Raw genomic sequence first — 57671 nt, 5'->3', positions numbered from 1 at the left:
AGCTGGAATGGAAAATGACGCCATGTGCGGATAGCGGCGTCATGTTCTATGTAAACGAATCACCGAAATACCAGGAAACCTACGAAACCGGTCCGGAAATGCAGATTGCCGATCTGGCATGCACGAAGCCCGATAGTCGCGTTTTGAATGAGCGCTCCGGCGATCTATTCGATCTCATCTCATCGAATGTGGAATGGGTAAACGAAGCGCCGCTATGGAACCAGTTCGAAATCGTCGCCGATAAAGGCCATATCCAGTTTTTCCAGAACGGACATAAGGTCATTGATACGTATTTGTGGAACGACGACTGGAAGAAGCTGGTCGCCAGTACCAAGTTCAAAGCATGGCCCGATTTCGGCACCTTCCACCAAGGTCATATTTCCTTGCAGGGTACCGAGGACAAAGGCGATACACCGATACGCCTTTGGTTCCGGAATATCAAAATTAGGGAGCTGTAGCCGGTGGCCCGGCATAGCTCAATACCATTTGGTTTGCCGCTCTTGCTGTGCCAGACACACTCAAGATCACGAATTGGGCACATACCGATGGTTTCGCACCGATGACGGGTCAACCTCGAGGGGGCGAGAAAAGTCGGCTATGAGAGAACCCGCGGAGCTGAAGTGCTCCCGCTCGATAGCTTCCCAGGTTACCCATATGCGAAAGGGCGTTTTAGAGTCCGATACGGAGGAATCTGAACGAAGACGGCATGGATAAACAGTCGTCGTGGGCTTGATACGAGAGTGCATACATCCTCGCCTACTTTGGCAGCCTTGCTGCGACCACTGCAAACATTATCGTGTTTTGATCTCATTACGCCAAGGGACGGCAGAACACGCCCAAATAGACGTCGATTCTTCAATTGGGCGCACGACCCAGGGCCTAAAAAGGGGCGACTACAGCCCCTTTCGCCGCCGCGCAACATCGTCTGCAGTTACTGTTCCTTGTTTGTTGCCAAAGTGGCTGATGACGTAGTTGCTGAGCGCCGCAATCTCGGTATTGGAGTACGCATCGCCAAACGTTGGCATGAAAATATTGGGCCCGGCGAAGCGCATGTCGGAACCATGCAGAAGAACCTGCGTGACGTTGGTGCCTCGCACATCATTCACGCCTCGCGTGCCCAGCAATGATGCATAAGGTGTCTGTTGACCCTGCCCGTTCCATTGATGGCAGCTGGCACAAGCACCTTCAAACAACTTGATACCGCTATTGTCGGTGTTTGCCGTACCGCCGCCGGGCCCCGCGTTGTTGGAGGCTATGGCGGGTGCGGTCGCGGCGTCGATGGTGATGGGATCTTTGCCTTCGCGCGCCGGCACGGTACGCAGATAGGTAACGAGCGCCGCGGTATCGGCAGGATTGAGGAAACGCAGGCTGTTTTCGACCACTTCAGCCATGGGGCCTGCCGCCGAGCCCTTTCCGTCAGCATGTCCCGCGGTGAGGTAGCTGGCGATGTCGCTGTTACTCCATGCGCCGATGCCATGCTGCGGGTCGGACGTGATGTTGTAGGCACGCCAGCCTTGCAGTTTTTCACCGGCCAGTTCGTTGCCGTGCTCCAGACCGAAACCAGCGTTACGCGGTGTGTGGCATTCCGCGCAGTGACCCAGCGCGATGGCGAGGTATTTGCCGCTGTTCCACTGCGGCGACTGCGACGGATCAGGCGCAAAGCGCTGGCTCTTGAAGAACGCGGCGTTCCAGAAACCCATCGCCCAGCGCTGGTTGTACGGGAACGACAAGTCATTCGCTTTGTCGGCCTGCGAGATCTTGGGCAGGCTGAAAAGGTAGGCCTTGATCGCCAGCACATCGCTGCGGCTCATCTGGGTATACGAGGTATAAGGAAACGCGGGATAAAGGTGTTCGCCATCTTTGCGTACGCCTTCGCGCACGGCACGCACGAAGTCGTCGTCGCTCCAACTGCCAATGCCGGAGGCTTCGTCCGCCGTGATGTTGGAGGAATAGAGAGTACCGAACGGTAGCCTGAACGCTACGCCGCCGGCAAACGCGTTGCCGCTGCCCGGCACCGTGTGGCACGCGATGCAGTCGGCGGCCTTCGCGAGGTATTCACCGCGTGCAAGCACCTCGGCCGAAGGCGGTGCGCCGGCAATCGGCGGTGCGGAGCCTTCGGCCGAATCCGTGCGGTTCAAGTAGAAATACGCGCCCACGCCGAGCAACAGCACCAATACGACGACGATGAGGAAGCGAGTCATGTCACGTTCCTCCCCGTGTGCGCGGCAGCGGATGCCACGGACTTGAGCGCATCGGCGTTCTGCACCAACAGATCGCGATCCACCGGCAGTTTGTACAAACGCACGCCGGTTGCCGCGAAGATGGCATTGGCGAGCGCCGGCGCGGCGATGGCAGTGCCTACTTCGCCCAGACCGCCCGGTGGTTCGGCATTGATCACGCGGTGCACTTCGACCATCGGAGCTTCGTTGATGCGCAGGTTGCGATAGTCATTGAAGTTGCTCTGTTCGATGGCACCATCCTTGATGGTGATGCCGTTGAACATGGCAGCGCTGAGGCCAAACAGCACGCCTCCTTGCACCTGCGCTTCGATGGAGCTGATGTTGACGGCAATGCCGCAGTCCAAGGCAACGACGACACGACGTAAACGCACTTCGCCCTGCGGCGTGACTTCAGCTTCCACAATGGCGCACACGTGACTGCCGAAGGGCTCGCCCAAGGCGATGCCACGCCCTATACGTGCCGGCAATGGCTGGCCGCCCCAGCCGATTTTTTCGGCGGCAAGATTCAATACGGCCAGCGCGCGCGGACTCTTTTGCAAGAGCGCGCGGCGGTATTCGAGCGGATCCTTGCCGGCGTGATGAGCCAGCTCGTCCATGAAACTTTCGACCACGAACAAGTTGTGCGTGGGGCCCACGCCGCGCCACCAGCCAACGACCAGACCCGGCGGCATGTCGTGGCGGATCCATTCCACTTTTGCGTTGGGAATGTCGTAGGGCACATCGGCGACGCATTCCACCGCATCGCTATCCATGCCGTCCTTGCCCATCGCCGGCGGTGCGAAGCGGGCCAGTACCGATCCGCCGCTGGTTCGATAGCCGTACCACACAGGGCGACCGTTCGCATCGAGCACGGCGGAGATGACATCGTGATACATCGGCCGCACACGGTCGTGTCGGATGTCTTCCTCGCGTGTCCACACGACCTTGAGCGGATAGGAAACCTGCTTGGCGAATGCCACCGCCTGCTCTACCCAGTCGGTCTCCAGGCGGCGTCCGAAACCACCGCCCAGATACTGGTTGTGCAAGGTGATTTTGTCTTGAGTCAACCCGGTGATCCTGGCCGCTTCGCCCGCGGCTCGCGCGGGCACCTGCGTACCCGTCCATACCTCGCATTTGTCGGCGGTAACGAGGACAGTCGCGTTCATCGGTTCCATGGTCGCGTGGGCAAGCATCGGCGACTGGTATTCCGACTGAATGGTGGTGCCTTGCGGTTGCGCGCCGTCATTGCGCGCCACGATGGATTTGCCGTGGCGTGCACTCTCGGCGAGCGCATCGCGCAACTGCTGCGTGGTGAGGTTGGCGTTTTCGCCGTGATCCCAGCTGATATGGAGCGCCTGCAAGCCTTGCTTTGCTGCCCAGAAGTGATCGCCCACGACGGCGACGGCGTTATCCAGGCGTAGCACATCCACCACACCGGGAATGGCGCGGGCGGCTATGTCGTCCACGGCCGCGAGCTTGCCGTTAAACGTGGGGCATGCCATCACCGTGGCGACCTTCATGCCCGGGATACGTACGTCGAGGCCGAATTGCGTGGCGCCTTTGATTTTGTCGGACGAGTCCACGCGCCGCATCGGCTTGCCGATCAGTTTGAAATCTTTGGGATCGGTGAGCTGCACCTTGTCGGGCATAGGCAGCTTGGCCGCCGCCGTCGCCACTTCGCCAAATCCCAGGCTGCGACCTGACGGCGTGTGATGTATGACGCCACGATCGACCGTGCAAGTAGATGGATCCACATGCCAGTTTGTCGCTGCAGCACTCACCAGCATCGTACGCGCGACGGCACCGGCCTCGCGCAACACCGGCCAGGTGGCGCGGGTGCTGGTAGAACCGCCGGTCATTTGTCCGCCTAGCGCGGGTATGCCGTAAAGCTCATCGCTGGGCGGCGAGTGCTCTACGGTAATCTGGTCCAATCCAACACCGAGTTCTTCGGCAAGCAGCATGCTGCAACCGGTATAGATGCCCTGCCCCATTTCAGCGCTAGGCATCACCAGCCGCACTGCGCCGCTGGTGTCGATGCGAATAAAAGCGTTGGGTGCGAACGGTGGATTGCCATCCGCGAGCGATGCAGCGGCGTCGCCGGGTTGTCGACGTGCATTCATCATCGCCGACGCCACGCCAGTGCCGCCCAACCACAGGAAGGCAATGGTCAGGCCTCCTGCCTGCAAGGCATGGCGACGGCTGAGATCGACATCGTCGTGTTTGTCTTGTGGACTTCCGGACACCGGCTTCATGACCTGGCTCCTTCCGGTGCACTGACGATGGTCTGTAAAATCTCCAACTTGCCCGTTGCGGCCTGCTTGATCGCGGCGCGAATGCGCACATACGTGCCGCAACGGCAGATATTGCCGGACATGGCCGCATCGATATCCGCATCGCTGGGATTAGGCGTGCGCTGTAGCAGTGCCGCGGCTGACATGATCTGACCGGATTGACAGTAGCCGCACTGCACGACGTCGACATCCAGCCACGCTTGCTGGATCTTCTGGCCGCTGGGCGTGTTGCCGACCGCCTCGATCGTGGTGATGGCTTTGTTGCCGATGGAACCCACCGGAAGCACACAGGAGCGTACCGGCTGGCCGTCCAGATGCACCGTGCATGCACCGCATTGGGCAATGCCACAGCCAAACTTGGTGCCGGTCAAGCCGATGACATCGCGCAAGACCCATAACAGCGGCATATCGTCAGGTACATCGACCGGATAGGACTGGCCATTTACGGACAGGGACAACATGGATACCTCCGTACTGCGTCGACAAGACACACGGGAACCGTGTTCAGACCCGCATCTGAGCAAATCAGCCGTAAAAAGCGGGTATATCAGAAGACACCATCAGACGATAGGATGATCCGGTGAGGATGGGCTCTCTTTCAGTCCCATGGCGCTTTGCAGACGGCGTCCAGCGTTATATACCTGCCACCATGACGCTCTCGTTTTGTCCCTTTCCAGACGGCGACAGGAAAGATGAATTCGGCACATGAGCTGAGCACCTTGATCAACGCGCTGCGCAGCCTGCATCACGATGCTGCGCCCAAAGCTGCACTGGCTACGCTCACACGCACGCGCGGCTCCACCTTCCGCCGTCCAGGCACACGCATGCTCGTATTCGACGATGGCCGCGTGGTATGCGAGCTGTCCGGCGGCTGCCCGCAACGCGATATCGTGGTGCGTGCGCTTGAAGTGATAACCCATGGACAGCCGCGACTGGTTCGTTACAACGCGGATTCGGGCCTTGATGTATTGATCGAGATGGGTTGCGGCGGCGAGCTTGAAGTTCTTATCGAACCGCTGCTGGCAAGCCATGACACGGACTTTATCGATACGCTGGCACGTTGCCTCGACGAACGTCGGCACGTGCATATGGCGACCCTCTTCGCGGTCGACGGCACGGCGGTGATACCGCGTCGGCAGATATGGAGCGAACGCAACGTGCTGCACGAATCCATCGATGATCCGGCGCTCAGCCAGGCCATTATCGACAACATGCCAGCCTCTTCGACAAGACGCGCCAGAACGGTACGCTTGCCTTCCGCACGAGGCGTTGCCGATGTGTTGGTGGAAGCCATCATGCCGCCACACGCACTAGTGATCATCGGAAGCAGTGCCGCAGCACGCGCCTTGTTGCCGCTGGCGAGCGCGCTGGGCTGGCAGACGACGCTCGTCGACCACGATCCGGCACGACTACAAGCTTACGATCTGCCTGCCGGGCTGAACACCGTTTGCGCCGCGCCGGAAAACCTGCCCCACACCTTGCCGCTGGATGCGCACAGTTCGGTCGTGGTGATGACGCATAACCTTGAACAGGACGTAGCCTATCTCAGTGCATTGAAGGATATGCCAGTAACCTATATCGGCGCGCTTGGATCACGCGAACGCGTAGCGCGTATGCGCAGCAATAGCACGCTGAATGGCCTGCACGTTCATGCACCCGCTGGTCTGGATATCGGTTCGGAGACCCCCGAAGAAATTGCCTTGGCGATCGCCGCAGAAATCATGGCCGTGATCAATCAACGCGCCGGTGGATCCCTCCGTGATAACGATGGAACGATTCACGGATGATGCCCCCCGATAGCAACGCGTCATCGCCGGTGATCCTGCTACTCGCGGCAGGTGAAGGAAGCCGATACGGTGGCATCAAACAATTGGCGGATATCGAAGGCGAGCCGATGGTGCGTCGCGTGGCGAAGATCGCCCTGCAACGCGGTGTACCGGTGATGGTCGTTGTCGGCGCACACGCGGACGAGGTAGCGTCGACACTCGATGGGTTACCGCTTCAGATTGTTCGCTGTGAGGAGTGGCAGCTTGGCATGGGGCACTCGATCAGCAAAGGTGTGAGCGAACTAATACGGTATTTCCCCAATGCTTCGTGCGTACTGTTATGCCTCGCCGATCAACCGCTGCTGCGGTCGTCGACAATCCAGGCGCTGCTGGATAGCCACGTACGAACACCGGAACGTCTTATCGCAACGACCTATCACGGCATTCAAGGACCCCCGGCGCTTTTCCCTCGCGATTGCTTCAGCGCGCTGACGTCGCTTTCCGGTTCGCAGGGCGCTCGCCTGCTGCTTGAGCGGGAGGCCGAGCGTATCGAAGTCATCGCATCCGACGATCTTCTCGATGTGGATACCGAGGAAGATCTAAAACGTGTTCGAGAACAGCTGGCGTCTCGTTAACGATCAACTTGGGTCATTGCGCTGCATCTCGTGGCCATCGCCACGCATACCAGACGATCAACAGAGAAAGCACGATCTCAATCGCACCAAGGAAGAGATAGAACCACCAAGCACCGGGCATGGAAACCAGCATGACGGCGGTGTAGAGCAAACCAAGGACGATATTTGCCGCTCGATTGATGACGGGCTTCATGACCAGCGAGAGAAAGATCATCAAGCCAGGGACAGCTAGCAGCGCTGACGTTCCAAGCAGTACACCTTGGGTTGTTGGACCAAGCGGCCCCATCCGGCCCTTCAGCATGTCCTGGAGATTGCCCGGCTGAAAAAGCCCAAAGTAGTCGCCGTAGATGTAGCAGAACATCAGGCTCGTCCATAGGGCAGCGAGCTTCAACCTGACATGAACCTTCACGTCTTGCAGTGCGGGCTTCGTGGTCTTGTTCGACTTCATAGCTTTTCCTTGCTTTCGGTCTGTTAAAGATTTCGTCGTCGAAGAATCAAGCGTGCCACCATCCCCACAATCATCACCGCAGCGAAAGCACCGTAGCCATACAACGCGGGCATGACTTGCTTCCAGATGCCTCCGCTTTCTCGTCCAAAGTTCCCGACGTTTTGTATGGGGATACCGTCATAGGCTACCAACGCGCTTCCATAGGCAACAACTAAAGCAATGATGATCACCACCATGTCATATACCTTGAGCTGCCAGCTCACGCGAAACCGCTTTCCAGTGGCCCAATAAGCCCATGCCAAGACGACAAGCCAGGGACCAAGAAGTAGAAGAGACAGGTAGCGCATGGGCTCAACTTTTAGCTGTGCAGTAGACGACTCTATTGTGTCCGATTCGGGTCTAAAACGGACCCTCCAGGCTCGTCAGACAACGTAAGCCAGCTTCAGACGCGATCTTTCACCCTTGCCGAAATCACTCGCCGGGGTGATAAACACGCTCGACATGCCCTTTCAGTTCCTCCGGCCAGAAATAAACCTGTCGCAAGTTGCCGGTCGTGTAACGTTCGGCCTCGTCATTGAAATGCGGGGAATCGACATGGCCGCTTTCGCCGCCGGCGGTGATGGCGCGTGCATGAACTTTATCGCCGAACTCCACCACGGCAACGAAGCTGTTGCCGCTGGTTCCGTAGTACTTGCGGGTACCCGGCCAGCGGTGTGCACCGAACGAGGCGAGCGAGCCCCAGCGCGATGAGGTGAAAGGCACCGGGATGCTCGGCTTGGTGTCATCGAAGGGTTGCACGATGGCGCCGTTGAGGCGCTGGTAACGGTTCACTTCGCCCCAGGGCACACCCCAGCTGCCGAAGTCTTTCTCAAGTCGATCGGAGGCTTCGGACAAGGCGTCAAGCCGCGCCTTTGCACCCGCCTTCTGCGCCATGCGATCGTAGATCGACACGCCTTCGGCGTTATCGGCTTTGTCCATTTTGTCCCACAAGATGTCGCCCCAGAACACTGCCAGTGTGGTGGGCATGGAAGTGATACCCCAGCGATAATCCCAGTGACGCAGCATGGCGATCTGGCCGGCCAGTTTCTGCTTGAGCGGATCAGTTGCGGACAACGCATCGTAGTCGGTGCTGCCTTGATTTAGGTGCAAATAGTAACGCTCGTCCTCTTATTGTATATCATTGATTTTCAATGAAATATCTGGGAGGTTCATAAAAAATAATCATAATTATCAATTGGTTGCACATAGTCTCTTATAGACCCCATCGGACCCCTGGTGGCGTTTACTCCGAAGACTTTGCTGCAAAAAATAACGCTCCAGCTCCCGGAGGGCGCTACCCCGTTTTAGCTACCTAAAGTCGCGTTCTTGTAGATCGGATCGTGCCCGGATAAAGCCAAAATCAGGACATTGTCGCCTAAGTGGCTGATTTCAATAAATTTATAATTTCGCAATCGCGGGATTGATGAAATCGTGCTCTGCCATGACGTCGTAGACATTCTGGAGCGGAAAGTGACATTGAGGTCATATCGCACTCATCGCCTATGGCGCCAGTTCCTGCAAGCGGCGGCCTCTATTCGTATCGAGGCGCCACACCAGAGTTTCCCCAGCGAGGAAGGGCACCACGGCTTGTCTGCCGATCTCGATCACATCGGGCACCTGCCACGGATTGCGCTTCAGCGTGATCCGGTCACGGTTCGGGGGCATGCCATAGAAGCGTGGCCCATACTCCGAGGCAAACGCCTCAAGACGATCGAGTGCACCTTCCTCCTCGAACACCTGTGTATACACTTCGAGTGCCACCGGCGCATTGAATATCCCCGCGCAACCGCAAGCGGATTCCTTCATCGCGCGTGGATGAGGCGCGGAGTCAGTGCCGAGAAAGAACCGGGGCAAGCCAGAGGTCGCCGCTTTGCGCAGGGCCACGCGATGCCTTTCGCGCTTGGCCACCGGCAAGCAATAAGCGTGCGGGCGCATTCCTCGCTGGAACATCGCGTTGCGATTGATCACCAGGTGATGCGGCGTGATCGTCGCAACAATCTGGGCACGGCATTCCCGGATGAAGTCAACCGCCTCCGCGGTGGTAATGTGCTCGAACACTACCTTGAGTCCTGGGAAGTCCTGCACCATGCGGGTAAGCACGCGCTCGATGAAGATGGCCTCGCGATCGAACACATCCACGTCTGCATCGGTCACCTCACCGTGGATGAGCAGCGGCATGCCGATCTTCTCCATCGTCGCCAGTACCGGTTGGATTCGCCGAACGTTGGTCACGCCGCTGTCCGCATGGGTTGTGGCATGAGCGGGGTAGAGTTTGCACGCGGTGAAGACACCGGCCGCGTAACCCGCCGCCACCTCGCCCGGATCGGTGTCATCGGTGAGATAGCAGGTCATTAGCGGTTGGAACGGGGCCCCCGACGGGCTCGCCGAACGGATCCGGTTCCGGTATTGGCGGGCAGCCTCCACGGTACAAACAGGCTGAACCAGATTCGGCATCACGATGGCCCGTGCGAAGCAGCGCGCCGTTGCCGCGACGGTCTGCGTCAGCTGAGCGCCATCGCGAAGATGTACATGCCAATCGTCGGGTGTCCGGATCGAAACCATCGTCATAAATCACGAATCTCCTGTCGGGTTTACCGTGCCGATCACGGGCTACAGTCGTCGTAGCGCAGGCACCCGCTCACATCAGTAGCCGAAGGTCGTCAACACAGATAGACACCTACCGGCGTGAGTGCAGCGTCCATGAGAAGGACATGGCTCATCGGGGTTCTCCGGTATATTGGATAACATGGTAGATGGCTTCGTTGTAGCTCGACCACAGTACTTTGCGTGCCGTGACATGCATACCCAGGTCGTGCATATGGCCATTGACGAGACTGTAACACCAGGCATGTACGGCCAATTTCTGGCCGCGCTCCCACGCATCGATCACGACCGTGGTCTGACAAACGTTGAAGGCTTGCTCGATGGCGTTGAGCTCGCACAAGCGAGTATGGAGGATTTACTCGTCCTGTCGGCGCCGGTCGAACCGCGGCACGCCTTCACGAGGATAACGATGCGCGTTTCGTGGTCTCCTACTCATCGAACATCACTTCATCGCACCGCTGAAGATGTAAGCGATTCGCTTGGTAATGTCGTGAATTGCTTTTTAGTTCGATCTAGGAGCCAAAGACTAAAAAACTCACGAAATTACTCATCGATACCCAGTGCCTCTAAATAGCTCCCCACTTTATCGATCCATTCCGAAATCGTTGGAACGATCCCGTTTTCTGACGTGATTCTTTTCTTCAGGGCGAGCTATCTCACGCGACTGCAAAGGCTCATAGCCATCAGGGATGTGACTAGGTTCGAGATCTAAATTTAGCTCGCGTGGACTAACGCGAACGTCGAGAAAGAAACTGGCTCTCTTAGCTATTCGAGCTTGCATAGCCTCAAATGCTGCCGCTTGCGCTGGATCCCAATTTAAGCCGCTGCCGGTAAGCGCGAGATAAAGTGTGTAGTCAAAGGAAACCCACGTTGAGTGAAATGCAGGTGCCCCATCTTCGAAGAGCATCAGCGCCATAGGTGTTGTCAGACAACCTGCCACACCGATCGCATTGTTTTCCGGGTGACCTATTTTGCTTAGACTATAAAATAGAACCTCATGGCCCGCGAGGTGTTTCATGCGCAATAATTGATCGCGTTCAAGTGATGAATAGCGAAACCCGTTCAAATCTAGTTTTTTAGCCTCGAAATATTTGGTACCTACAACGGACGCACCGCTCGACGTTGACAGTGTTACTTTCATTGCAATATCGCCATTGGCAGTTTCATGCGGTCCGACAGCTTTAAATGCGCGTAATTCGGACTTAAATGGACGTCCTTCCCAAGTGATCGACTGCTTAATGCCAATGGCCTCCAAGACATCGCGCGTGATCGTGTTTTCGTGCCAACCACCCTCCATGTGCGTCGCAAAACAGCGGGTGATCGCCTTTTGTATGCGAATACGCTTGTTTTTCAGCCATTCGTCTCGGGTCATTTCCGATCCCTCTTTCATCCAAGAGTTATGCTTGGCTATCGGCCACAAGGGGCAGAACTTGAGATTCAAGCGGTGTGTGAATCCCTTCTTAAATGGCCAGTCTTTGAATGATTGGAAGCCCACTTCCTGGATCGACGGCGCACCGATGTTTGGTCAGGGCGAACTTGCTCATTGGAGAATGCAGACAAGGCTGCACATAATTCGTGCTACAGCGGGCGAGCGCGACAAGGCACGAAAATGCAGCGACGTTGCCGCGTGTCTTCCCTAATAACGTGAAAAGCCCAGGGGGCGTTTCGGTAGGAGCGCCCTTCCCCTCTTTAAATTGCGCTTGCGCTAGAGTTCCAAGACCCCGATCCACGATAGTCGACGCGTCATGAAACGATCGCACGTGCACGCACTGCTCTGGCCCTTTGTGAGTTTGGCACTTGTGCTTGTGGGCGCTCGCCTTGCTCTCCCCAGCTGGATTCGTCACCACCTCGATGAGCGCATCGAACGCATGGGGCCCTATCACGGCTCCATGTCCGAGGTCGATCTACACATTTGGCGCGGCAGCTACACCATTCGTAATCTACGTATCGACAAAGTCGGCACGCCATCCAACGAGCCTTTCCTTGACGCGCCGCGTACGGAGATTGCCGTGAGTTATACGGAGGCGTTACGCGGCCGTCTTCGCGGTCACGTCGATTTCTATAATCCTACGGTCAATTTCATCGACGGCAAAAGCGAAAGCGAGCAACAACTGGGCAACGGCGTCAATTGGAGCAACGAACTCAATATCCTGATTCCGGCCGAACTCGACAGCATTCGCGTGCATAACGGCACCATTACGTTTCGCAATGTCGTGTCCAATCCGCGCGTCGATCTCACCATCGCCAACGTCAACAGTACGATCACCAACCTGTCGGCGTCGCAGAGTGAAAGTGGTGTCCGCACGGCTACCTTGCACGGAACCGCGACGGTACTGGGCGACGCACCGCTAGAAACCCACGCGACCTTCGACCCTACCAACCGCTTCGGTAACTTTCACTACCAAATCCGCATCTCACAAATTCAACTCGTGCGTGCCAACGCCCTCGCGCGCGCCTATTCGGGATTGGATTTTGCTGGCGGCACTGGCGATTTCACCATGGACCTTAAAGCTACAAACGGCCACCTCGAAGGCTATGCGAAGCCGGTTTTCAAAGACCTGAAACTCTTCAGCTGGAAGAAAGACGTGGAACAAGAAAAGAAGGGGCCGATCAAGCTGCTTTATGAAGCCGCTGCGCAAGGCGCGGTATCGCTATTGAAAGGGCCATCCAACGATCAGCTGGTAACGAATGTGCCAATCAGTGGACGTATCGGCGACAGCGAGTTCAGCAAACCCCAGGCGATTTTCAATGTAGTGCATGATGCATTTCTTCACGCGTACAAATCGCAACTCGAACACTTGCAGTCATCGCCGGACGAAACAAGTCACTGATTCCATGTCAGAACAACCGCTTCTTTGAATTTCCTAGCGATCTACATCTAGACAGATGGCTCAGGCATCGCCGTCGAACGTGCCTGCGTTGAGGTAATGACAGGGAAGATTTTGCACGCCGCGTCGCGATCGATGTATGACTGGAGTGCTAGCCCTCCTGAGTGAGAGCGGCAATCGTTCTTCATAAAACTGCACTGCTGTCGCCTCCGTGATACGCAGGTGGAGCAGTCGGCACCGCCCGGCCAATGCCGCCAAGCATAATTGTGAAATTGTCCAATGCCGTTGGCCCGTCAGATCAGCGAACGGTTGTACATTGGTATTTCTTATACCGTGCCAACATCGCGTAACAGTTATAACGGAAGCCACTTGTTCAATTCCTACACAAGGCATGCGCACGTCACCACATTGCAGGCGAAGCTTTCCATTCACCACATAACGAAGTATCGTCCGCATCCCTACGTGGCAAGTATGCCGCAGCGCTGCAACATCCCAACCTTCCCGTACTTTGGCACTCAAACCTAGCTTATGCAGCTTGCACCGGAGCGCACGTTCGGTGCGCTGCAGATAGCGACACAATATGCGGACCGGTCGTGTACCCGCCCAGGCGTGAAGATAGCCCAGATCCGCCCTGCTCCATCGGCGCCTTCCGTTCTTATGGGGGTGTACGCACGACCAATTCTTGGCCAACGGACCACATTTCTGGCTGTAAGGCATACATTCACCGAACGATATCGAAATGAAATGCCTGACCATGAAGGCATTGCTGATAAAGACACAGTTGTTGCCCCCTATTAATCAAGGCGCGCGGAAATACAAGTCAATTGAACGTCGCGTGTCCCCGACTCAGCAGTGCGAGCCTACTATGGTCGTTGAACGTTATTGTTCGTGTGACGTCAAGGCCAAGTCGAGAGTTGCTATGCGTTTGGATAGCCGTTTCCAGTGACGCATAAGGAGCCTTAGGCGATTGTCCCGAAGTCAGAAGCAGTGACTGGAAAAAAATACATTAATTTAGATGACCAACCATTTCCTGTGATCGTCAGTAATAAGTCCTTCTGCGATCTTTCAATACAGATGGGTTGATCGCATTCTCTGGACCTCTCTGAAAGGTTCCGGTGGGACATCCGGCAGTTACTGAATGTTGTCTCCATGTCGCCATAACATCGTTATCGATGCGTGAATGCCATATCGGGCATAACATGAAGAACAGTATTTGAACGACTATTACGCGGCACCCAAGCACTTTCACCATGCTTATCTAAAGAGACAAAAAGTGAGTGGCCGAAAATTTTTTATAGATTGAATAAATTGATTTTTCCGAGTGAACTCTTTCGAGTGCAGATGGCAGCATTCCCAAACTAGGCCTATTAGGTAAGTACGCGCGCTGCCTTGAATGATGCCTAAGTCCCTATCCGAGGCGGCGATCCATTTGTCTATGGCTAACCGCTTAAGGGATATGACATGGATACCTACACGAAGCATGCAAGGGCGTTTTTGCCTTTGGCAATTCTCACCGGACTCCTCAGTGTCGGGTTAACCACATCCGTTCATGCGCAATTGAGCGCTATTGCGAATCCGCCGGGTGAAAAGCAATGCGCAACAAGCGACATCAATGACAATGACACCGCCGTCGGCAACTGCTCTCCGCAGAATGTGTATGGTCCTTCGGAAGGATTTGCGGATAACGGTGATCTTGTATCCCCTCTCCAGCCGCTGGTGGTCGGGCAAGATTGCAGTGCAGGTGGTGTTGCTGACAACGGGACCATCATCGGAGAGTGTGTTGATCTGAACAATAAATCCTTCGGCGTGACCTGGAACGCCGCCAATCCTTTAGCGGCGCCCGTATTACTTCAACCGCTACCCGGTCTACTAAATCTTGATCCCGACGTCACGACCGCATCGACGGGTTACAACCAAAGCGGCTTCGTGGTCGGTGAAAGCATCAGCGGAACGGGTAACGCCACCCCGGTGGTGTGGAATCCCTCGGTGAGTGGCGGAAGTCCGATGATGCTGGCTACGCAGGGAAGCAATTGCGAGGCGGCCGACATCAGCGACACAGCATTGAATGGTGAACCGGACGCGGTGTTGAACTGCCCGCTAAACCCTACCTCCGCCAATCCCGGCCCGATGGTCGCGGAGATCAGCATTTATCAGCCTGGACTGCTGGGATTGTTGGGGAGCTATGTTGCCACCGCGTTGCCGATTCCCTCGGGGGCGACGCACTGCACGGCCGATGGCATCAACAAGTTCAATCAGATAGTCGGCACGTGCCATTTCCCTGCGCCCGATCTGCCGCAAACTGCTTACTGGGCCAGTCCGACCAGCGCACCGACGCTTCTGACTGTGCCGATTGGTGGGAACAATGCACGCAACGCGGGCGCGTTTATCAACAATGCCATCCCAGCAGCAATCGTTTTTCATTATCAAACCAACGCCGGTGTCACCAACCCTGGTTTTTGGATTCCGTCGACCAATACCGTAACGCTGATACCACCGCTGCCGGGTGGTTTACATGCTATCGCGGTGTGCCTTGGTGATAACAATACAGTCGTGATCAATAGTGATATCGCTAGTGAATATGGCCAAGCGGTTGTCTGGACACCGACGGGAGGCGATTTGGACGAAGGTGACCTTAACGGCGGCGACAATAGCGCGGCCACCTCGTGTAACGAACAAGGTACCGCCTTGAGCGCTGTCGCCGAAGGCGGAAACTTGAATGCGAACGCAAGCGAAGACCTGACCATTCCATAGCTGGGCGAGTAGTCGTGTTGTCTCGTGCATCTAACGGGAACGTTGGTGCGCTCAGAAGGGTGTCAACGCAAGAATGTGAGCACTCTGAGATGGTCGCCTATCGAACCCATATCATGAACACCATGCATCGCTTTGCAACTACAACTCATCACGGCGGTAATGTTCCGTACCTACTACACAACCGCGCAAACATCGGCAGCTATCACTCGCGCATCATGACGCTTGCAGGGGAAGGCAATGCAGAGAACATGGATGCAGTCGAAGATGCGTCGCCTCGAGCGACCACTTATCGATCGGCTACCCGAACATATACGTACCGAACCCGATTGCATACTGACGATGACAATACCCGATATAAAGGTTGCCGCAGCTTTTCAATAAATCGATTAGGAGAAGCACAATGAAATCCACAGGCTGCATTTCACCAAGAAGCCGGCATAAGTCCCCGATGCACCAATTACTTAGCGCATTTTCACAATCGTCGCGCGCCAGCGACGCCACCCAGACTATGGCGATCGTCTTCACCTTGGCGATGGTGCTCGGTATGAGCAGCCCGGTGGCGTGGGCGTATGACGGCGACTTTTTGGGTGCCTGCGTTTCAGGCGGAGTTGGTTGTAACCACAACAAATACGCGAAAATGCGTAGCGTAAGTGTGGGGCCCCTATTCGACGACGCAGCACAGGCGAAGATCGTATCGGAACAAGGAAAAATGGCGGATAAACTTGATGAATGTATGTTCGACGCATTTATACAAAGTTTCAACGTAGAAGAAAATAAGCTAAAAAAACACTATATTGCTAGCGCACTTCGATGCGGAAGATTGGCGGGCTATCAGTCAGGAATCAAATGAGCCTAATGGGCTCGAACGATGGGCTCGAACGAACTAAACGGGATTTGGTATCGAAGAGTCGATGGAACCTATTTATGGTTTCCTGGAATGCCGAATCGTTTCGTTTTCATTTAAAACTTGCGTTCTGACACCCCACTAGACATCTTGCACACCACAACTGCTCATAGGCACGGCGCTGTTGGTCAAGAAACGTCACCAAATCAGTGCAGACAATTTCAATGCGTTGGAACTCATTTAGTGACCCAAGAAATCGAAACATATCTAGATGCGTCGTTGCCGCGAATCAATTGCCATGTCGAACAAACAACTACATTGAGTGCGTACTCAGATGGCTGCTACTAGGGACGTAAACGGCTAGATTAATCTGTCCAGATCTAAAGTAAGTTTATGCAGTTATAGAGGTTCGACCGACATACGTGTAAACATGAACCGCAGAATCGTTTTTCTATCTTTCAATTAATAATTTACAAAATAAAACCAGGCCCGCCGCAGCATCACTGCGCGCAGCCAGTCACCTAAAATGGATCAAAGCTCCCTGCTCGCATTCATTCTGAAAGGTGTCGGCGAATGTCTGCTTTGCTCCTTAGCCCGCTACTCTTGCCAAAGTCGTGACAGCAGAATTTCTCCTGCTGCCGTTGAACTCGGCAAATGTCAGGCCTAACTCAGCGTAAATTCGTATTGTAGTGGCGAGGCGAACAACCCATGACTCGCTTGAAAGCGGTGCTGAACGCGGCCTCCGACGTATACCCGACATAGTAAGCCGCTGAAGAAACCGTTTGATCGCGTTGTTTCATCGCGGTCGCAGCCAGGAGCATCCGCCAACGGGTGAGGTACTCCATAGGTGAGAGACCCACTCTCGCCTTAAAGCGTGTTGCGAAAGCGGTGCGCGACATACCCGCGACGCACGCCATAGTCCGTACACTCCAACACTGGGCGGGTGCGGCGTGCAGAGCGGTGATAACGGCGCTCATCCGCTTGTCGCCCAAGGCAGCCAGCCAGCCCATCTGATCAGGTCGCGCCTCCGTCAGATGAAGGCGCAGCGCTTGCAGCAGTACCAGATGGGCTAGGTGTTCGACTACTAGATCGCCGCCGCACTGAGGTTCACGCAATTCATTCATCATGCGATCCAACGACCAGCGAAGCGTGCCTCGATCATCTTCCTCGCGGATGTGAACGATGGGCGGAAGCAGGCTCAGCAGCAGATCGGTGTCGCGACGCTCGAAATCGAAATGGCCGGCATAAACGAGACACTCTCCCCCGCCATTGTAGATGCCTACTGCACCATTCTCCCGTGTGGCGAAGAACGACGCGGCGTCAACAGGCTCCGTTTCAAGGTCGCTGCCGATACGGAACGGTCGGCCGCTTGGGAGGAGGACGCAGTCCCCTTCGCTGAGGCGCCGCGGATCGAGGCCGTCGAGCGCGAGCCAGCAGACGCCGCGCACCACGGCATAGCAGAACAGCCCATCATGGGCCGGCATGCCGATCGACAGCTTACCGGCAACATCAACCGCTCCGGTCTTCAACCGCCTGGGCTTTAACAGCGTAAGCACTTCGGAGAGTGGATCCATAAATTACTGAACGATTGCGAAGGAAAAATGGATGTTTACTTATAGCTAATTCGCGGTGGCGTGCAATAGCCTAGACGCTGAATAAGTACACAGAAGATAGATATGTCCATGAATCAAGCTTTATGGCTGCCCGCCAAGGGCGCGACGCCTGAAGTCCGCCCAGCGCCAGTCCCCACGCCGGGCCAAGGTCAGATCGTGATTCGCGCCGCCTGCGTAGCGATCAATCCGATTGACTGGATCCTGCAGCAGGTAGGAAGCCTGATCTTCCCCTTTCTGCGATACCCGCTGGTACTCGGATGGGACGTGGCCGGGGAAGTAGTTGCCGTTGGTGCTGGCGTAAGCCGATTCAAAGTGGGCGATCGCATCGTCGGCCTGGCCGTAGGGCAGGACAAGTCGGTTAACGATCCGGTCGAGGGGGCTTTCCAACATCACCCCCTCCTTCGCGATCACATGGCGACACCTATTCCGCCGTCGCTGACTTGGGAACAGGCTGCCGTGTTACCGCTCGCAATCTCGACGGCAGCATGCTGCCTGTTCCAGTCCGCTCACCTCGCCCTCGATCCGCCGACCGTTTCGCCCCACTCAAACGGAAAGACAGTGCTCATTTGGGGCGGGTCGACCAGCGTGGGGAGCAACGCCATCCAGCTCGCCGTGGCGGCTGGCTACGAGGTCGTAACGACCGCATCGCCCCGCAATCATGCTTATGTGCGGCAACTTGGTGCGTCCGCCGTTTTTGACTATAAGAGTCGGACCGTCGTGCGCGACATCGTGCAATTCCTTAAGGGAAAGACGCTCGCTGGCGCTGTGGCAATCGGAGCTGGATCGGCGCCACTATGCGTCGCCATCATGGGGGCTTGTACCGGCAGGAAATACGTCGCGATCGCGAGTCCACCGGTTTCGTTTGACGACGCACCGGAACATGGTCGGCGCGGACCATGGCTTGCCGGCAAGTTGTTCCGAATGGTGCGCGGCACGGTGGGCGTCATGCTGCGTGGCCGCCTCAAAGGCGTTCACTCTGGTTTCGTTAATGGATCGTCACTTCTAAACGATGGCGTGGGACGTATGATCTTTACCGAATTCCTGCCGGGGGCCCTTGCCTCCGGGCAGTTCCGTTCATCGCCAGAGCCGATCATGGCAGGCGCCGGGTTGGAGGCGATACCGAACGCACTAGAGCGACACAGAAAGGGCGGTGTGTCAGCCGGTAAACTCGTCGTGACGCTCTGAGCTCTGTCAAGTTCGAAACAATCGAGCCACGCGCAATTGGGACGCTGGCTTCAAAGCCAGCGAATCGACCATAAGGATATTTTTTGACGAGCGCGATCAGGTTTATCGGTTTGTGAATCGTGACCGCGTTGAGACACTTACTGACTTGGACGATGCGGTGAAGTGCAATCAGTGATTCGATTAGGGATCGGTACGCCGCTGCCCAATTTGGCGTGTAACGCGCCTTTCAAATTTGGGCACCACCATTCAGTAACTGACTACACCCCGTTCCCGCCCCCATACCACGGCAGCGCTGCGTCGATTTACGCCCATCTTGCTGTATAGTGTCGACACGTGGTTACGGACGGTGTTGCGAGATAGCTTCAGTATCTCAGAAATGTCCTCATCGCTGTGCCCCTTACAGATCAAAATCAACACTTCCCTTTCGCGCGGTGTCAGATCGCTCAATTCGCTTTTTGCTTTATTGCTCGCATCGGGGTGCCGAATCTGAGCGAGCTTCTCCATCACTGTTCGACTGAACCACGACGTATCCTTCATCACCGCCTCGATCGCCGCGATAAGGTCCATCTCTGATCGTTTGTACTCGGTGATGTCTTGCACCACGCATAAGATGCAGTCCTCATCCTGGATCACCACGTGCTCGGCAGAAAGCATGCAGTCGATCATCACGCCTTCACGGGTGCGCATCGGGATCTCGAAATTGCGCACCGCTTCGTGCGCATCCAGCTTGGCTTGAAATTCGCGATACATTTTGACGTCTTTCCATAAATTGACGTCCGATGTGGCCTTGCCGAGCATGTCATCGGCCGCATATCCCGTCGCTTTCGTAAACGCGGTATTGACCTCGATCACCCTCAGCTCGGGCAATGCACAAACCATCATCGGCACCGGCGCCAGACGAAATGCTTTGGAAAAACGCTCTTCGCTTTGGCTCAGCGATATCTCGGCTTTCTTGCGCGCTTCCAGATCAATAAAGGTAAACAGCATGCAATCCTGCTCGGCCACCTCGATAGGCTGGCCCGCCACGATGACGAACTTGCCATCACCATTAGGTAGCCGCAGTACCGCCTCTCGTTGCGGGATCGTGCTTCCCTCGTGAAGCGCCTGCACGGCTTCCTCGCGATTCTCCGCACTCTCTAGCACGTCTACTTCGTAGATGGAGCGGTCCATCACGGCATCGCGCTCATAACCGGTCATGTCCAAGAACCCCTGGTTCACCTTGATATATCGCAGATCCGAAAGCTGACAGATCAGTGCCGGCGCAGGGTTCGCGTTGAAAGTTTTCTCAAACCGTTCCTCGGCACTGAAACGATCGGTGACATCCTGGATCACCAGCACCATCGACTCCCCTACTTCTGCCGCATTGGTCAGGATAAGGCTGCGAACTTGATGGACACGGCGAAACGCTTCGTCGTCCGTACGCGTCACCGCGACGATCACATCGCGAAACAACTGACCGGCGAGGACGCGTTCGATCGGATATTGCTTCGGTTTCAAAGGATGGTTATTGCGATATTTCAGGATGAACTTCTTCCGGTACTGCGCGGCATCGGCGCCAAGATCGACCAGCTCTTCGACACCATGGATCGCCAACGCCGTTTCATTCGCCCAGACGATCGAATGATCCGGATCGATTAGCACGATGCCTTCTGTCAGACCCGCAATGATCTGCTGCAACTGACGGCGGTCGACTTGAGGTCTGGTACTCGTTGCGTCCATGACTGCTCCGCGATGACAAGATGATATGTAGCACCTTTCTGCATGACCATGGCAAGCGCCGCCACGCTCGGCCCAAAAGTACTAGATCGACTAGTACAGCCAACTCTGTGCGCTCGGTTGTGCGGCGCCTAGCCTTGTTTCACCACCGAAGGTCGGTGGGCTTTTCCAATCCCTCTGGAGATCATGATGAGCACGGCACAGAAAACTACTTCTTCGCAATCGCATGAACGCAAACCGACGGATCCGCAACACGATGACCACAAGCAGCGTCCCGGCCAACCCAAGCCCACCACCCCAGAAAGGGAAGGCCATCATGACCGTGACAAGGATCGCAACGCGCCGCACAAGAAGTAACGCGCCAACGATCTATGCGATGCAACCGTAAAAGGAGATGTTCATGAAGTCGCCAATCACCTTATCGGCGCTCACTCTTACGACCCTCTTGTCGCTGGGTGGCGTGGTTGCCAGCCACGCTGCCGTGCAGAACCCCCCAGCCGACGATAGTTCGATGGGCTCCAACCAACCGGTCACCGACAGCTGGATAACTACCAAGGTGAAAGCCGAACTGGCATCGACCGATGGCGTGAAAAGCATGGATGTTTCCGTCACGACCATCAATGGCGTCGTCACCCTGACCGGCGTATTGGCCAATGACATCGCTGTGCAAAAGGCTGTTGCGGTCGCCCAGAGCGTCAAGGGCGTCAAGAAAGTCGATGCTTCGGGCCTGAGATCCAAAGACTGAACCACATCCATCATCTCGTAGAACTGTGTATGAAAAGGAGTGCGCTATGAACGAAGACAAGATCAAAGGCCAATGGAAACAACTCAGCGGCAAGCTCCAGGAGAAGTGGGGCAAGCTGACCGACGACGATCTCAAGATCGCCGAAGGCAATCGCGAATATCTCGCCGGCAAACTGCAAGAGCGCTACGGCATTGCCAAAGAAGAAGCCGAAAAGCAGATCAAGGAATTCGATAAGCACCTGTAATCGACCCGATGGAGGGCGGTCATCGCGCCGCCTTCCATGATGGAGAAACGTTTATGCGGAAATACCTATTGGCTTGGCTGCTTGGCGTCCCCGTGGGGCTGCTTATTCTTATTTACCTCTTTACGCATTTGCTCTGACACATACGGCTTTTTCCGCTTTCAAACGGAAAGCGCCGGAAGCGCCGTCGGAACATTCATCCTTCGCACGAGCACGCATCCATGAACACAGCTTGTATCTTTTGTGCCATCGAAGCGGGTGAACCCAACGCAGGTGTCGTTGCCCAGGATGCACACACCATTACCCTACTGGATCTGGGCGAGCACCGGCACGGCTACTTGCTTATCGCGCCGCGGCATCACTACACGGATATTCGAGAGATGGACGAAGCCGCCATCGACGCCGTTTTCCTCGCCGTCAAACGTGCCGTCCATTGCATCGACCAAGAATTCCCCGGAGATGGCATGTGCGTCTGGCAATCCACCCACAGTCCCGACGTGCCTTGCATCACGCACGCGCACTTTCATGTCCACCCTCGGCACGTCGCATCTATCCAAGGCGAATGCCACACCCATGCAGACACCCACTTCTTTGCAACATCGGTGCCCGCATTTATCCAACGACTGCGCCGCCATATGCTCGATACACGCGTTATCCTCAACAAGCAGATCAATGCAATGACTCCTCTTGGCGAGAGCCGAAGCACTTCGTGTGATTGGCACCCCAGATTATCGTTATGGTGCGGCTGCAACGCGCGCGCCGTAGCTTGAGTGTCTCGTTTCATTTCTCGGAAAAACGCGGCTAGACGGCACCGATGGCGGTAGCCGAAGATTCTGGTACGTCGGACCATGGCCGGCTGTAACCCTCATCGAGATCTAGCACCATTAACTCGGTGCCTTTGACTGGCACGAAACCGAGTCGCCCGTAATGCCGCTGCAGTCGTCGTGTGGACGCCGCTTCGTTTCGCGATAGTTTTTCCAAGCGTAGCCGTTGACGCCAGGCATGCGATTCACCCAGTGGATTATTTCCCTCAAATTGCAGCGGATAAGGCTTGATAGCGGCAAGGCGACAACCCAGAGCAAGGTGGCCGAGCATGAGATGCATAGCCTGCAATCCGTAGTCGTGGCCGCGGTATCGCGGCAAAATTTCGACGCGATCGATAATCAGCAAGTTCTGGCTATACACTTCGTCAATGCCCAGGGCGCGATTCACACCTGCCGTAAACGAACCTGCCTTTCGACGCGATAGCAGTGTGTTGTAGGGCCAGGTTGAACCGTCTACGTCGAGAAACTCCAATGCATCATAGCCATGCTGCCGGGCTCGTTCGATGTCGGCCACGTACGCACGCACACGTCCAACTTTCCGCTCGTCATCCATGCGCAGTATGTTGCCGCTGTATTCAGCCAGAATCGCCTCCGGACCATACTCCGCCGGTGACAGCGTGCGGCTCATCTCGATAACAACATCCATGTGGGTTTCTCCATCAGTGCGGTGTGGTGACTAAGCTCATTTTAGGTGATTCCCGATTCCTTTCTCGCCATCGTTCATTACATGGGCTTCGCGATGCCGTTTGCGTAATTATTTTTCGTGAGAGCGTGGTACTCCGCCATGGCGAGAGTCGAGTCCAGATCGCATAGAGGGGTGCGTCCGATAGAGGTCGTATAGAGCTACGTTTGCGATCGCTGACCCACGCTGAAAACCGACAATCGGTTATTTGATGCGGCGGAGCATTTCCTTCTTTTTATAGTTCACCGGAAATTTAGGGCGAAGCCGTTTAGCCGCCGTGTTCTCGACTATCCCGTCGTAGATCAACACGGCTAGCGCCGCTTGTAGCTCGGATAACAAAACGTCCGAGTCTTCGATCAGATCCGCCATCAGCTCCGAATCCACCGTTAGCGTATTGCCAATCGTGGGCATTTGGCGCAGCCACAGGTCTTTGACTTCTTGTGAGGGGGGCTTTGGTGCATCTTCATGCGTGTCAGCACTGAAAAAATCGCCCTGCCCTTTCTGTTTAGCCACCGCATCCAGGCGATGCTGCAACTTCAGACGCGTTTGTTCGATGGCAACCTGCTCGGCTTCTTCACGAAAGGTCACTAGCCCGGTTGCATTGTGAGTGGCATAGACCAGATAGAAAATGACTTTCTTCTTATCCACATATTCAACAGGCAGCATGGCCGTGCGCAGTGGTTTAGGGATGTGGCCATTGCAGGTATCTACAAGCAGTTGTCGGTAAAGCTTCATGAGTTCGCGTTGCTTGACGTCTGCATTGCCCGCGGTAGCGTCACGCCAGTCCTTGCCAAAAACGGCTTCAAGGTTCGCGTGCTGCTCTTCGTGCCCGGTCGCTAGATTGATGAAATTCCACATGAAATTGATGAGTAGTTCTGTGCGAGGCCGTCGTAAAAAAGGGGCCAGAACTGCAGGTTCAATCAGATTCTTCCAGCCAAACGGGTCCACAAATACGAATGCAAACTCATCCTTTTCCAGCCATCTGATGATGTCCGGAATCGCATCATTAAAGGGCTTGCGCCAAACTTCAGGCTGCACGATGTTTTGAGGTGCGTTCTGCACATGGGCTTCCAACAGGGATGCGCGCTCGTCGTCTGTTTCCAAAAACACGGAACGCAAACGCACTGTTTTGCCGAGTTTACTTTGCAGGTTGGCCTGGCAAGCGCCCATGGTGCGGATGGCGATACCCGGAGAGGTGTCAGAGAGATCGGCTGCAGCTGACTTCCAGGGACCCGCAAAGCAATCGATATAAGCGATCTTGGTGGACCATTGCCCAATAATCATGAGGAGCCGCTCCAGATACGACTCCAAAATGATGTGCTTGATGAGCGAATGCTCACGATCTTCGTAATGTTTGAGGGCTTCGCGCGCGGGACGTGGCTTCATGCTGCATCCTTGGTTAATCGACGGCACCTGAGATGTAACGACCTCGTGGCGTCTCTGCTTTAGCCCATGGCGGCCACTTTCGAATCGGGCATGCCATTCCACTGACGACCATCGAGTTCCCGACCATTCGCCTTTTTGGAACGTCGCTTGCCATCGGCTCCCCACCCTCCCCACTGTTTGAAGAAGAAGGTCGCACCCTGATTTTCACATTCGAGTCGAATGGAGCGTGCCCAGTCCGGATGCATCGGCCGGGCTTTCGGACCGGACTCGCCGCCTACGATCACCCAATGGATGCCATCCAGATTCAGCGGACCTAAGTCTTCGAGTAAAGGCTCGCAAGATAGAAAACGAATCTTGGCTGGAATGCGTCGCAGCACGTCGATACGTGGTACGCCGTGGCGCTGATTCTCCACGGACACCCCAAGCCAGACGTTACTGGGCACCTTTCGATGCGCAAAGTAGGTACCAAGCCGTTCATGACGCTTGGTAAGAATCTGGTAGCGATGCTGAGGTGTGTCGGCAATCACGCCCATAACCGCATCGATGAAAGCGTCCGGGATCCGCTCGTGGAACAGGTCGCTCATCGAATTGACGAAATAGATGGTCGGCTTCTTGCGCTGCCGCGGCTCATCCAGCCGCTCCGATAAAAGCTTTAGGCGAAATCCTTGGCGATACGCTTCCGCCCCCATCGCTTTCAAGCGCTTGGCTAACGTTTCGGCGTAGCAATGCTTGCAACCGGCCGACACCTTGGTACACCCAATCGTTGGGTTCCAGGTCTGCTCGGTCCATTCGATCCGTGACGTCGTAGTCATGACATGCCTCTTCGCTTAAGCCTAACGAGGTTGAGTCTCACTTCGTAAGCCGCGGCCTCAACGTGGATCCGCTCGCGAACGCGGACGACGTGAAGTGCCCTTGAGCGTCGCTTCCAACGTGCCAATCATTCGGTTAGCGGCTTCGTACTGTGCGGTCGTACTTATCAACGCGCGGTCTCGCTCGGTCGCCACCACTTCCAGCTGTGCGGCACGCGTTTGCGCGGCATTGAGCGCCTGCCGTGCCGCGGCAAGGTCGTGTTGATCACGCCCCGCGCGTTGGCGTAGTTCCGCCAATTCGGTGCGCAGGCTGGCGTTATGCTCCTGTACCTTGGTCAGAGTTGTTTCGATGCGCCGCTGTGCAACGCGTGCGTCGTCCACCTGTTTGAGCATCTGCGCCTCGGTGCGCTGCAGTCGTTCAGTGGTCTGATCCAGCTCGCGTCGAAAGATCCCGTCACGTTCGGCTAACGCAACTTGGTAGGACGCCCGGGCTTCCGATCGCTCGCGCTGCGCGTCGCCTCGAGCCTGCTCCAATTCGCTGCGCAGGGTGGCAACCTCTACAACGGATGCTGCCCGCGTTGCATCGACGCTCGCCAAATCAAGACGTAAGGCTTCCAGCGTTTCGGTTAATGTCGCCACTTGCTCGGTTAGCGCGGCGCATTCCTTACCACGTGCTTCGCTATCTGCCGCGTGTTGCTGAGCCTGGGCCTGTGCTGACGCGGCTGCTTCAGTCAGCGCTTCGCGCTCGACGGCGAACTGCGCGGCCCCTTGATCGACGGCAGCAGCCCATAGACTGCGCATCGCATCCGCAATGGCCGGTGGCAGCGTACCTGCCAGAACATCGGCCTTGGCGCGCGCGTCCTTCCAGAGCTTGAGTTCGTCATTGATCGTCGTGCGGCTGCCTTGACGGATGACCTCGTAGATCTGATCGACCGTCAGCTCATGCGGGCGCCGACCTTGCGCAACCAGCTCGGCAGCGGCTTCACGGGTACGTGTCCGGGTATCACTGGCGCGGCTCATGGCAACTCACGTAGCTCAAAGGGCGAAAAGGCGCTGCACAGTGCCTGTATATCACAGTATTACGTTATATGTATAACGGTATTGCATAGAAATTTATGATAATTCTCATAATCAAAAGTATTTTGGGTGTACGCTGCAATTTCGTGCCGCCGTGACATCGGAAAGCCAGTGAGCGACCACCCATTAAGCACCGTCGTGCCTCAAGCCCTCCCGCCCACCCTGTCGGGGATCGTGGGCACCAATCGCGCCTCGACCGGTGTTACTCGGCAAATCGAGGCGAACGACGATGTCGCCGCCATAGGCTTGTGGCTGGCCGAATATCACAGCTCGCCGCACACCTTCCGCAGCTACCGCAAGGAGGCCGAACGGCTGTTGCTGTGGGCGACCCAGCTGCGTGGTAAAGCGGTCTCTAGCCTGATGCGTGAGGATGTCCTGGCCTACGAGGCCTTCTTGGCAGCGCCTCTGCCGACCTGGTGCGACGATGCGCTGGCTCGCCACGGTTATCATCGCCGGCTCTTTACGGGCCCGTTGTCCGACCGCAGCCGGCGGCAGGCCCTCGGCATCCTAGCGGGGCTGTTCAACTACCTCGTGCGCGCCGGCTATCTGGCTGGTACGCCGTTCGCGCTGCAGCCACGTCGACGCGGCGCCCGCGGCACCCGTCGAACGATCGAGCGCTACCTGGAGCGTGCTCTGTGGCAGGACGTCCTCGCCAAGGTGGAACAATGGCCGCAAACCAGTCCCCGCGAGAAGCAACGCTACGAACGTGCGCGATGGGTTCTGCGCGTCCTCTACGAAACCGCCTTGCGGGCTACCGAAGCGGCGCAGGCCAACGAGGGCGACCTGCGGCATCGGCGCGGCCGATGGTGGCTGCACGTGACAGGAAAAGGCGGTGTCGAGGGTGACGTGCCCGTCAGTGATGCGCTGATGGCGGACTTCGCGCGATACCGGACGTTCTATGGCTTGCTACCCACGCCGAACAGTAACGGTAGGTGTCCGCTGATTCTCGGCATCGCCGGACGAACCACTCCACTGACTGCGACGGCGGTGTATTTGGTGGTCAAGGATGCTTTGGTACGTGTCGCGGATGCCCTAGAGCCGGCTGACCCTGTGGGGGCTGCTCGATTAAGGCAAGCTTCGACCCATTGGCTGAGGCACACCGCCGCGACCCATCAGGCCGAAGCGGGCAATCCGGTGCACCACATCCAACACAACCTCCGGCACAGCTCCATCGCCACTACCTCGATCTATTTGCATGCCGAAGAAGACGCACGGCATGCCAGCACTACTAAGGCCCATGCCGGCGCGTCGCACGATCCGTACGATAAAGACGGCACGGCCTGAAGTGACCCACCTTTTAAGAGTGAAATAATCAAAGGGCCATAGCATCGCCGCGATCGTGACATCGTGCGCTCCCTTTGCTGCCCCTCCCCTCGAGTCATGGGACCGAGGGCTTGCCACAAGAGACAGATGGTAAGTGTGACGAGCTGTTTCGAACGTGAGAGTCGTCCCTCCTTCCTGGGAGGGACGAGTGCCGCGAATGGAGATACTCATACATGTGCGGGTGTCGAGCGATGCTCCCCCGGTTTTGGGTAGCACTGCGATTTGGAGTTCTGTGCGCAACACGCACATAAGTGCGGGTACTATCTTGTAATTAACTAACTAATCAATTAGCTTGTGAGAATGACCTCGAAATCCAGCCCGAGGAAACCTCGCGGTCGCCGCCCTGCCGACGCCATCGTTGATGTGCGCGAGCATCTGCTCGACGTGACGACGCAGCTGTTTTCCGATCAAGGCGTCGCGGCCACGACGGTCGCGCAAATTGCGAACGCGGCCGGCGTCGCCACAGCGATGGTGCACTACTACTTCACCAATCGCGAAAAGCTGCTCGATGCGATCGTCGATGAGCGTGTCGCCCCCACAGCGGCTTTTGTGTGGCAACCCGCTACCGAAGAAACGAACCGTGACCCGTTTGTGCTTGCTCAGACGTTCATTGATCGCCTGTTCGACGTGACGAATCGTATGCCGTGGCTCCCCTCGCTGTGGCTGCGTGAAATCGTCAACGAAGGCGGCTTGCTGCGTAGTCGGATGATCAAGCGCCTTCCCTTCGACAGTGTTCAACGCTTTAGCGTTACGTTGACCAAGGCTCAGAGTGAAGGAACCGTCAATCCGGATCTGGAGGCAGGCTTGTTGTTCAACTCGATTTTGGCGTTAGTGATGTTGCCCCTTGCCACCGCGAAGATATTGCAAAACGTACCGGGTATACCGGCGGTGGAGCGCGACATGTTGCATCGGCATGTGTCGGCCTTACTGATGGGCGGCATGCAGCCGCCACGGCGTTCGCCACCAACGAAGCCCCACGCCGCCTCACGGAGCAAATCATGAGCCGTTTATTCCCTGCATTGTCTCTCCGCTGGGTTCTGCTGGCCATCGTTGTCGTGTTGGTGGGTTGCTCGCACCACACTGACCACACGTATCAAGGCTATGTCGAAGGCGAGTTTGTTTACCTAGGCTCGTCACAGTCCGGCACGCTCGTGCAGTTGTCGGTCGCACGCGGCCAGGCCGTTATTGCGGCTGCGCCCATGTTCTCGCTCGAGTCCGTCGACGAAACCGCCGCGCTGCAACAGGCGCAACAACAGCTCGTCGCCGCACGCGCACAGTTAGCCGACCTCCAGACCGGCAAGCGCCTGCCTGAAATCAAGGTCACCCAGGCACAGCTTGCCCAGGCCATCGCCAATGCGCACAAAGCGGCGTTGCAGCTAGCGCGCGATGAAGTGCAGTTTCGGGTGGGCGGCATTGCGAAGGCCCAACTGGACGACTCGCGTGCATCCGCCGATTCGACCGCCGCGCAGGTGCGCGAACTGATTAACCAGGTCGATGTCGCCCGGCTCCCGGGCCGTCCGCAACAGCTCAGCGCGCAAGCGGCGCAGGTCGACGCCGCACAGGCAACCGTCGCGCAAGCCCAATGGAAGCTCGACCAAAAACGCGTGCATGCGCCCGCTGCAGGGCTGGTGTACGACACGCTGTATCGCGTCGGTGAATGGGTACAAGCCGGCAATCCCGTCGTACAGATGCTGCCGCCGCAGAATGTGAAGGTGCGCTTCTTCGTACCGGAGACGGCGGTCGGCGGCATCGTGCTAGGTCGCGACGTCACGCTCCATTGCGACGGCTGTGCGGCCGACATCCCGGCGACAATCACGTACGTGTCGAGTCAAGCGGAATACACCCCACCGGTGATCTACAGCAACGAAAACCGCGCCAAGCTAGTGTTTCTGATCGAAGCGCATCCATCCGCGGCGGACGCCATCAAGCTGCATCCCGGCCAGCCGGTTTCGGTGAGCATGCTATGAATCCGTCGGCAACCGAATACGCCATCGACGTGCAGAAACTCAACAAGCACTTCGGCGACAAGCACGTCGTCAACGATGTGTCGCTGCAGGTGGCGCACGGTGAGATCTTCGGCTTTCTGGGGCCGAACGGCAGCGGTAAAACGACCTCGATCCGCCTGATGTGCGGTCTGCTGACCCCCGATTCGGGCACCGGCACCTGCCTGGGCTATGACATCATCCGCGAAAGCGCCCAGATCAAACGTAACGTCGGCTACATGACGCAGCGGTTCTCCTACTGGGACGACCTAACAATCCGCGAGAATCTTGACTTCATAGCCCGGCTCTACGACATGCCCAACCGCCGCGAGACGGTCGATCACGCGCTCGAATCGTTGGGCCTTGCCAGCCGCGCGGACCAATTGACCGGCGCGCTGTCGGGCGGTTGGAAACAACGACTCGCGCTGGCCGCCTGCATGCTGCACAAGCCGAAGCTGTTGCTCCTCGATGAACCGACGGCGGGCGTCGACCCCACCGCGCGGCGCGATTTCTGGGAGGAGCTGCATCGGCTCGCCGCGCAGGGTATTTCCGTATTGGTCAGTACCCACTACATGGATGAAGCCGAGCGCTGCCACAAACTCGCTTACATCGCTTATGGAAAATTGATTGCACAGGGCACGGCGAAGGAAGTCATCGATTCGCAAGACCTGACCACCTGGGCTATCCACGGCGACCGGCTGAGTGAACTATCGGAGCAACTACGCACGATGCCGGGTGTCGACCAGACCGTCGTGTTTGGCTCCGCCTTGCATGCCAGCGGCAAGGACCATGCTGCTCTCGAAAAGGCCGTCCAACAGGCGGCAGCAGGCAAAGATCTGCGCATCGAGCCCATCGACACCGGACTGGAAGACGTCTTCATCTACATGATGAGCCGCTCCTCCGACAACTACGGCATGCCCTCATGACCACACACGCCCTGTTTTCGCTGCCGCGTTGGTGGAGTGTCGTGCTCAAGGAGTTCTTGCAACTGAAGCGCGATCGCATCACGTTCGCGATGATCGCCGTCTTGCCGATCGTCCAGCTCGCGCTGTTCGGCTATGCGATCAACACCAACCCGAAACAATTACCGACCGCAGTCATCCTTGGCGAGCAAAGCCCGTTCTCGCGCAGCTTCGTCGCGGCGATGAAGAATTCCGACTATTTCAACATCGTCGAGACGCTGCCTGATGAAACCGCCGGTCGGCGTGCGCTCGCCCAGGGGCAGGTTCTGTTTGTGCTGAACGTGCCGGCCGACTTTTCGCGTCGGCTGTTGCGCGGCGAGCATCCGTCGTTGCTACTGGAGGCGGACGCCACCGACCCCACCGCGACGGGGTCCGCGGTCGCGGCCTTGCCTGGCTTGGTGCAACCGGTCGTCGAGAAGGACCTCACCGGACCGCTCGCGCATCTGAATGGCGCCCCGGCCGCCTTCGATGTCCAGGTGCACAGTCTGTACAACCCCGAGGCCATCACACAGTACAACGTGGTGCCGGGCTTGATGGGCGTGATTCTCACGATGACGATGGTGATGATGACCGGGCTCGCCATCACCCGCGAACGCGAACGTGGCACGATGGAAAACCTGCTGGCCACCCCCGTGCTGCCGATCGAGGTGATGACCGGCAAGATCGTGCCGTATGTCGCCATCGGGCTGATCCAGGTGACGATCATCCTGGCCGCGGCTTATTTCGTTTTTCATGTGCCCTTCGAGGGAAGCCTGATCGCGATCTACCTGGCAGCATTGCTCTTTATCGCCGCCACGTTGACGGTGGGCATCACGCTGTCATCGCTCGCCCAGAGCCAATTGCAGGCGATGCAATTGACGATGTTTTATTTTCTGCCGAGTCTGCTGCTATCGGGCTTCATGTTTCCGTTTGCGGGCATGCCAGTGTGGGCGCGGTTTATCGGCAACCTGTTGCCGCTGACGTATTTCAACCGGTTGATCCGCGGCATTCTGCTCAAGGGCAACGGCTGGATCGACCTGTGGCCATCGGTGTGGCCGATGGCCGTGTTCATGGTCGTGATGATGGGCATCGCGTTGCGTTTCTACCGACGCACGCTGGACTAGCGGGAATGTCGATGAAGCCACTTGCTTTGATGGGAGTACTGACGCTGGCCGGTTGCGCGGTCGGACCAAGTTTCCGTGCGCCCGCGGCGCCGGACACGTCGACCTACACGCACGACGCCCAGCCCGCGACGACCGTCGCGGCTAACGGCACCGCGCAGACATTTGTCCCGATAGAAAAAGCCCCCACCATGTGGTGGACGCAGTTTCACTCGGATCCCCTCAATCGTTTCGTCGACACCGCCTTGCAGCAAAGTCCGACACTGGCGCAGGCACGCGCGAAACTCCTCCAGGCGCGGGAAGACTACGCCGCAGAAGCCGGAGCGACCGAATACCCCGCGATCGATGCCAAGCTGTCGGGTGAACGACAGAAGGTGGACATTGCCCAGTTCGGCATTCCGAATATTCCCAATCCCGGCCCCTTTACCTTGTACGACGCCTCGGTCAGCGTGACCTACACGCTCGATGTCTTCGGTGCTAATCGTCGGGCGCTCGAAGCGCTGAAGGCACAAGTCGACTATCAAGCGTACGAATTCGACGCCGCGCGTCTCACGCTCGCAGGGAATGTGGTGTCCACCGCCATTCGGCGTGCTTCGCTGCAACAGCAAATCACCTTGACACAACGCCTGGCCGACACTCAGGCGCAGCAGCTGGCCATCACTGAAAAGCGCTTCGCAGCAGGCGGCGTGGCACAGCTCGACGTGCACAGCCAACGCACGTTGCTGGCACAGACGCGTGCATCTCTGCCGCCGCTCGCTACCCAACTCGCGCAAGCCGATCATCAACTCGCCATCCTGCTTGGTGAGCCGCCCTCGAAGGCAGATTTCGGTGATCTGACCCTCGATGCGTTGCACCTGCCTAAGCGCGTGCCACTTACCTTACCCTCGACACTCGCGCGTGAGCGGCCCGATATTCGTGCGTCGGAAGCATTACTGCATCAGGCTAGTGCCAATGTTGGGGTGGCGACCGCCAATCTGTATCCGCAATTCACTCTCGCCGGCGGTGTGGGGTCGGAGCGGCCGCGTATCCGGGACATCGTGAAGGGTCTCAACATCTGGAATGCCGGTCTGAATCTCACGCAGCCGATTTTCCATGGCGGCGAGCTGCGTGCGAAAAAGCGTTCCGCGCAAGCCGCTTATGACGCGGCACTCGCCGGCTATCAACAAACGGTGTTGCAGGGCCTGCAGCAGGTCGCAGACACCCTGACAGCCTTGCAAAACGATGCGAGTGAGTTACAAGCCCGCGATGACGCCGCACAACAGGCGCAGGCAAGCCTGGCCATCGCGCAGACCCAGTATTCCGTCGGCGGGATCAGTCAGTTCGGACGACTGGATGCCGAACGCCAGGCGTTACAAACCAAACTGTATCGGACACAAGCACAAGCCAGTCGGTTGGCCGACACGACGGCACTCTTTCAATCGTTGGGTGGCGAATGGTAAGCGGTGACCCCATCGAGGGCGCTTGACGAACACTGGCAGCTTTGTGGCGCTAATTGCCCGTGGGAACAACGCCCGCCTGCTCGATCATCAGCACCACCGAGCGTGCTCGTGCATGGGGGCAATGCATGATGCCCTTGGGAACTGTGAAGGCTTGTCCCGGCGTGAGGCTGATCATCTGATTCTCAAGCTCGATATCGAGATGGCCTTCCATGACAAGGAAGAATTCGTCGGTGTCGTCGTGCTTATGCCAATGAAAGTCCCCTTCCATGACACCGAGTCGCACCCAAGCGTTATTAACTTCGCACAAGGTGCGATTCCACCAAGGTGTCTGCGCGGCACCGATGGCGGATACATCAAACGGTTCGCCACCGGCAAACATGACGCTATCGGTGTCGATATCGTATCGGTTGTCGGCCGTGTTCATGATGAGTCACTCCAAATGAGAAAGTTCATCCCCGATGATACAAGAGCCTATGGTGTCATTCAGACGATTGGATGATAACGCCTAGAGCGATGGCGCCTTCGCTGCTGGATTCTGGAGTTTAAGTTGGGCGACCCTGTCCGGCCGACAGTCTGGACTCCTTCGAAGACATCTACCTCATGCATTAATTTTGCTAGCTCTCAGCTGGTCACTGAGGACGCGTCATGAATCGGCACATTATCAACAGCATGTTTTCATTTTCGGTGGAGACAGTAAGCGCAATCGATGGCGTTGCCACGAATGGGTGCTCACACCCTTCAAAAACAAACATGCCGCCAGAATGGCGGCACGGTCGGGCCTATCGGTCATCCATCGTGAGGCAGGGCCCCGCCTCGGCGCCTGACGTCCCGGCCTAGTTATTTTACGCCCCCGGTAAGGCGTTCGGGACGCATAGGAATAGCGGCGCTTCAACGCGATTTGGCTAGACCGCCATAAATTGCACGAAAACCGGAACAACCACGATCAACGCTGTGGTGCTAGGCTCACGATAAAGTCAGGCCACATCGAATGACTGAAGCTTGTGACAAGAGCGACGATCATGATCGCCACATCGCGCAACGGCTAATGCGATACCGAAGTAGCCGAAGTTCAGCAGTGCCACGATAAGAACCTTACGCCGTAGCGAAACGTGGCCCAAGGCATCAAGCAGAGGCGAACTCATCGTATATCTCTAGGGATTGGCAGGGCCGATTTTCGCGTTTAGTTTCGACAGACGCCGCCCACGATCCGCCAGGATGAAATGCCTTTTGTGATCGGTGAGTTTCCGCCATTGGCGGATCTCCGACGTCGTGCGCAGGCAGCCGGCACACAAGTCGGTCTTGCGATTGAAGCGACAAACTTCGCTACAGGGTGAAGGAAGTGCCATGTCAGGCATGCTCCTCGGTCGGTTGTAGCGCGTTTGCGATGGTTTTCCGCTCCGCCACTGGCAATAACCGCGCGGAATTGAGGATGAAGGTCAGCTCGGACGCAACGTGGATGAAGGCCGCGAACAACGGATTGAGCAGACCGGCAGCGGCCAGCGCGATACCTAGCAGATCCACCACGATCGTCCCGGTAAAGTTCTGCCAAATGATGCCGCGCGTGCGCCGTGCTAGCTGCAGTGTCTGGGCAAACTTGGACAAGTCATTGCCTAGCAACACCACGTCGGCGCTTTCGCGGGCGATATCGGTACCCGAGCCCATGGCCACGCCGACCTGCGCTTTCATCAGGGCGGGGGCATCGTTGATGCCATCACCCACCATGGCCACCGTGGCCTTGAGAGCGACCAATTGTTCGATGTAAGCCAGTTTCGCATCCGGCAACACCTCCGCCACGACGGTGTCGATACCCAACTGAGCACCCACCGCGTCAGCGACGGTCTTTACATCACCGGTCAGGAGCACCGTGCGCAGACCCATCGCGTGAAGGGTTTGCAACGCATGGCGTGCCTCGCTGCGGATCGTGTCGACCACCAAGGCCGTACCGATCCATTGCCCGTTGCGCGCCATCCAAACCTTGGCAGCCTCGGGTTGTTTCCTCTGCACGTCTTCGGGAAGCACGACCCATTCGTTGCGCAACAGCGACTCATTGCCGACCAGAATGCTGTCCCCCGTAACCGTGGCGGTAATGCCCAGGCCGGGTATATATCGAAAGGCGTCCGGCTCAATGGGTGTCACACCCTGCGCACGGGCATAGCGCACAAGCATTTTGCCCAGCGGATGCTCGGAACGTAGTTCCGCCGACGCGATCCAATGCAAGGCTTCCTCGGTCGTAATACCGGGCGCGAGCATCAACGACTGCACTTCGGGCTCTCCGTAGGTCAGCGTGCCGGTCTTGTCCAGTACCACCGTGTCCACGCGGCCTAGCTGCTCGAGATACAGGCCGCCCTTGATAATGGCGCCGTTGCGCGCCGCGCGCCCGATGGCACCGAGGATAGCCAGCGGTGTGCCCGCGGCGATGCCGCACGCACCCGCGACGATAATGACCGAAATGGTGGCGCGGATATCGTGGGTGATCAGATAGGTCAGCACGGCGGCAGCGAGGGCGAAATAGACCAGATAGCCGGCCAGACGGTCGGCCAGGCGCTGGACCGGAGCCCGGGAGCGCTCCGCCTCCTCAACCGCTTCAATAATCTTGCCATAGCTGGTGTCGCGGCCGACACGTGTGGCGACGATTTCCAACGCGCCGGACTGGTTGATGGAACCGGCATAGACATCGGTACCGGCGGTCTTCTCCACCGGCATCGACTCGCCGGTGATACGGGCCTGGTCGACAAACGAATGGCCGGCGACCACCTGTCCGTCCACCGGAATGCGGCCACCCGGATTAACGAGCACCGTCTCGCCCACGGCCAACGTGTCGCTATGAACTTCGCTGATCGTACCTCCACGGCGAACCGATACCTCGCGCGGCAGGAAGTCCAGAAGATCGCGGATTGCCTTCCGCCCCCGGGACACTGTCATGCCTTCCAGCACTTCAGCGACCAGTACGAACAGCGTGATCACCAGCGCCGTGAAGAACTCTGAAATCGCAGCGGCAGCGATGATCGCGATGGTCATCGACAGCTCCATCGTCATGCGCCGTGCTAGCAGATTCTCTAACGCCTCCTTGAAGATTGGCCAGCCGCCGATCGCCAGTCCGGCGATGCCGATCACGCTGAAGCGTGGCCACGGTTCCCACCACTGAAACCAGACGGCGATGGCCGCCAAGGCCACGGCACCGATGCGAAGCGCTTCGACTGCATCGAAAGCGTGCTCGTGGTCATCATAAGCGTGGTCATGGTCGTGATCATGCGCAGCGGGCACGATCGTGCGTTGCGCAGCCTGAACGGGCAAATCGTTTTCGAGGGGGGAATTGGAGGTCGGCATAGTGAAGCCCTGGGTTACTTCATGTACGAATGAATGACTTCGACGAGCTCACGCGCGCCTTGGGCGCGCTCGGCTTCACCGAGGCTTGGGTGTGCCACATGCATGTCGATGTGGTCCTCCACCACCTTGGCCATCAGGCCGTTGATTGCGCCGCGCGCAGCCGCGATCTGCCGCAGGATCTCGGCACAGTCTTTTTCGTCATTCAAGGCGCGCTCGATACCTTCCACCTGGCCCCTGATACGACGGACGCGGCTGAGCAGCCGGGTCTTCTCCCTGGCTATGTGTGACATGACAATCCTCCGCCAACGGAGCGTGGCTCAACTCAAGAATATCATATACCCCACTAGGGTATATTGCCTTGCCGCACACTGATCAAACCAAGGTCGCCACAGGTTGCATAATGTTTTACAGGCCTTGTGGCGGAAGGCTTTTCGCGGTGATCAGTCACGCCAAAGTCCGGGAAGCGTTGACACGTTGCACGTTTCGCCACTGCATTCATGCACGCTGCGCTTGAAGCGTGGTGAGCAGCCATCAGAATTCAAGGCGCCCCCTCGAGAATGACCTCGCGCTAACAGCCTATTTGTTAGACCCCATCCGCGATGCTCACGGCGCCGGGTGCCGCCCCGACCTTGAACCCTACCTCTGCGCAAACCGGGCTGGCGCGAATTCGCCCTCACCTGCCCTACCGCCTTCAGCACACGTCAACCGATATCTTCAATTCGCACTTGGCCTATTTTTAGTAGGCACTCGCGGATCTGTCCTCATTGGAGCACGGGCACCAGGGCACTGCATCCAGTGGTGGCTCGTCGTCGTAAGACGATGTGCAGGCCCTTGCCCACCGCTCCGGATCACCCACCATGAAGTTGTCGTGCACGCTGCTAGTACTCAGCCTGTTGTCGGTATTGTCGTGGAGCGCGCTTGCGGGTAGCGCATCCGGGCCAGCACCCGATCAGCCGCTGACCGCGGGCGGATGACTGACGATGACCATACTGCGCCTGCTGCTGGGTGATCAGTTGAATCCTAGGCACTCCTGGTTCGAGGTCGTCGATCCACGCGTGCTCCACATTCTGATGGAAGTGCGTCAAGAGACCGACTACGTCCTGCATCATGCCCAGAAGATTCTGGGCATCTTCGCTGCGATGCGCGATTTCGCGCGACAACTGCGATCGTCAGGCCACCGGGTGTATTACCTCGCGATCGACGATCCCGAGAATCTGCACGACATCCCTGCCAACCTTGATCGCCTGATTGCCCACCATCGGGTAGCCATTCTCGAATATCAAGCACCAGACGAATGGCGCCTCGACCAGCAACTTGCCGACTACGTACAGACTCTTGCGATCCCGGCACGGATGGTCGACAGCGAGCACTTCTTGACCCAGCGCGACGACGCTGCGGGACTCTTCGGTGCACGCAAGCACTGGAGGATGGAAACGTTCTATCGCCACATGCGCGCAGCACACAGCGTGCTCATGGAGCCAAATCGGCAACCTGTGGCTGGGCGCTGGAACTTCGATACCGAGAATCGCAAGTCCTGGCCAGGCATCCCGCAGGAACCATCGGATAGGCGCCCCGTCCACGATCACCGGATCCTGTGGTCTGCCATCGCCGCCGCTGGCATCCGGAGTTTCGGCGAACCGCATGCCGAGGACTTCCGCTGGCCCTTGAATCGCGATGAGGCCTTACAACAGCTGGATGCTTTTGTGCAATTTGGGTTGCCGCATTTCGGCGACTACCAAGACGCGATGAGCGTACAGGCAAAGCGCCTGTTTCACTCTCTGCTGTCCTTCGCCCTCAACGTCAAAATGCTGTCGCCACGCGAGGTCATCGCCCGCGCCGAATCGGCATGGCGCGCAGGAAACGTGCCGTTGGCCGCTGCCGAGGGCTTTATACGCCAGATCCTGGGTTGGCGTGAATATGTTCGCGGCGTGTACTGGGCGCGCATGCCGGCCTATGCCAAAAGCAACGCCTTCGCTCACCACCGCGACCTGCCTGCGTGGTTCTGGACCGGCGCAACCAAGATGAATTGCCTGCACCACGCGATCACGCACTCGCTGGAGCACGCCCATGCCCATCACATCCAGCGGCTTATGCTAACCGGCAACTTCGCGCTGTTGGCTGGGCTGGATCCCGAGCAGGTGCACCGCTGGTACCTCGGCATCTACATCGACGCGTTCGAGTGGGTGGAACTACCTAACACCCTGGGCATGAGCCAGTATGCCGACGGCGGCCTGCTCGCCACCAAACCGTATGTCTCGGCGGCGGCGTACATCCATCGCATGAGCGATTACTGTCGAGGCTGCCAGTACCGGCGTGACGAACAAGTCAGCGAGAACGCCTGCCCGTTCAACGCACTGTATTGGGATTTCCTTGCAAGGCATCGCCGCACGTTAGCCGATAATCCTCGCCTCGCGCTCGCGTATCGGCAGCTCGGTCGTCGGCCCCAAGCTCATCTTGCCGCGCTACGGGACCGTGCGGCCGAATTGCTGAATAAGCTTGACGAGCTATGACACCGGCACGAAAGCATCCAAGCCCAAGCGCTTTTCGTACGAACTGGAGTCATAGCAACCCAACTGGCGATCGTTTACAAGCCAAGCTCACAGGCACCATGAATCCATCGAGGAGTCGACAGATGCGCTTTCATTGTATTGCGGTGTTTCTGTGTGCTGTCGTTGCCGGATGCACTGCTGCGGGAGCGTCCGAGCCATCGGTGGGGCACGAGGTAATCGGTACGGCGGGTCTTCAAGCAGATGTCGACAGCCTCCAGCGTATCTACGAAACCCTTCATCCCGGCCTTCTTCGATACAACACACCCGACGAAATCAAGGCACATTTCGCGTTGCTCCGCCGCGCACTCGATCACGATCAATCGCGCGCCTCTGTTTTCATCGCCCTTTCGCAGTTCGCTGCAACCATAAAGTGCGGCCATACCTATGCCAACTTTTACAACCAGTCGCACGCCGTGCAGGCAGAATTGTTCAATGGAACTAACCGTGTGCCCTTCTATTTTCGGTGGATAGATGGGCGGATGATCATCACGCGCAACCTATCTAGCGATAAGCGTCTGCGCCCGGGATCGGAGATTCTGGCTATCAATGGCGTGGCGACATCGCAAATCTTGAAGACGCTGATGACGGTCGCGCGTGCTGACGGAGCTAACGATGCTAAACGCGTCGCTTATCTGGAGGTTCAAGGAAACGACGATTACGAGGCCTTCGATATCTTCCTGCCGTTGTTCTATCCGCAGACTGGCTCGATCATGAAGCTCAAGGCGAGCGATACGAACGGCGTCGCCTGGACAACTTCCGTCGCAGCGCTCTCTTACAAAGAACGCTTGTCATTCCGACCCAAAGCCGCCGCCGGCTCCGAGGCGCCCTGGGAACTCACGTTTCCGAGTCCCGGTGTTGCGCTGCTCGATATGCCGACCTGGGTAATGTACAACCGCACATGGGACTGGCATCGCTACCTCGGTAACGTCTTCGCGAAACTCCAAGCTACACAGGTCCGTTCACTGATCATCGACGTTCGCGCAAACGAAGGTGGTGATGATGTCGGTAACGTGATTTTGGCGCATCTTATCGAGCGCGATCTGGCGTTGCCGAATTACCTGCGCCTAGTGCGCTATCAGAGTGTGCCGCGGGATCTCTTGCCCAACCTCGATACATGGGATGCATCATTCAAGGATTGGGGCGCCAAGGTACGGCCTTACAACGACCGCTTCTACCGACTCACAAAGTACGACGACGATGCGCGCGGCACGATCATCACCGCCCTCTCCCCGCGTTTCGCAGGGCGCGTCTTCGTTCTGATCGGTCCAACCAACAGTTCGGCGACATTCCAGTTTGCCGACATCATGAAGTCACAACACCTGGGCATGTTGGTCGGACAGCCAACGGGCGGCAATCGCCGCGGTATCAATGGCGGTGCGTTCTTTTTCGTGAGACTGCTGCATTCGGGACTCGAGATGGATTTGCCATTGATCGGCACATTTCCCGTCGTCAAGCAGCCCGATTCCGGGATCGACCCGGACATCCGCGTCGTGACCACGATCGAGGACATTAAGCAAGGGCACGATCCTGAATTGCAAAGGGCACTCAGCTTGGCGAGCGCGGTGCAGTAGGAATGGTATGTGCTGCCCGAGATGAGGCCATATCTGGATGGATAGTTTCCAGAGCCACAATGAGCACTGCCGAAACGCTTACCAGCACATCATTGAATTTGGTAGCGGCCTTAGTCTGAAGGCAGCAGCAAAATGACCATTCGAGCGAGCAATTGCTCGCTCGTCAGTGAACGCACGATCCATAACGGCCTGATGGTCTCGACCATCTCGAAAATCATCTCCGCATACACTTGGCGGGTTGTGGCTCTGCCGACTGAATGCCATCGCAGCTGACCCCGTAATGGCCAGATGACTTGTGTGTGCAACGCCTGGCTGCGGAGCTTCGGAACAGACAGACACTGTCGCCAAGGCCCGTGTCTGGTGAAGGTTCAGTACCTTGTGGTGCATTCGAAAATTCGCGGTGATGTTATGCGCCACCTGCTCATCAAGGCGCACGTACTTTGTGCGTTCGAAGACGCTTCCCATGATCGTGGAGACATGTTGGATGTGTCGCTCATGAAAGGCCAAAATCCGTGCTTGCTTGGTCGGGACCTATTGACACAACGAGCCAATGCCGACCTTTGGCTTTCGGCAACGACGTTTGTCGTGGTCCGCAAATAGCCACGCTCCACGGGCAGCTGTTCGGCAATATCCAGAATCGCATCAAACGTGAGCATCCTCGTTTTTTGGATAATGCGAGTTGTCAAGCTGTCTTTCGTCCGCATGCTGGAATGAAGATGTGTTACCGCGGACCAATGTAGCGCAGTCAACGCTTATGAAAATCATCTATCAAGCATAGCGTCACACGAATTGGCCGACGTGCAAGGATGAACTAGATCGAATAAGCCCTGTTGTGTGTTTTCTTTTGATGGCTGGGGGCCTTTCCGTAGACACAGATGTTGCTATCAAGGAAGTTAAAATGGTGCGATTTTCTGCATGGCGACGCATATGTAGGAAAACGTCTTTCGCACTCGGCCAATCGCTTCGTGACCTTTATTGGAACTTCGCACTACGGGTTCGAAGATGCATCTGAGTCGATTAGCAAATGCATCGGTACCGCACTCTTTCCTTCGAGGGCGATTGGCTCCAACAGTTTTGTAGAAGCCAATCGCCGGCATAGCTCAACCGACAAGGCTATGCAACGTGAGTGCTGATAGGTATACAGCCCGCTTACCACCAAATTTGGGTGGGGTTGTAAGTAAACGCATCCACAGACGCTGTTCCAATCGGAATGCCCGCAGAAAATGCTGTAACATTAAAAGCCTGATTGAGCGCGCCAGCGGCGGTTGCCGTGAGCGTAAGATCCACGCCTGCGATGCGAAGCGTGCCCGAGAAGCCAAAGTTGTGCACCTGCGGGGCTTGGGTTAAGGCGAGATTAAAAAGGGGCAGTCGACCTACGACGCTTCCGTTGGCTAACACTAAGCCAGTAAGCACAGGTTGGGATCCGGTTGTGTCGATGACGAAATCCGACAGCGTGACCGTCGTACTCCCTGCTATCAAATTGAGGCCCCCGCTATGCGTGATTTCGCCATGCGCGTCCGCCAAATCGATTTGACCATTGGGAATTGGAAACTTCGCGGTACTGCCACTTAATTGGGCAGGAAATTCACGACTAGCCGTTACATGGAGGCTGGCGAGCGCAGATAACAGAGCTTGGGAAAGGCTTACCGTCGTGTTGCCTGCGTAGGTCGTTACCGTGGGCGCCGCGTAAGTTGGAGCGGCCAATAATGCTGTTGACGCGGCGATGGGTAGAGAGAGTCTCACTAAGCGCTGTAAAAATTTCATGATCAATCTCCACGTTAGTTTGTCATGTTAAAGATGGCCTTTGATTTAAGTTGAAATGAATCTGCACGCGGCCCAAATACGCTGAGGTAAAATGCGTGCTTATCTGATGCCATAGTGATGCATCACAGAATTAAAGCTCCCTTTCACACACTCATTGCAAGGGTGCGCTCCTTACCAGCTTGTTGATGTCATAACCGCGCAATTCAGCGCGGTGCGTGAGCTGTTCAAAGAGTTGTGATGGCATGCTCGGGGTACGTGAAAGAATCCAAAGATATTTCTTGGACGGGCTTCCAACCACGGCCCATTGATAATTGGGATCCAAATCCACGACCCAGTAATCGGCCCATACCATGGGCAGCCACGCCAACCATTGCGGCGCAAAGCGCACTTCCAGCGCTCCTTGCCATTTGCCGGGTCGCGCTACGCCAATCGATTCATCCATGGTGCCGTTTTTTGTGCGACAGGCGTTGAGAATCTGGACCGTCCCGTCCCGATTCAATGCATAACTAGCGGTAATCTGATCTTGGCACTGCCTTTGAAAAAACATCGGAAGGTGTGCGATCTCATGCCATCGCCCCGCGTATCGCTGAAGGTCAAGTACTTCGACTGGCTGATTCGCGAGCTGGCTTGTCATAGGCACCGATAGCATCATCATGAGTGCGAACGAAATCATCGGGATTCCTCTTTGTTAGCTGTTTTCGTGCCGTCAAGACACGCCCTAACTCCCCTGCTTTGTATCCAACTCTCTACATACGCAGTCCAGCATGGTTTGGATCTGAATAAGCTTTAAATCCTTCGACATTTATCGATGTCGACGTATCGTTAACCTCCTACTGCTTAAGAGCCTGCCGCGACAACTTTTTCGACAATGAAGATCTCCCAAGTGCGGGCCTGGGAACGAATGCTCAGTGGGTCGTGATCTGGCCACGTGCGCCAGCTGCTGCCGATATTTGTGGCAGTTCTGGACTGCTTTTCGATCAGCGCACCCGCCCATCAACACGGCGAAAATGGGGCGGACTAAACGCTCAACCTGAACTCGTTTTTTGAGCAAGTGTCGCTTTGCGCGATCACGATTGCGGTGGCGGCCGGTCAAACCAAACCATGTCGTTTGGTTTGACGTTCCGCATTCTTGGCTAATTAACGAAAAATGGTAGCCGATCAATGAGGTTCTTATGGAAGCTATACGAAACGATACTCAATCAAATAGTGCTTTCCAGTAAGATTTCATCAACTCCCTCGGCAACAAAAATAATTTCGCTAGCTATTAGACAGCGTGTCCTCTACTGGCACAGATCGCCAGCATCACCTTTCTTAGCCGTCAATCCGCCGAAGGGCTATCCTTTTGTATCGGCTTGATGAGGATATTTGGAGCCTGGGTTGCCATCGATCGTTTCACAGGGCATCGCTAAAGCGATACATCAAAAGACTCTCATACTTCCCATGGTCGCCTTGACCACTGCTCCTTAGGAAGTGGTCGATCGGCAGGTAAAGCAACAAACTACAGTGCGGTCACTCTCTCCCGTGAGGACAGTCAGAGCGTTTCATGTGATTGATTCGCCCCGGACATACGTGGGAGCCTTAGTCAGTGCAAACCCAAAGGAGGGATCAGTATGCGTCGCATAGCAATCGTAATTATTACTGCCACCGTTCTTAGCGGATTACCCATCGCGTCGATCGCCCAGACAGGCCTCAATCAAGTCGCCAGAAGCGTGCGGCAAATCGACAAGAACTTTGACGTGGCCGATAAGAACCGTGACGGCAAACTCACTCGGAAAGAGGCTCAATCGGGGGCCACTCCTTTTATTGCCAACCATTTTGACGCGATGGATGCCGGTCAAAAAGGTTACGTGACCAAAGCCGATGTCCACGCCTTCATCCAGCAAAATCTAACACGTGGTCAGGTTGCTCCGGCCACCTCTTCGCCTGGACATTGAGCCACCTGAAAGCAGGATTCATTAAAAGCTCATTTTCTAGAGCAAGACGGGGTCAGATTGGATTTTGAGAAGCAAGCTGACCCCGTTTCTTCTTAGTGCTTATATTCCGAGAAACTTGAACGGCGCACTCTCTTCAAAGTCGTTGTTTACACCACCGGAGAAGGTGTTCTTCTGATCCGGCCCAAGATCGAGTTTTTTTACCTTGCCCGTTTCGCTAGAAAAATCGATTTTCTTGAGGTCGACCCAGAAGACATTGGGTGTAAGCGCCGACTCGAAGAAGTAAATTTTCCGCTTGTGGTCTGCAACGGTGCGCCAGCGTGTGGAGGAGATATTCGGTTGATCGGGCGTGGTGATGCCATAGGGAACGGAAACATTCCGAATGACGCTGAATACGCTGGCGACAGCTTCATCCGGCTGTTCTGATTTTGGAATAACGTTGACGTAGAACGAAGCGCGCGCAAACCGATCGGCCGAACGATTGGTACCTGGCAACATCACGGTGCCCCCGATTTGCTTCCAATATTCGTTAAGAGCGAGCTGCTCATCGAACGTTGGAGAGTTGGTCATGACCTGATACTGCCTGCCATGATGAATGACCTGCTGGCCGTTGATGTATTCGATGACCGCACTGTCGCCGCTCGCGTCGGACAGAGCCAGATGCAGTGTCGCCAAACGGTTCTCACCTGGAACGTTATCGGTAACAACCGTAAAAGGCTCTTTGGAGAGCGCAGCGACCGCTTCGTCGACGGTAGCGAAACTATCAAGAACGTATTGCGCCCATGCCGCTATGGTCAAACCTGGCTTTTTACCGTCGTATTTGGGATAGGAAGACTCGACCAGCCAGAGAACATTCGCGACCAATCCTGCTTCATTCATGCCATCCGTCGTCGAAATATCGTAGCCCGTCGCAATCACACTTCCGTACTTGGATGTCCATTGGATCGAATTCTTGCCGGCCTCGCCGGATCGCTTCATACCGCGTGGAAAAATCCATAAATTGGTGGCGACATCGCTCTTCCAATCCATTGACCGCGCAGTGATCACTTCTTTATTGGCGCCCAGATAGACCAGGCGTGTACATGCATCGGCAGGCTGCTGCATGGCCATGCCACCAACCATCAAAACAGCCCCGAATGCCATCAGTAGTGTGCGTTTACGCAACATCATGACTCACCTCCCGTATTGGGGTAAGAACGACGTGACGCTTTACTCTCTCCCAGCTGTGCTGGTGCCGGTTCGCATAAGGCATAAGTTTTGTTTTCCCAAAAGCGGACACCTTACAACTCGTGCCTGCTCCTTCACCGCGCCCCAGCAACATTCCAATGACCGATCAAGTCACCGATGAAATATTAAAGGGGCTTAGAGCCCGACGCCGTACGCGGAATATACCTATTTTGGTGTCAACAGATGCAGCCGGCTTTGAGCCCAGTCCGGTATGGCCTCATGGGTGAAATCAGGTGAACGCTCGGCCGAAGGGCTCCCGAAATGCCTTTAAGGCAACGGCAAACAGTTCTGACGGCGATGTCCTTGCGCGCCAACCGGGCTTAGAAAAACGTCGCCCAGGGTGACGAGTGCTCAGATTTCCGGACACCGCATGAATGAGATCGTTGCCTCTGATCTGCCAGGCCAAATGCAAGGCCAACTCTTGGAAGGTGTGCTCATCGATAAGCACCCATGTATTTACCACGAGTCCGATTCGTCGCGAGGGCGAAGACGTTCGTTTCAGTATCGAGATGATCCATATGCACGATGCCAGATATGCCGCACCACATCCGTACACCTCATCCGCGCGCGTTAGAAAGGGTCACGAACCGTGTCGCAGACAAGTAGAGCCACCTTGAGCCAAATCGCAAATTCCTCGTGTGTACTGCGATGCTTTTCCGATGGCTACCACACTCCAGTGAAATGCGACTCAGGTGTCTTGGATCATCGTCAAGCGTGCATCCAATCGCCAGCGCCCTCCGTATAAGCCATTACAAAGACACTCAGGGTTCAGCTCGCCGTCTAGGGAACCTTTCGTCATTGCTGACGGAAACCCACGCCAGATAAAACGACGTTTGGCTCTGAGTAAGGCTATGATGACAATCGGCTGGACTACTATGAAGGTTACGCCTCTCGAGGCCAAACGACGCGTGTCCACGATTGCAAACCAACCTGCTATCGATGCGCGCTACTGGTGTGACCAGATGGTTGCGGTAGCCACGCGACGCGATGTCAACAGTTTCATGCGGATATACGACTATTTCGCGCCGCGCCTTCAGCGATATCTGGTTGGCCTCGGTGTGAACGATGCGTTGGGGCAAGAGCTGGTGCAGGAAGCCATGTTGCGTTTATGGCGCCGCGCCGATCTGTTTGATCCAGCGCGCGCCAGCCTTTCCACGTGGCTTTTTCGCGTCGCGCGAAATTTGTATATCGACCATGCCCGCAGCGAACCGACCTGGCTACCTATGCAAGAAGGCATGGAATGGATGGATGAGCAGGAGCTCTCCACCTCGGAGTCGATGACGGAGTCGTTTACCGATCAAGCCGGTCTCAAGCAAGCCATCGACGGATTGTCGCCAGTGCAAGCGAGATTAGTCCGTATGTCGTACTTCGAAGCCAAGAGTCACAGTGAAATCGCGCAAGAACTGGATATGCCGCTGGGGTCGGTCAAATCACATTTGAGAAGAGCGTTCTGCAAGCTTCGGAACAGCATGAGGGCTACACCGTGACACCTCGGCACCATCTCGACGAAGTTACCATCGTCGGCTATTCGGCCGGTGCTTTACCGACCGCGCTCGCCGTGGTGGCAGCAGCGCATTTGGGCATTTGCCAGAACTGTCGCGAAAGCTTGCGCAACGCTGATGCCATCGGCGGTCTATTGCTAGCACAGCAACAGTCATCCACCATGCCATCCACGGTGGCGCGCGAGGCGATGCTTGCTCAACTGGCCACCACGCAACAAGACGAGCCGCGACAGCATCACGACCATCTGCGCAACAACGATCCAGACGCGCTTCCTTCGCCCTTGCATCCTTATTTCGGCTCCACATTCAGTGCGTTACGCTGGCGTATGGTTGCGCCAGGTGTTCACCGCATTCGGGCCACGCATGTCACGGACGGCAATCTGATGCTATTGCGCATTGGTCCCGGGAAAAGTGTGCCCATGCATAGCCATCAAGGAAACGAGCTGACGATGATTTTGCGCGGCTCTTACGACGATACATTGGGACATTTCAGCCCGGGCGATGTGGCGGATCTCGATTGCGACATCACGCACCAACCCATCACGTCACCGGGTTCACCGTGTATCTGCGTGGCAGCGACCGATGCGCCTCTGCGTTTCGACGGCTGGGTCGCTCGGATGCTGCAACCCCTTATCAAACTGTAGTTCTTCCTTCTGGCTCAACCGTGGACGATAAAGTCAAAGGCATGCACCCACCTGATCGCTTTATCAAGCTTCATTTGTTATGACCATTGCGATCATGCTCTTTCGCCGCGATCTGCGGCTGACCGATAACACTGCCCTGGCGGCGGCTTGCAAGACGAATGCAAGGGTCTTGCCGCTCTATATCCATGCCGATCATGAAGAGGCTCCGTGGAATGCCGGTGCGGCCAGCCATTGGTGGCTGCATCACTCACTGGAAGCACTGCAACGACGTCTGCGAGGATGCGGAGCGAACCTGCATCTACTGCAAGGCGATACCCTTCACGTGCTGCGTAACGTCATCGAGCGGAGCGGCGCTGCGGCGGTTTATTGGAACCGTCGTTATGAACCCGCGGCCGTCACGCGGGATACACAAATCAAAGCCGCCTTGCGCGAGCAAGGGGTCGCCGTACACACCTATTCCGCGAATTTATGGTCAGAGCCGTGGCAAGTAGAAACCAAACAAGGCGAACCCTATCGTGTATTCACGCCGTATTGGCGCAATCTGCGTCCTTCTATTACGGTGACGCCGCCATTGTTGGAACCCATCGGTATTAAGTGGGTTGAGCTACCAGCCGGCTTAACCCTAGCGGCGCTCAAGCTGCTTCCGCGCATACGCTGGGACGAGGGCTTCGGCGACACATGGCGACCTGGTGAAGCCGGCGCTCAGGACGCCCTGGAATTGTTCTGCGACGATGCAATCGTCGATTACGCGGCCGGACGCGATCTGCCGGCGCGACACGGCACATCGCGCCTTTCTCCGCATCTGCACTTTGGCGAAATATCGCCGCGACAAATCCATCATGCGATCCATCGTCATACGCAACGCGTGGATACGCGCCGACGACCGGATATCGAGCCGTATTTACGCGAATTGGGCTGGCGCGAGTTTGCTTATCACTTGTTGTATCACTTTCCCCGTACGACCACCGAAAGCTTCAACCCGCGTTTCGCCAATTTCCCCTGGGCACCGACCAACGATGCTCAGTTGATGCGATGGCAGCAAGGACGCACGGGGATACCGCTCGTCGATGCAGGCATGCGCGAACTGTGGCATACCGGATGGATGCACAATCGCGTCCGCATGATCGTTGCCAGTTTCTTGACCAAGAATCTGCGTCAGCATTGGTCCCATGGCGCACGATGGTTTTGGGACACTTTGGTTGATGCGGATCTCGCCAACAATACGCTCGGCTGGCAGTGGGTGGCGGGTTGTGGCGCCGATGCAGCGCCCTATTTTCGCGTATTCAATCCCGTCAGTCAGGCACGAAAATTCGATCCGGAGGGAACCTATCTGCGTCGCTGGTTACCCGAACTGGCGGATTTACCTGTCGATCTGCTGCATGAGCCATGGCATGAACCGTCTGTCCTCAAGCGCAGCGGCTATCCATCACCGATGGTTGATGTAAGAGCATCGCGCGAAGAAGCATTGAGCGCCTTTCAGTCCTGGCGCGGGGCGTAAGCACGCCTCGAACCGGTGAAACACCTCAGCACTGCGTTTCGGATCGTGCTGCATCCGGCAGCGCCGCATTTACGTATCTATCCATGACGACCCGATAGGTACCCATTATGAGCATCCCCCAGCCCGTCGAGGCACCGCTACCGGGCCGCGGAGATTTATCGGAGGGCGCCGAAACGCGCGCTCGCAAAGCGACTCTGTTGAAGGCATTACGTCAATGGGTTGATACGGAAGCCAGCGCGGGCACCAACCCGGATCGCGACGAAAAAATCGATTGGCTACGTGCCCTGCCCTTCGCCGTCATGCACATCGCTTGCATTGCTGTGATCTGGGTGGGTATGTCACCTATCGCGTTGATGGTCGCGGGGGCGCTATACGCCATTCGCATGTTCGCGTTGACAGGCTTCTACCATCGCTACTTCTCGCATCGGACATTTCGAACCTCGCGTACTGTTCAGTTTGTCTTCGCGCTCATTGGAGCGGCGTGCGTGCAACGCGGCCCGCTATGGTGGGCGGCACATCATCGGAACCATCACCGTCATGCGGACACCCAGCTTGATCCGCATTCACCGGGCATCCGTGGTTTTCTTTGGAGCCACATGGGCTGGTTCCTTACGATCAAGGCATTTCGTACCGACACAACACGGGTGCCGGATTTGGCGAAATACCCGGAACTGCGCTGGCTGGATCGTTACGACACACTCGTACCCATCGCACTCGCGAGCTTTTTATTCGGCTTGGGTGTGCTGCTGCATCACACGGCCCCCCACCTTGGGACCAACGGCGGCCAGATGCTTGTTTGGGGTTTCTTTGTCTCCACCGTGATGCTGTTTCATGCGACCGTTACGATCAACTCGCTGGCACATCGTTTTGGATCGCGCCGTTTCGATACGCAGGATGACAGTCGCAACAATCCGTGGTTAGCGCTGATCACCTTCGGCGAAGGCTGGCATAACAACCATCACTTTTATCCAGGTTCAGCTCGACAAGGATTTCGTTGGTGGGAAATCGATTTGACCTACTACGGTCTGCGGTCAATGGCGATGGTGGGCCTGGTGCATGACCTCAGACCGGTACCTGCGTGGGTGGCGACAAGGACGAGGAAATAATCGATGCGCATTGCCGTGGTCGGATCGGGCATCGCGGGGTTGGTTTCCGCGTGGCTGCTATCTCGCAAATATTCGGTCACATTGTTTGAGGCCAATGCGTACCTCGGCGGACACACGCATACGCACGATATCGAACTGCACGGCCGGCACTACGCCGTGGATACCGGTTTTATCGTCTTCAATCCGACGCACTACCCTCTGCTGACCCGCTTGTTCGCCGAGCTCGGTGTGGCCTCGCAGCCAACCACCATGAGCTTCTCGGTGCATAGCGAAGCGAGTGGCGTGGAATACAACGCGACGTCACTCGACGCGTTGTTCTGTCAACGCCGGAATCTTATTTCTCCACGCTTCATCGGTATGGTGCGAGACCTTCTTCGCTTCTATCGCGAAGCGCCCTCTCTGCTGCAGGATGACGCGAGCGATCCAACGCTTGGCGAGTGGCTCGCCGAACACCGTTACGGAGCTGCATTTCGCGATGAGCACTTGGTACCGATGGCGTCGGCGCTGTGGTCGTCGCCGTCACGGGACATCTTGGCGTTTCCGGCACGCTATCTCGCGCAGTTCATGCACCATCATCAAATGCTGCAAGTGAGCGGCAGGCCGGAATGGCGCGTGGTGAAAGGCGGATCGCATAGTTACATTCACGCGATGCGCCATCGCTGGCTCGTGCAAGAACGCCTCAATTGTCCAGTGCTCTGTGTGCATCGTCGACCGGATGGCGTGGCGATTCGCACGCACGAAGGCGTCGATCGTTACGATCATGTCGTGATGGCGTGCCATAGCGATCAGGCACTGGGCACGCTGGCCGATCCCACCCCCAGTGAACGCAGCATCTTGGGCGCCATCCCCTATCAAGCCAACGATGTGGTGCTCCACACCGATGCGTCCTTGTTACCGCGTAGGAAAAAGGCCTGGGCTGCGTGGAATGCGTTCGTTCCAAAGCGCAGGGATGACGCCTGTACGGTTAGCTACTGCATGAATCTGCTGCAAGGGATCGACGCGCCGGAACCACTCGTGGTCACGCTCAACCGCACGGACGTGATCGACCCGGCCAAAATATTGCGCCGCATGCATTACCACCATCCGGTCTATACCCGCGCCTCCGTCGCGGCGCGGCAACGTAAGGCGGAGATCCAGGGCCCACAGCGCACCTGGTTCGCGGGTGCGTACTGGGGCTGGGGGTTTCACGAAGACGGCATGCGCAGTGCCGTCGAAGTGGCCCGTGGGCTTGGCGTTTCCTGGCCGGCCGCTGAGCAGGCCATAAGTGCCGTGGCCATGGAGCATGCGCTATGAACGTGGGTTTGAGGAACGACGAGCGCCGTCCGGCCAGCGCCGTGTACGAAGGCGTCGTGCAACACCGGCGTCTGGCACCGCATCCGCATGCATTTCACTATCGCATCGCACAGCTCTATCTGGACCTGGACGAGATCGATCACGTATTCGCGGCATCTCGGCTGTGGTCAGTGAATCGCCGCAATCTCGCAGAGTTTCGCCGCAGCGATTACCTCGGCCCGGCCGATCAATCCCTTTCCGAAGCGGTGCGTTGCACCGTCGAAAACGCCCTAGGCGAACGTCCAACCGGGCCGATACGCATGCTCACGCATGTGCGTTACTTCGGCCATGTGTTCAATCCGGTTACGTTCTATTACTGCTATGCCACCGATGGCGACACGTTAGTGACGATCGTTGCCGAAATCACGAACACCCCATGGAAAGAGCGTCATGCGTATGTGTTGCCCGTCGCTGCTGCACAACGGCGCGGACGCACGCTGGCCTGGGAGTTCGCTAAATCCTTCCACGTATCGCCCTTCATGCCGATGAATCGAGAGTATGCCTGGCGTTTCACCGCACCGGGCGAGAGCCTGCACGTTCACATGGATGTACTGAAAGAAGGGCAGCGCGAATTCGATGCACATCTCAGCCTGTCCCGACGCCCGCTGGATGACCGCGCGCTGGCCACCGTGCTGTGGCGTTATCCCTTGATGACGATGCAAGTCGTCGGTGCCATTCGTTGGCATGCGCTGCGGTTATGGCTCAAACGTAATCCGGTCTATGACCATCCCCATCTTTCGCGAGGTTCATGATGAATGCCGTCGTTGATAGCCCGCGCTTACCTGAAGTCGGTACCGCGCTCCGCCTTTTGCGAGGAGGAATCCTCAAGCAGATGGCACAGTTGCGTCACGGCCAGCTGCTAGTGCACGACGCCCTGGGCATGGAGGAATTCGGGACGCCCGCTTCGCAGCATCCTGATCTGTCGGTGCATGTGCACGTCAAGGACATGGACTTCTACCGCATGGTGGCCACGCACGGAAGTGTTGGCGCGGGCGAAGCCTATATGGATGGGTTGTGGGAGTGCGACGATTTGGTTGCATTAGTGCAATTGCTGGTACGCAACCGCGATCTACTCGACGGCATGGAAACGGGTCTCGCTCGCCTCGCCGGCGTTGCGATGCGCGCATGGCATGCATTACGACGCAATACACGCCAGGGCAGCCGGCGCAATATCGCTGCTCATTACGATCTCGGCAACGATTTCTTCCAGCTTTTTCTCTCGTCGGACCTGATGTATTCCTCGGCGTTATGGGAGGACGATATAGCCACGTTGGAAGCCGCGTCGAGCCGGAAACTCCATCGTATTTGCGAGCGACTGCAACTGAGATCGAGCGATCATGTGATGGAAATCGGCACGGGCTGGGGTGGTTTCGCACTGCATGCGGCGACCCATTACGGCTGTTGTGTCACCACGACCACGATCTCGCAAGAGCAGCACGCACTGGCAACGATGCGGGTGGCAGAGTCCGGCCTGTCCGACAAGATCACCGTACTGCTGAAGGACTACCGTGATCTCGATGGGCAGTACGACAAGCTTGTCTCGATCGAAATGGTCGAGGCCATCGGTGCGGAATTTCTCGATACGTATTTCGCGCAATGCGCGCGCCTTCTGAAACCAGACGGACTTGCGGTGCTGCAGGCCATCACGATCGAAGATCATCGCTTTGAGCAAGCGTTGAAGTCGGTCGATTTCATCAAACGTTTTATCTTTCCCGGCAGCTTCATACCATCGATTCAGGCAATGCTGGACGCCAAGACGCGTAGCAGCGACCTGGCGCTTATCGAACTTAGCGACTTTGGCCTCTCGTACGCCAAGACGTTGCAAGCATGGCGAGAGCGCTTTCTGAGGCAGCGCGAATGCGTTCGACAACAAGGCTTTGACGAACGCTTCGTTCGTATGTGGGAGTTCTATCTCGCCTATTGCGAAGGCGGATTCCGTGAACGCTCGATCGGTGTCGCACATTTCGTGCTCGCCAAGCCGGGCTATCGCGGCCCGCAAAGCAGGCAGGCGCACGGAGTGCATGGATGATGTTCTGGTTGACGCTATTCGCTTATGAAGCCGTGTGGTTTTGCACGGTAAGCGGTGCCGGTCACGGTCTTGCGTGGCCCGGCGTATTGGCTGCTGCCGTATTCGTCACATGGCGTCTCTTCGTGTCGCGGCACGTCGCTGTCGAATGTCGCCTGCTAGCTGTATCCCTGGTGCTAGGTGCAGCGATGGAGACGTTCTGGGTGCGTGCAGGCTGGATTACGTACACCGCAACCTGGTCGCTGTTGCCCGCGCCGGCATGGATCCTCGCTCTCTGGGCGTGTTTTGCATTCACCATCTTGCCGCTGTTCGGCTATTTGCAGTCGCGTCCATGGTTGGCCGCCCTGTTCGGCGCTATCGGTGGGCCGCTTTCGTACGCCGCCGCATCCGATGGCTGGCACGCGGCCCATGTGATATCCCCGTCCTGGCACGCCTGGTGTGCATTAGCGGTGGGCTGGGGCTTGGCATTGCCACTGCTCACGACGCTTGCGCGTCGCTGGACGCAGGCCACTGCCACGTCACGCGCGCAGCATCGGAGTGCCTTATGAACACATCGGCTACGTTATTGCTCCTCTGGTTACTCGCCGCGGCAATGATGACGTTCGGTTGGCGTTGGCAAGTAAAGCACACCAACGCAGGTATCGTCGATGTACTGTGGGCATCAGGCTTGGCGGCGAGTGCCATTCTGCTGGCGTTGCTGGGTCGCGGCGCAACCACGCCACGCGTGACGGTGGCCATCCTCGGCGGAACCTGGGGACTACGCTTAGCCGTACATCTATGGCGGCGTGTACGCAGCGAAAACGAAGATGGGCGGTATCACTCTCTGCGAGCGCACTGGCAGGGCAGTCAAGGCAAATTCTTCGGCTTCTTTCAGTTTCAAGCGTTGTTAGTGGTGCTATTCGCCCTGCCCTTTCTGGCGGTGGCTGCCAATACAGCCCTGAGCATTCTGAGCTGGGTCGGCGGCATCGTGATCTGGATCGTGTCGGTCTTGGGCGAGGCGATCGCCGATCGTCAACTCGCTCGCTTTCGTGCCAACCCGGCGAATCGCGGAGGCATTTGCAACAACGGTTTATGGTGTTATTCGCGGCATCCCAACTACTTCTTCGAATGGCTGCACTGGTTTGCATACGTATTACTGGCCATGGGCTCGCCGTTGGCGTGGCTAGCTTGGGCTGGACCGATCGTGATGTTCGTGTTCCTGCGTTGGATCAGCGGGATTCCGTTTACGGAGGCGCAGGCGCTACGCACACGTGGCGATGCCTATCGCCGTTACCAGCAAAGCACATCGATGTTGTTTCCATGGTTCCCCAAATCTGCTCGCAAAGGATCCCGCGTATGAATACCTTGTCTATCGACGCTCCGTCGCGGGCCGCCGATCATCCGGCTTCCGGCCTGCTGGGGCTCGCCGAGCGCGGCCTGATTCCAGACACCCTGCTGCGCCATGGCATCCGTCAGCTCTGTGCGCAACGCCTGCGTCAGGAACGTACCGGTGGCGTCGGTGCACAGGCGCAACGTTTTCAGTTATTCATTGAAGAGCTTCGGCACAGCCCTATCGCTATTCACACCGATGCGGCCAATGCGCAGCATTACGAACTGCCGGCTGATTTCTTCAAGCTGTGTCTCGGGCCGAACCTTAAATACTCGGGTTGTTATTACCCGACGGGAGAGGAATCCCTGGAGGAAGCCGAACGGGCCATGCTCACGCTCTATGGTGAACGCGCCGAACTTGCCAACGGTCAATCGATTCTTGAGCTGGGTTGCGGCTGGGGTTCGCTGACATTGTGGATGGCGGAACGTTATCCCGCCTCTCGCATCATCGCCGTATCCAACTCGCATCGGCAGCGGCTGCATATCGAAGGCGAGTGCCTCAAGCGTGGCTTGTTCAATGTACAAGTAATCACGCACGACGTAACCACCTTGCAACTCGAACCGGCGCAGTTCGATCGCTGCGTTTCGGTGGAAATGTTCGAGCACATGCGCAACTACGAGCAGCTGATGGGACGCATTGCGTCATGGTTAAAACCGAGTGGCAAGTTTTTCGTGCACATCTTTGTTCATCGCACGCTGATGTATCCGTTCGAAACAGCCGGTGACGACAACTGGATGGGACGGCATTTTTTTACCGGCGGCGTGATGCCGTCTGCTGATGCCTTGCTGTGGTTTCAGCGCGATCTGTCGTTGGAACAACGTTGGCTCGTCGATGGCACCCACTACCAACGCACCGCCAACCAGTGGCTGGAGCGCCAAGATCGCCAGCGAGGCAAAGTCATGGAGGTCCTCACCCATGCATATGGCGCCAACGCGACACGGTGGTTTCAGCGCTGGCGCATGTTCTGGATGGCCTGTGCGGAGTTGTTCGGCTATGCCGACGGACAGGAGTGGCAGATCGCTCATTATCGCTTCATCCGTCGATAAGGTTTTCCGTTACGTTGAGGAATCTCATTATGCGAATGTCTAAGACACTGCTTGCCTCCTGCGGATTCATGCTGGCTTCGATGAATGGCTGCGCAAGCGATCTCCCACCGATCCAGCCAGTCAGCCACGTGGATCTCACCCGCTTCATGGGTTCGTGGTACGTGATTGCGACGATTCCAACGCGTTTCGAAAAGAATGCCTACAACGCAGTGGAAACGTATACGCTGCAGTCCGACGGCAACGTCTACACCGCGTTCCGCTTCAATAACGGCAGCTTTAGCGCTCCCGAAAAAAAGATCCACTCGCTTGGCATCGTCAAAGCCAATACAGGTAACGCGGTATGGGGCGTGCAGTTATTCTGGCCGTTGCGGGCCCAATACATCGTGGCGTACTTAAGCCAGGACTACAGCGAGACTATCGTCGCGCGCGATGCCCGCGATTACACGTGGATCATGGCACGCACGCCTAATGTTTCCCCTCACGACTACGTGATACTCATCAACAAAGTGAAAGCATTGGGGTACGACATTTCGAAAATTCGAAATGTACCGCAGCAGTGGTCAAACGGTAGTGACGACCCGGTAGGAGTTAAATAAGATGCGGACGCTTCACCGCCAAGCTATCGATAGACAGGTTGCTCCTCTGGCGCGCATGTAATGAGCGGGTGTTAGCCGTGCGTGGGTCGTCATCGCGTAAACCGAGGTGACTCCATCATGAGCCATGATTTTTTAGCAAGTCAGAACATGCTGAATTCTGGTTGGCCTATGTCTTCGTCCATGTCGAATCGATCAGCGTGATTGGATTTGATTTTCCCGGTAACCGCCCTTGACATGGGCCTCCCGGCAACCGAATGACTTCCTCAGACGGGTTAACTTTATGCTTACCGTTCATCACTTGAACAACTCCCGTTCGCAACGCGTGCTCTGGCTGCTTGAAGAACTCGGTGTACCCTACGAAATTTGTCATTATCAGCGCGACCCAAGAACGATGCTTGCGCCGCCTGAACTACGTAGTATTCATGCATTGGGTAAGTCGCCGGTCGTTGTAGACGATGGGCGGATACTTGCAGAATCTGGTGCCATTATTGAATACCTCATTGAGCGCTACGGCGATAACCGTCTGGCACCACCCACGCATACCCCCGAACGCCTTCGTTATACGTACTGGCTACACTACGCAGAGGGTTCGGCGATGCCACCCCTACTACTGAAGCTGATCGCCACACGCATCGCGACGGCCCCCACCCCCTTCTTTGCCAAATTTGTTGCGC

The 57671-nt window shown here is 56.9% G+C and carries 53 protein-coding genes and 1 pseudogene (2 of these 54 cut by a window edge); 32 read left to right on the top strand and 22 right to left on the bottom strand.

What is annotated here, in order from left to right; translation table 11 throughout:
* A protein-coding gene (locus QQL64_RS05380) for a 3-keto-disaccharide hydrolase (protein ID WP_284396660.1) crosses the window boundary here: on the top strand, positions 1–458 show its 3' portion. 295 nt of this gene lie to the left of the window's left edge; the window shows 458 of its 753 coding nt (coding positions 296–753); its start codon lies off the left edge, out of view; the stop codon is at positions 456–458.
* Between the two features lie 435 nt (positions 459–893).
* On the opposite strand, the gene QQL64_RS05375 is transcribed toward QQL64_RS05380, so the two are convergent.
* The 3 genes from QQL64_RS05375 to QQL64_RS05365 are packed head-to-tail and all read right to left on the bottom strand — an operon-like array spanning position 894 to position 4971.
* On the bottom strand, positions 894–2201 hold the full coding sequence (locus QQL64_RS05375; protein WP_284396659.1) for a c-type cytochrome: 1308 nt from the start codon (positions 2199–2201) through the stop codon (positions 894–896).
* The gene (locus QQL64_RS05370) at positions 2198–4471 is read right to left on the bottom strand and encodes a xanthine dehydrogenase family protein molybdopterin-binding subunit (RefSeq protein ID WP_284396658.1); all 2274 of its coding nucleotides are present in this window, start codon (positions 4469–4471) and stop codon (positions 2198–2200) included. The genes QQL64_RS05375 and QQL64_RS05370 overlap by 4 nt, the downstream gene beginning before the upstream one ends.
* Entirely contained in the window at positions 4468–4971 is a 504-nt protein-coding gene (locus QQL64_RS05365) for a (2Fe-2S)-binding protein (protein ID WP_284396656.1), read from the bottom strand. Before QQL64_RS05365 ends, QQL64_RS05370 begins: the two co-directional genes overlap by 4 nt.
* A 231-nt stretch (positions 4972–5202) precedes the next feature.
* Here QQL64_RS05365 and QQL64_RS05360 point away from each other — a divergent pair, with 231 nt between their 5' ends.
* Positions 5203–6297 carry an XdhC family protein gene (locus tag QQL64_RS05360; protein WP_284396653.1) on the top strand — a complete coding sequence of 365 codons (1095 nt, stop codon included), beginning with the start codon at positions 5203–5205 and terminating at the stop codon, positions 6295–6297.
* Complete coding sequence (locus tag QQL64_RS05355) at positions 6294–6911, top strand: nucleotidyltransferase family protein (protein WP_284396650.1); 618 nt, start codon at positions 6294–6296, stop codon at positions 6909–6911. The genes QQL64_RS05360 and QQL64_RS05355 overlap by 4 nt, the downstream gene beginning before the upstream one ends.
* A gap of 13 nt (positions 6912–6924) precedes the next feature.
* Here the strand turns inward: QQL64_RS05355 and QQL64_RS05350 are convergent, their stop codons facing one another.
* The 6 genes and pseudogenes from QQL64_RS05350 to QQL64_RS05325 form a co-directional block, all read right to left on the bottom strand.
* A complete protein-coding gene (locus QQL64_RS05350) occupies positions 6925–7359 on the bottom strand; it encodes a DUF6326 family protein (protein WP_284396648.1) in 435 nt (144 codons plus the stop codon).
* A 23-nt stretch (positions 7360–7382) separates the two neighbouring features.
* A complete protein-coding gene (locus QQL64_RS05345) occupies positions 7383–7622 on the bottom strand; it encodes a hypothetical protein (protein WP_284396647.1) in 240 nt (79 codons plus the stop codon).
* Between the two features lie 208 nt (positions 7623–7830).
* Positions 7831–8484, bottom strand: a pseudogene (locus tag QQL64_RS05340) (penicillin acylase family protein); the annotation flags it as partial.
* A gap of 414 nt (positions 8485–8898) precedes the next feature.
* Positions 8899–9966 carry a dihydroorotase gene (gene pyrC / locus QQL64_RS05335; protein WP_284396642.1) on the bottom strand — a complete coding sequence of 356 codons (1068 nt, stop codon included), beginning with the start codon at positions 9964–9966 and terminating at the stop codon, positions 8899–8901.
* Between the two features lie 148 nt (positions 9967–10114).
* Positions 10115–10342 (bottom strand): carbonic anhydrase, encoded by a 228-nt coding sequence (locus QQL64_RS05330; protein ID WP_284396639.1) that lies wholly within the window; start codon positions 10340–10342, stop codon positions 10115–10117.
* 243 nt (positions 10343–10585) lie between these two features.
* Complete coding sequence (locus QQL64_RS05325) at positions 10586–11374, bottom strand: hypothetical protein (RefSeq protein ID WP_284396637.1); 789 nt, start codon at positions 11372–11374, stop codon at positions 10586–10588.
* A gap of 373 nt (positions 11375–11747) precedes the next feature.
* Here QQL64_RS05325 and QQL64_RS05320 point away from each other — a divergent pair, with 373 nt between their 5' ends.
* The 4 genes from QQL64_RS05320 (at position 11748) to QQL64_RS05305 (ending at position 16431) form a co-directional block, all read left to right on the top strand.
* Complete coding sequence (locus tag QQL64_RS05320) at positions 11748–12833, top strand: DUF748 domain-containing protein (protein ID WP_284396636.1); 1086 nt, start codon at positions 11748–11750, stop codon at positions 12831–12833.
* 1458 nt (positions 12834–14291) lie between these two features.
* Positions 14292–15581, top strand: a complete 1290-nt coding sequence (locus tag QQL64_RS05315) for a hypothetical protein (protein WP_284396634.1) — start codon at positions 14292–14294, stop codon at positions 15579–15581.
* A gap of 113 nt (positions 15582–15694) precedes the next feature.
* Entirely contained in the window at positions 15695–15985 is a 291-nt protein-coding gene (locus QQL64_RS05310) for a hypothetical protein (protein WP_284396632.1), read from the top strand.
* Positions 15982–16431: a hypothetical protein gene (locus QQL64_RS05305; protein WP_284396630.1), complete on the top strand. Its 450-nt coding sequence runs from the start codon at positions 15982–15984 to the stop codon at positions 16429–16431. Before QQL64_RS05310 ends, QQL64_RS05305 begins: the two co-directional genes overlap by 4 nt.
* Before the next feature lie 662 nt (positions 16432–17093).
* Here QQL64_RS05305 and QQL64_RS05300 read toward each other — a convergent pair.
* Positions 17094–17999, bottom strand: a complete 906-nt coding sequence (locus QQL64_RS05300) for an AraC family transcriptional regulator (RefSeq protein ID WP_284396628.1) — start codon at positions 17997–17999, stop codon at positions 17094–17096.
* 102 nt (positions 18000–18101) lie between these two features.
* Between QQL64_RS05300 and QQL64_RS05295 the strand changes: the two genes are divergently transcribed.
* Positions 18102–19223: a zinc-binding alcohol dehydrogenase family protein gene (locus QQL64_RS05295; RefSeq protein WP_284396626.1), complete on the top strand. Its 1122-nt coding sequence runs from the start codon at positions 18102–18104 to the stop codon at positions 19221–19223.
* 246 nt (positions 19224–19469) lie between these two features.
* Here QQL64_RS05295 and QQL64_RS05290 read toward each other — a convergent pair whose 3' ends face one another.
* Complete coding sequence (locus QQL64_RS05290; RefSeq protein ID WP_284396624.1) at positions 19470–20900, bottom strand: helix-turn-helix transcriptional regulator; 1431 nt, start codon at positions 20898–20900, stop codon at positions 19470–19472.
* Between the two features lie 439 nt (positions 20901–21339).
* Between QQL64_RS05290 and QQL64_RS05285 the strand changes: the two genes are divergently transcribed.
* The 3 genes from QQL64_RS05285 to QQL64_RS05275 all read left to right on the top strand — a co-directional run bounded on the left by QQL64_RS05285 (position 21340) and on the right by QQL64_RS05275 (position 22695).
* Entirely contained in the window at positions 21340–21684 is a 345-nt protein-coding gene (locus QQL64_RS05285; RefSeq protein WP_284396622.1) for a BON domain-containing protein, read from the top strand.
* A gap of 46 nt (positions 21685–21730) precedes the next feature.
* Complete coding sequence (locus tag QQL64_RS05280; protein ID WP_284396620.1) at positions 21731–21928, top strand: CsbD family protein; 198 nt, start codon at positions 21731–21733, stop codon at positions 21926–21928.
* A 218-nt stretch (positions 21929–22146) separates the two neighbouring features.
* Complete coding sequence (locus QQL64_RS05275; protein WP_284396619.1) at positions 22147–22695, top strand: HIT family protein; 549 nt, start codon at positions 22147–22149, stop codon at positions 22693–22695.
* Positions 22696–22726: 31 nt separating this feature from the next.
* Here the strand turns inward: QQL64_RS05275 and QQL64_RS05270 are convergent, their stop codons facing one another.
* The 4 genes from QQL64_RS05270 to QQL64_RS05255 all read right to left on the bottom strand — a co-directional run bounded on the left by QQL64_RS05270 (position 22727) and on the right by QQL64_RS05255 (position 26646).
* Positions 22727–23395 carry a hypothetical protein gene (locus QQL64_RS05270; RefSeq protein WP_284396617.1) on the bottom strand — a complete coding sequence of 223 codons (669 nt, stop codon included), beginning with the start codon at positions 23393–23395 and terminating at the stop codon, positions 22727–22729.
* Between the two features lie 240 nt (positions 23396–23635).
* On the bottom strand, positions 23636–24817 hold the full coding sequence (gene tcmP, locus QQL64_RS05265; protein ID WP_284396613.1) for a three-Cys-motif partner protein TcmP: 1182 nt from the start codon (positions 24815–24817) through the stop codon (positions 23636–23638).
* A gap of 59 nt (positions 24818–24876) precedes the next feature.
* Complete coding sequence (locus QQL64_RS05260) at positions 24877–25629, bottom strand: DUF5131 family protein (RefSeq protein ID WP_284396611.1); 753 nt, start codon at positions 25627–25629, stop codon at positions 24877–24879.
* 57 nt (positions 25630–25686) lie between these two features.
* Complete coding sequence (locus QQL64_RS05255; protein ID WP_284396609.1) at positions 25687–26646, bottom strand: DNA-binding protein; 960 nt, start codon at positions 26644–26646, stop codon at positions 25687–25689.
* Between the two features lie 195 nt (positions 26647–26841).
* On the opposite strand from QQL64_RS05255, the gene QQL64_RS05250 reads away from it, so the two are divergent.
* From QQL64_RS05250 to QQL64_RS05225, 6 genes are all read left to right on the top strand, one after another.
* The gene (locus tag QQL64_RS05250) at positions 26842–27987 is read left to right on the top strand and encodes a tyrosine-type recombinase/integrase (protein ID WP_284396606.1); all 1146 of its coding nucleotides are present in this window, start codon (positions 26842–26844) and stop codon (positions 27985–27987) included.
* Positions 27988–28326: 339 nt separating this feature from the next.
* On the top strand, positions 28327–29028 hold the full coding sequence (locus QQL64_RS05245) for a TetR/AcrR family transcriptional regulator (RefSeq protein ID WP_284396604.1): 702 nt from the start codon (positions 28327–28329) through the stop codon (positions 29026–29028).
* Positions 29025–29993, top strand: coding sequence for an HlyD family secretion protein (locus QQL64_RS05240; RefSeq protein ID WP_284396602.1), 969 nt, complete (start codon positions 29025–29027; stop codon positions 29991–29993). Before QQL64_RS05245 ends, QQL64_RS05240 begins: the two co-directional genes overlap by 4 nt.
* Positions 29990–30934, top strand: a complete 945-nt coding sequence (locus tag QQL64_RS05235) for an ABC transporter ATP-binding protein (protein WP_284396601.1) — start codon at positions 29990–29992, stop codon at positions 30932–30934. The genes QQL64_RS05240 and QQL64_RS05235 overlap by 4 nt, the downstream gene beginning before the upstream one ends.
* Positions 30931–32073 (top strand): ABC transporter permease, encoded by a 1143-nt coding sequence (locus tag QQL64_RS05230; RefSeq protein ID WP_284396599.1) that lies wholly within the window; start codon positions 30931–30933, stop codon positions 32071–32073. Before QQL64_RS05235 ends, QQL64_RS05230 begins: the two co-directional genes overlap by 4 nt.
* An 11-nt stretch (positions 32074–32084) precedes the next feature.
* A complete protein-coding gene (locus QQL64_RS05225) occupies positions 32085–33509 on the top strand; it encodes an efflux transporter outer membrane subunit (protein ID WP_284396596.1) in 1425 nt (474 codons plus the stop codon).
* Between the two features lie 49 nt (positions 33510–33558).
* On the opposite strand, the gene QQL64_RS05220 is transcribed toward QQL64_RS05225, so the two are convergent.
* From QQL64_RS05220 to QQL64_RS05205, 4 genes are all read right to left on the bottom strand, one after another.
* Positions 33559–33933 (bottom strand): cupin domain-containing protein, encoded by a 375-nt coding sequence (locus QQL64_RS05220; RefSeq protein ID WP_284396593.1) that lies wholly within the window; start codon positions 33931–33933, stop codon positions 33559–33561.
* Positions 33934–34660: 727 nt separating this feature from the next.
* Complete coding sequence (locus QQL64_RS05215; protein WP_284396591.1) at positions 34661–34855, bottom strand: DUF1289 domain-containing protein; 195 nt, start codon at positions 34853–34855, stop codon at positions 34661–34663.
* Position 34856: 1 nt separating this feature from the next.
* Positions 34857–36836, bottom strand: coding sequence for a heavy metal translocating P-type ATPase (locus tag QQL64_RS05210; protein WP_284396588.1), 1980 nt, complete (start codon positions 36834–36836; stop codon positions 34857–34859).
* A 14-nt stretch (positions 36837–36850) separates the two neighbouring features.
* Positions 36851–37126, bottom strand: coding sequence for a metal/formaldehyde-sensitive transcriptional repressor (locus QQL64_RS05205; RefSeq protein ID WP_284396587.1), 276 nt, complete (start codon positions 37124–37126; stop codon positions 36851–36853).
* A gap of 690 nt (positions 37127–37816) precedes the next feature.
* On the opposite strand from QQL64_RS05205, the gene QQL64_RS05200 reads away from it, so the two are divergent.
* Both QQL64_RS05200 and QQL64_RS05195 read left to right on the top strand, forming a co-directional pair.
* Complete coding sequence (locus QQL64_RS05200) at positions 37817–39346, top strand: cryptochrome/photolyase family protein (RefSeq protein ID WP_284396584.1); 1530 nt, start codon at positions 37817–37819, stop codon at positions 39344–39346.
* Positions 39343–40956, top strand: coding sequence for a S41 family peptidase (locus QQL64_RS05195; protein WP_284396582.1), 1614 nt, complete (start codon positions 39343–39345; stop codon positions 40954–40956). Before QQL64_RS05200 ends, QQL64_RS05195 begins: the two co-directional genes overlap by 4 nt.
* A gap of 1149 nt (positions 40957–42105) precedes the next feature.
* On the opposite strand, the gene QQL64_RS05190 is transcribed toward QQL64_RS05195, so the two are convergent.
* Positions 42106–42720 carry a hypothetical protein gene (locus QQL64_RS05190; protein WP_284396579.1) on the bottom strand — a complete coding sequence of 205 codons (615 nt, stop codon included), beginning with the start codon at positions 42718–42720 and terminating at the stop codon, positions 42106–42108.
* Positions 42721–42871: 151 nt separating this feature from the next.
* Positions 42872–43393, bottom strand: a complete 522-nt coding sequence (locus tag QQL64_RS05185; protein WP_284396578.1) for a lipocalin family protein — start codon at positions 43391–43393, stop codon at positions 42872–42874.
* Between the two features lie 937 nt (positions 43394–44330).
* Here QQL64_RS05185 and QQL64_RS05180 point away from each other — a divergent pair.
* Positions 44331–44654 carry an EF-hand domain-containing protein gene (locus QQL64_RS05180; protein WP_284396577.1) on the top strand — a complete coding sequence of 108 codons (324 nt, stop codon included), beginning with the start codon at positions 44331–44333 and terminating at the stop codon, positions 44652–44654.
* A 99-nt stretch (positions 44655–44753) separates the two neighbouring features.
* Here QQL64_RS05180 and QQL64_RS05175 read toward each other — a convergent pair whose 3' ends face one another.
* Positions 44754–45794: a linear amide C-N hydrolase gene (locus tag QQL64_RS05175; protein WP_345782645.1), complete on the bottom strand. Its 1041-nt coding sequence runs from the start codon at positions 45792–45794 to the stop codon at positions 44754–44756.
* A 935-nt stretch (positions 45795–46729) separates the two neighbouring features.
* On the opposite strand from QQL64_RS05175, the gene QQL64_RS05170 reads away from it, so the two are divergent.
* The 12 genes from QQL64_RS05170 to QQL64_RS05115 all read left to right on the top strand — a co-directional run.
* A complete protein-coding gene (locus QQL64_RS05170; RefSeq protein WP_284396574.1) occupies positions 46730–47365 on the top strand; it encodes a sigma-70 family RNA polymerase sigma factor in 636 nt (211 codons plus the stop codon).
* Positions 47362–48024: a ChrR family anti-sigma-E factor gene (locus QQL64_RS05165; protein WP_284396572.1), complete on the top strand. Its 663-nt coding sequence runs from the start codon at positions 47362–47364 to the stop codon at positions 48022–48024. The genes QQL64_RS05170 and QQL64_RS05165 overlap by 4 nt, the downstream gene beginning before the upstream one ends.
* Before the next feature lie 79 nt (positions 48025–48103).
* Positions 48104–49522 carry a cryptochrome/photolyase family protein gene (locus tag QQL64_RS05160; RefSeq protein WP_284396570.1) on the top strand — a complete coding sequence of 473 codons (1419 nt, stop codon included), beginning with the start codon at positions 48104–48106 and terminating at the stop codon, positions 49520–49522.
* 107 nt (positions 49523–49629) lie between these two features.
* Complete coding sequence (locus QQL64_RS05155) at positions 49630–50628, top strand: acyl-CoA desaturase (RefSeq protein WP_284396568.1); 999 nt, start codon at positions 49630–49632, stop codon at positions 50626–50628.
* Between the two features lie 3 nt (positions 50629–50631).
* Positions 50632–51921: an NAD(P)/FAD-dependent oxidoreductase gene (locus QQL64_RS05150; RefSeq protein ID WP_284396565.1), complete on the top strand. Its 1290-nt coding sequence runs from the start codon at positions 50632–50634 to the stop codon at positions 51919–51921.
* The gene (locus QQL64_RS05145; RefSeq protein WP_284396562.1) at positions 51918–52712 is read left to right on the top strand and encodes a DUF1365 domain-containing protein; all 795 of its coding nucleotides are present in this window, start codon (positions 51918–51920) and stop codon (positions 52710–52712) included. The genes QQL64_RS05150 and QQL64_RS05145 overlap by 4 nt, the downstream gene beginning before the upstream one ends.
* The gene (locus tag QQL64_RS05140) at positions 52712–53989 is read left to right on the top strand and encodes a class I SAM-dependent methyltransferase (RefSeq protein ID WP_284396560.1); all 1278 of its coding nucleotides are present in this window, start codon (positions 52712–52714) and stop codon (positions 53987–53989) included. Before QQL64_RS05145 ends, QQL64_RS05140 begins: the two co-directional genes overlap by 1 nt.
* Positions 53986–54534, top strand: coding sequence for a DUF2878 domain-containing protein (locus QQL64_RS05135; protein ID WP_284396557.1), 549 nt, complete (start codon positions 53986–53988; stop codon positions 54532–54534). Before QQL64_RS05140 ends, QQL64_RS05135 begins: the two co-directional genes overlap by 4 nt.
* Positions 54531–55325, top strand: a complete 795-nt coding sequence (locus QQL64_RS05130) for a DUF1295 domain-containing protein (RefSeq protein ID WP_284396555.1) — start codon at positions 54531–54533, stop codon at positions 55323–55325. The genes QQL64_RS05135 and QQL64_RS05130 overlap by 4 nt, the downstream gene beginning before the upstream one ends.
* Positions 55322–56401: an SAM-dependent methyltransferase gene (locus QQL64_RS05125; protein ID WP_284396552.1), complete on the top strand. Its 1080-nt coding sequence runs from the start codon at positions 55322–55324 to the stop codon at positions 56399–56401. Before QQL64_RS05130 ends, QQL64_RS05125 begins: the two co-directional genes overlap by 4 nt.
* Before the next feature lie 35 nt (positions 56402–56436).
* Positions 56437–56997, top strand: coding sequence for a lipocalin family protein (locus QQL64_RS05120; RefSeq protein ID WP_284396549.1), 561 nt, complete (start codon positions 56437–56439; stop codon positions 56995–56997).
* 280 nt (positions 56998–57277) lie between these two features.
* Positions 57278–57671, top strand: the 5' portion of a protein-coding gene (locus QQL64_RS05115) for a glutathione S-transferase family protein (protein ID WP_284396546.1). 278 nt of this gene lie beyond the right edge of the window; the window shows 394 of its 672 coding nt (coding positions 1–394); it begins with the start codon at positions 57278–57280; its stop codon lies beyond the right edge, outside the window.

Origin of the sequence: Dyella lipolytica, from assembly GCF_030160075.1 — a bacterium.
GTDB classification, from domain to species: Bacteria; Pseudomonadota; Gammaproteobacteria; order Xanthomonadales; family Rhodanobacteraceae; genus Dyella_B; species Dyella_B lipolytica.
Note: the sequence above shows the minus strand (reverse complement) of the source record. Positions and strands in the feature narration are given on the sequence as shown.

What these genes read in the sequence shown, in the direction of transcription:
- QQL64_RS05245 (WP_284396604.1), top strand. Translation starts at nt 28,327, where the DNA reads ATGACCTCGAAATCCAGCCCGAGGAAACCTCGCGGTCGCCGCCCTGCC.
- QQL64_RS05155 (WP_284396568.1), top strand. Translation starts at nt 49,630, where the DNA reads ATGAGCATCCCCCAGCCCGTCGAGGCACCGCTACCGGGCCGCGGAGAT.
- QQL64_RS05285 (WP_284396622.1), top strand. Translation starts at nt 21,340, where the DNA reads ATGAAGTCGCCAATCACCTTATCGGCGCTCACTCTTACGACCCTCTTG.
- QQL64_RS05355 (WP_284396650.1), top strand. Translation starts at nt 6,294, where the DNA reads ATGATGCCCCCCGATAGCAACGCGTCATCGCCGGTGATCCTGCTACTC.
- QQL64_RS05125 (WP_284396552.1), top strand. Translation starts at nt 55,322, where the DNA reads ATGAATACCTTGTCTATCGACGCTCCGTCGCGGGCCGCCGATCATCCG.
- QQL64_RS05275 (WP_284396619.1), top strand. Translation starts at nt 22,147, where the DNA reads ATGAACACAGCTTGTATCTTTTGTGCCATCGAAGCGGGTGAACCCAAC.
- QQL64_RS05150 (WP_284396565.1), top strand. Translation starts at nt 50,632, where the DNA reads ATGCGCATTGCCGTGGTCGGATCGGGCATCGCGGGGTTGGTTTCCGCG.
- QQL64_RS05305 (WP_284396630.1), top strand. Translation starts at nt 15,982, where the DNA reads ATGAAATCCACAGGCTGCATTTCACCAAGAAGCCGGCATAAGTCCCCG.
- QQL64_RS05200 (WP_284396584.1), top strand. Translation starts at nt 37,817, where the DNA reads ATGACCATACTGCGCCTGCTGCTGGGTGATCAGTTGAATCCTAGGCAC.
- QQL64_RS05370 (WP_284396658.1), bottom strand. Translation starts at nt 4,471, where the DNA reads ATGAAGCCGGTGTCCGGAAGTCCACAAGACAAACACGACGATGTCGAT.
- QQL64_RS05195 (WP_284396582.1), top strand. Translation starts at nt 39,343, where the DNA reads ATGACACCGGCACGAAAGCATCCAAGCCCAAGCGCTTTTCGTACGAAC.
- QQL64_RS05315 (WP_284396634.1), top strand. Translation starts at nt 14,292, where the DNA reads ATGGATACCTACACGAAGCATGCAAGGGCGTTTTTGCCTTTGGCAATT.
- QQL64_RS05300 (WP_284396628.1), bottom strand. Translation starts at nt 17,999, where the DNA reads ATGGATCCACTCTCCGAAGTGCTTACGCTGTTAAAGCCCAGGCGGTTG.
- QQL64_RS05230 (WP_284396599.1), top strand. Translation starts at nt 30,931, where the DNA reads ATGACCACACACGCCCTGTTTTCGCTGCCGCGTTGGTGGAGTGTCGTG.
- QQL64_RS05180 (WP_284396577.1), top strand. Translation starts at nt 44,331, where the DNA reads ATGCGTCGCATAGCAATCGTAATTATTACTGCCACCGTTCTTAGCGGA.
- QQL64_RS05130 (WP_284396555.1), top strand. Translation starts at nt 54,531, where the DNA reads ATGAACACATCGGCTACGTTATTGCTCCTCTGGTTACTCGCCGCGGCA.
- QQL64_RS05225 (WP_284396596.1), top strand. Translation starts at nt 32,085, where the DNA reads ATGAAGCCACTTGCTTTGATGGGAGTACTGACGCTGGCCGGTTGCGCG.
- QQL64_RS05360 (WP_284396653.1), top strand. Translation starts at nt 5,203, where the DNA reads ATGAATTCGGCACATGAGCTGAGCACCTTGATCAACGCGCTGCGCAGC.
- QQL64_RS05270 (WP_284396617.1), bottom strand. Translation starts at nt 23,395, where the DNA reads ATGGATGTTGTTATCGAGATGAGCCGCACGCTGTCACCGGCGGAGTAT.
- QQL64_RS05210 (WP_284396588.1), bottom strand. Translation starts at nt 36,836, where the DNA reads ATGCCGACCTCCAATTCCCCCCTCGAAAACGATTTGCCCGTTCAGGCT.
- QQL64_RS05375 (WP_284396659.1), bottom strand. Translation starts at nt 2,201, where the DNA reads ATGACTCGCTTCCTCATCGTCGTCGTATTGGTGCTGTTGCTCGGCGTG.
- QQL64_RS05170 (WP_284396574.1), top strand. Translation starts at nt 46,730, where the DNA reads ATGATGACAATCGGCTGGACTACTATGAAGGTTACGCCTCTCGAGGCC.
- QQL64_RS05140 (WP_284396560.1), top strand. Translation starts at nt 52,712, where the DNA reads ATGAATGCCGTCGTTGATAGCCCGCGCTTACCTGAAGTCGGTACCGCG.
- QQL64_RS05235 (WP_284396601.1), top strand. Translation starts at nt 29,990, where the DNA reads ATGAATCCGTCGGCAACCGAATACGCCATCGACGTGCAGAAACTCAAC.
- QQL64_RS05135 (WP_284396557.1), top strand. Translation starts at nt 53,986, where the DNA reads ATGATGTTCTGGTTGACGCTATTCGCTTATGAAGCCGTGTGGTTTTGC.
- QQL64_RS05280 (WP_284396620.1), top strand. Translation starts at nt 21,731, where the DNA reads ATGAACGAAGACAAGATCAAAGGCCAATGGAAACAACTCAGCGGCAAG.
- QQL64_RS05240 (WP_284396602.1), top strand. Translation starts at nt 29,025, where the DNA reads ATGAGCCGTTTATTCCCTGCATTGTCTCTCCGCTGGGTTCTGCTGGCC.
- QQL64_RS05220 (WP_284396593.1), bottom strand. Translation starts at nt 33,933, where the DNA reads ATGAACACGGCCGACAACCGATACGATATCGACACCGATAGCGTCATG.
- QQL64_RS05160 (WP_284396570.1), top strand. Translation starts at nt 48,104, where the DNA reads ATGACCATTGCGATCATGCTCTTTCGCCGCGATCTGCGGCTGACCGAT.
- QQL64_RS05365 (WP_284396656.1), bottom strand. Translation starts at nt 4,971, where the DNA reads ATGTTGTCCCTGTCCGTAAATGGCCAGTCCTATCCGGTCGATGTACCT.
- QQL64_RS05255 (WP_284396609.1), bottom strand. Translation starts at nt 26,646, where the DNA reads ATGAGCCGCGCCAGTGATACCCGGACACGTACCCGTGAAGCCGCTGCC.
- QQL64_RS05310 (WP_284396632.1), top strand. Translation starts at nt 15,695, where the DNA reads ATGAACACCATGCATCGCTTTGCAACTACAACTCATCACGGCGGTAAT.
- tcmP (WP_284396613.1), bottom strand. Translation starts at nt 24,817, where the DNA reads ATGAAGCCACGTCCCGCGCGCGAAGCCCTCAAACATTACGAAGATCGT.
- QQL64_RS05185 (WP_284396578.1), bottom strand. Translation starts at nt 43,393, where the DNA reads ATGATTTCGTTCGCACTCATGATGATGCTATCGGTGCCTATGACAAGC.
- QQL64_RS05215 (WP_284396591.1), bottom strand. Translation starts at nt 34,855, where the DNA reads ATGGCACTTCCTTCACCCTGTAGCGAAGTTTGTCGCTTCAATCGCAAG.
- QQL64_RS05295 (WP_284396626.1), top strand. Translation starts at nt 18,102, where the DNA reads ATGTCCATGAATCAAGCTTTATGGCTGCCCGCCAAGGGCGCGACGCCT.
- QQL64_RS05205 (WP_284396587.1), bottom strand. Translation starts at nt 37,126, where the DNA reads ATGTCACACATAGCCAGGGAGAAGACCCGGCTGCTCAGCCGCGTCCGT.
- QQL64_RS05120 (WP_284396549.1), top strand. Translation starts at nt 56,437, where the DNA reads ATGTCTAAGACACTGCTTGCCTCCTGCGGATTCATGCTGGCTTCGATG.
- QQL64_RS05350 (WP_284396648.1), bottom strand. Translation starts at nt 7,359, where the DNA reads ATGAAGTCGAACAAGACCACGAAGCCCGCACTGCAAGACGTGAAGGTT.
- QQL64_RS05190 (WP_284396579.1), bottom strand. Translation starts at nt 42,720, where the DNA reads ATGAAATTTTTACAGCGCTTAGTGAGACTCTCTCTACCCATCGCCGCG.
- QQL64_RS05325 (WP_284396637.1), bottom strand. Translation starts at nt 11,374, where the DNA reads ATGACCCGAGACGAATGGCTGAAAAACAAGCGTATTCGCATACAAAAG.
- QQL64_RS05145 (WP_284396562.1), top strand. Translation starts at nt 51,918, where the DNA reads ATGAACGTGGGTTTGAGGAACGACGAGCGCCGTCCGGCCAGCGCCGTG.
- QQL64_RS05175 (WP_345782645.1), bottom strand. Translation starts at nt 45,794, where the DNA reads ATGGCATTCGGGGCTGTTTTGATGGTTGGTGGCATGGCCATGCAGCAG.
- pyrC (WP_284396642.1), bottom strand. Translation starts at nt 9,966, where the DNA reads ATGACGATGGTTTCGATCCGGACACCCGACGATTGGCATGTACATCTT.
- QQL64_RS05260 (WP_284396611.1), bottom strand. Translation starts at nt 25,629, where the DNA reads ATGACTACGACGTCACGGATCGAATGGACCGAGCAGACCTGGAACCCA.
- QQL64_RS05320 (WP_284396636.1), top strand. Translation starts at nt 11,748, where the DNA reads ATGAAACGATCGCACGTGCACGCACTGCTCTGGCCCTTTGTGAGTTTG.